Source organism: Paenisporosarcina sp. P4_B8 (genome assembly GCF_056402175.1).
The window spans coordinates 115,343-173,013 of sequence record NZ_JBFUHX010000005.1; the positions used below are offsets into that span (position 1 = coordinate 115,343).

The following is a 57,671-nucleotide window of genomic DNA, read 5'->3' on the forward strand; positions in this document are numbered from 1 at the left end:
ACTTTTTTGTCTAAACCTTTATCGTTTATCCACAAAAAGCCATCCTTAATGTAGGCGACTTTAACTGTAGAATCAGTTGGTGCCGCATTCGATATAGTAGGAAATAAAAAATAGAATATCACTAACATATGAATAAGTTTCACCATACAATCACCTCTTTGTTCATATGTTGTGTCTTATTAAAAATCTTACACTTGAGTAAATGGAAAAGTTTTTCACGTGTTCTATACAATCAAGCTGTGACTTAAAGAATATAAAATGATTGAATTTGCCGTTTTGTAAAAAGTGATATAATTGACTGTATGTTTCACAATAATGAATTCGGGAAAAATATAGCATGTGAAAAATATGGCTTTTTTCACATAATAATTTTTAATTACTGTGCAAAATTTGTCTAAAATTTAGTTGAGAAGGGGATTACATAATATGAGTTTAACGCCAAATGAAAGAATTAAATTACATGGTTTTAACAATCTAACCAAAACATTAAGTTTTAACATGTACGATATTTGCTACACAAGAACTAAGGAAGAGCGCGAGGCTTATATCAACTATATTGACGAACAATATAATGCAGAGCGTCTTACGAACATCTTGACCAACGTGTCAGATATGATTGAGGCAACCATTTTAAATATTGCCCAACAAGATTATGAGCCTCAAGGTGCGAGTGTGACGATTCTTGTTTCTGAAGGACCCGTCGATGAATCGCCATTGGAATCATTCAAGCAATCTCCTGGGCCATTTCCTGATACAGTTGTAGGTCATTTGGACAAAAGTCATATAACGGTTCACACATATCCTGAGTACCATCCTGACGAAGGAATCAGTACATTCCGTGCAGATATCGATATTTCAACATGTGGAGAGATTTCTCCATTAAAAGCTCTGAACTATTTGATTCACTCTTTTGAAACAGACGTAATGGTCATGGATTACCGTGTGCGTGGCTTTACGAGAGACGTGAAAGGTCATAAACTCTTCATAGACCATGACATTAATTCCATTCAAAATTTCATTCCTAAAAGCGTTCAGGACGTTTTCCAAATGATCGATGTGAATGTCTATCAGGAAAACATTTTCCATACAAAATGTAAACTGAAGAAATTTGACCTTWACAATTACTTATTCGGGTACAAGGAAGATGAGTTATCTGAAGAAGAAAAGATTGAGATTACAAAGAAACTGAAAAAAGAAATGGATGAAATCTTTTACGCGAAAAATATGTCTTAAATAGACAAAAAAAGGTCCCCCAAAAAGGGTAACGTGTTCTGTATTGATGTACAAAAGAAGAACTAACATATTAAAACGTTAATCAAATAAAAACAATTAGCACTGCAATTCAAATTGCAGTGCTTTTTCATTTTTATGCGACTCGGGTTGGGTGCTTTTTCTTCTGCTCAAGAATATAACAAAATAACAACCTTGCAATCATAAAACATTTTTTTATTTAATAAAAAAAATAGTCATTGACAAAAAGATTACTTCAGGAATAAAGTATGTGTAATAACAATAAACTTTCCTAAGGGAAACTTTTTTGAGGAGGGTCAAACAATGAGCGAAGAAAACAACGTTTCTAGACGCGACATCTTAAAGTTGGGATCTGCCGGGGTCATTGGGGTAGCAGGCAGTTATTTGTTAAGTACAATGACTGGATTAAATCCCGTCATTAAAGCAGCTACACACAGTGGTAATAAGCACGGCAACATGAATCACAGTAATACAATGACGGATGTTTCAAAAAGCGAAGGCTATAAGATGGCTGAAAAAGCACTTACAACGTTTGATTATGGCACAGTGAGTGTGCTACCAAATGGGCAAACGTTACGTGTTTATGAAGTTGAAGCTATTGATAAAGAAATAGAAATTGCAAAAGGGATTAAATTTCCTGGTTGGACATATAACGGAACGATTCCTGGACCGACATTTCGTTGTACAGAGGGTGATCTTTTACGTTTCAACTTTATTAATAAAGGCAGTCATCCTCACTCGATTCATTTTCATGGAATTCACCCACCAGAAATGGATGGATTGGAGTCTATTTATCCCGGAGAGACATTCACGTATGAATTTGAAGCAAAACCATACGGATTACAGATTTACCACTGTCATGTATTACCGTTAGCCAGACATATTCATAAAGGACTGTACGGCAATTTTATTATCGACCCCAAAAAGCCAAGAGAACCGGCTTTAGAATTGAACATGGTCATGAATGGATTTGATTTGGATTTAGACGGTGAAAACGAATTTTATACGGTGAATGGATATGCGAATGCATTTATGAACCATCCGATTAAAATCAAGAAAGATCAACTTGTCCGAATATACTTAAGTAATTTAACTGAATTCGACTTATTAAATTCTTTCCACTTGCATGCTAATTACTTTACGTATTATCCAACAGGTCGAAATGATAACCCATCACAATTTACAGATACAATTATGCAATGTCAGGGTGAGCGAGGGATTCTGGAAGTGCGTTTTCCGTATAAAGGGAAATATATGTTTCATGCTCATGTAAGTGAGTTCGCTGAGTTAGGCTGGATGGGATTTTTCGAAGTAGAGTAAAGGAGGGTTAATAGATGAAAGTTAAATGGATTATATCGGGATTAGTACCCCTATTGTTACTTGTGGCAGTAGTTGCATGGGTGATGATCAATGGTGCTGGTATTGAAAAAGACCCTGCCGCCCCAATCGAAGTACTAAATATTGAACGAATTAACACAACATACAGTGGGTTTGAAATATCAATCAGTAATACTGGGCCAGAGCCCCTGACGATATCTCAAGTAATAGTGAATGATTCGATATGGAATTTTGGTGTCTCTCCATCAGAAACATTAAAACGATTTGAAGAAGGGAAAATTACGATTAATTACCCTTGGGTGCAAGGCGATCCACATGTAATTAAGATAATTACTGAAAATGGAATTATTACAGAAGGTGAAATTGCAGCTGCGACACTCACTCCAGAAAGAAGCTGGAGCAATTTTCTTAATTACGGGTTTATAGGGTTTTATGTTGGTATTGTACCCATTACATTAGGTTTATTGTGGTATCCATTCATGAAACGCTTCTCACGAAAATGGATTAACGCTATTCTTGCTCTTACCGTTGGGTTACTTCTCTTCTTATTTATTGGTACATTGGCTGATGGCATTGAAATTGGTGCTGAAGCGCCTGCAGTCATGCAAGGTACTATGGTGGTAATGCTAGGTGCAGTTCTTACTTTCTTATTATTAATTGGATTTGACCAGTATCAACAGAAAAAACAAGCATTGAAAGCTTCTTCTCCTTTTAATATCTCTTTATTAATGGCTGTCGGAATCGGGCTCCATAACTTTGGAGAAGGGCTGGCTATCGGTACTTCGTTTTCTCTTGGCGAAGCTGCACTAGGCACATTCTTAGTCATTGGCTTTACTCTTCATAACATTACTGAAGGTATAGGAATAGCAGCTCCCTTGTTGAAGATTAAACCTAGGATAAGAGACTTTATATTATTAGGCGTAATAGCAGGTGCTCCAGCAATTATTGGTACCTGGGTTGGTGGATTCATTTTCTCTCCGATTCTCGGCGCATTGTTCTTAGGGATTGGTGCAGGTGCTATCTTACAAGTAATTTATGTCATCACTAAAATGTTAATTAACGATCATAAGAAACATTTGGAACCTACTGTTTCTTGGTTAAACTTCAGTGGTTTTACAATCGGTCTGCTAATCATGTATCTTACAGCCTTCTTAGTTAAATATTAAATTTTTCTGAGGTGAAGACGTTGCAAAAGGACCTTAATAATAACAGGAGTAATTTTGGTACTTGGCTCGATAAACAAGAAGATATAAATATTTATTCGTTAGAAAAAGCATCAAACATCGGTTATGCAACCATTAAAAAATTATGTAACAACCAAAACTATTTACCTAGATTTTCAACCATTGCTAAAATAAATCATGGCTTAAAAATGCTCGGAAAGAATATTGAAGTGAATGATTATCTTTGAGAAACCTTTACCAGGTTTAGACACAGCTATTCAAAACATAACAATTAATAGGAGGATATTATGATGCAAAATATAGGAATTCCAGGATTGATTTTGGTATTGGTTATTGCTCTTATCATTTTCGGACCATCTAAATTGCCTGAAATCGGAAAAGCTTTCGGTTCCACATTAAGAGAGTTCAAGAATTCAACTAAGGATCTTTTATCAGAAGAAAAAAGCGCAACTCCCCAAGATAAAGTAAATAAAGAGTAAATTTTAGATAATGAAGTACGTTTAAGGAGGATTGTAGATGAAAGGTCAAAGCATGAATGTTGTTCAACATTTAGAAGAATTACGCAAGGCAATTATGATTACTCTAGGAATTTTTCTACTGTTTTTTGTGCTGGCCTTCATTTACGTTCAGGATATTTATCACTTGCTGGTCAAAGACTTGCCATTTAAGCTAGCTTTATTGGGTCCAAGCGATATATTGATGGTTTATTTAATGATTTCAAGTGTTGTCGCGTTAGCTGCTACTATGCCTGTTGCTGCACATCAAGTTTGGCGATATATTAGTCCAGGTTTGACAGAGAAGGAGCGTAAAGTGTCGCTTGCGTATGTACCGGCACTATTTATTCTATTTATAATCGGAATCAGTTTTGGGTACTTTATTTTATTTCCTCTAGTGATGAGTTTTTTAATGTCATTGTCCAATGACATGTTTACTACATTTTTCACAACAGAAAAATATTTCCGGTTTTTGTTGAATATGACTTTACCTTTTGGGTTTCTATTTGAACTGCCAGTTGTGATAATGTTTTTAACAAGTTTAGGAATAATTAATCCGTATGTTTTACAAAAAATAAGAAAGTATGCTTATTTCGTGTTGATTGTTACTTCCGTATTGATTACACCACCAGATTTCTTGTCAGATATTCTTGTGATTATTCCTTTACTCCTGTTATATGAAAGCAGTATCACATTGTCTAAATTTGTGATTAAACGACAACAAAAAATGTTAGATAAATTAGTTACGTAAGAACACACTTTTCACTAAAAGTCTAATTACCCTTTCATATTTCACCCAGTAAACAAGAAAAGCCCTCAGAAAGGATTCTGTTGGCTGTGAGTTTATCGCTTTTGGTTAAGTCGATTTTACTTTACATGTAATCTTAATACTTTTCGCCATACTAAATTAAAGAAAAAATTATTTATTGCAGCATAATGTAATAGAGCCATTATCAGTAACCCCTGAGTAAAAGGTATTGGTAATGGCTCTTTTTATCTTCTCAAATATTTTAATATTTTGTTCGGATCAATCTTAATGAATTGAGTACTACAATTAACGTTGCACCCATATCTGCAAAAATTGCCATCCATAACGTTAACCAACCCGGAATAATTAACACGAGGGCCAATACTTTTAACCCAAAGGCAAATGCAACATTTTGGTAGATGATGTTCAACGTTTTTCTGCTTAATGCAATGGTATATGGGAGTTTCTCTAAATCATCGGCCATTAAAGCGATATCAGCTGTTTCAAGCGCCGTATCGGTTCCAGCACCTCCCATTGCAATTCCAACAGTTGCACTTGCTAAAGCAGGCGCGTCATTTACTCCATCTCCAACCATAGCAACTTTACCATGCTCTTCTCTGAGTGATTTAATCACACTTAATTTGTCTTGTGGCATCAATTCAGCTCTGACATCAGTTAATTCCAGTTGCTTACCGATAGCACTGCCTGTTGCCTGATTATCGCCCGTTAACATAATGGTCTTTTGAATACCCAATTTGTGAAGTTTTTTGATGACATTTAGGCTGTTTTCTCTCACTTGATCAGCTACTGCAATGAGTCCTTTGATTTCATATTCAGTGCCCAGTAACATGACCGTCTTCCCGTCCATTTGAAGAGATTTAACTTGGACTTCAATTGTGCTTAATATAGAATGAGTTTCTCTAAATAAATTTGGACTTCCAATATAGATAACCTGATCATCAATCGTCGCTTTGGCACCTTTTCCTGTGATCGATTGGAAATCCACAACCGGTACCAATTCGATTTTTTGTTTTTCAGCTTCTTTCAAGATGGCTGATGCAAGTGGGTGTTGAGAAAACTTTTCGATGGATGCTGAAAGATGCAAAATTTCCGAAATGTTCATTTCTGATAGGGAAACAACGGACGTTACTTCAGGTGTTCCTTTAGTCAGAGTTCCAGTTTTATCGAATGCAACAACCTTCAAGCGACCAGCTTCTTCTAAATGGATACCGCCTTTAATTAATACTCCATTTCTTGCGGCGTTTCCAATGGCAGTTACAATGGCAACTGGAGTTGATACTACTAAAGCACACGGGCATCCAACCACCAAGACTGCCAAACCACGATAAATCCACTCACTCCAATCTCCTCCGAGGAATAGGGGAGGGAACACAGCAACTAATAATGAAATCAACATAATGGCTGGTGTGTAATATTTAGCAAACTTATCAACAAATTGTTGAGAAGGCGCTTTTTCAGCCTGAGCTTCTTCGACCAAATGAATAATCTTGGCAATTGTAGTATCTTCTACACGTTTTGTTACACGAACCTCTAATGAACCTTCTTCATTCAATGTACCTGCAAATACTTCGTCTCCGATCATTTTGTGAACCGGAACAGATTCTCCCGTAATAGATGCTTGATTAATGGATGATTGGCCAAGAATGACCTCTCCATCCATTGCAATTTTTTGACCAGGCTTCAGAATCATGACATCGCCAATTTGAATGTCTTCAACTGCCACGTCGAACTCGTTCTTTCCGCGTTTGATAATCGCAGTATTTGGTGCAATATCCATTAGAGTGCGAATAGATTGTCGTGCTTTATCCATCGAATAACTTTCCAATGCCTCACTTATCGCAAAGAGAAAGACGACGACAGCTGCTTCTCCCCATTCACCGATAATAGCAGCACCAATCACGGCAATGGTCATCAATGTTTTCATATCAAATTGAAGTTTTGTTAAATTGACCAATCCTACTTTAATGAGGTTGTAGCCACCTATTAAGATTGATAATCCGAAAATAAAGATGGTTTGATTACTCTCTTCATCATATATTACTGAAGATATGTATCCCAAAAGAAGGAGTAACGCAGAAATAAACGTCGTTTGATTCTCTCTTTTTTTCCAGAACGACTCTCTTTTCTCTTGTACTTTCTGGTTTGCCGGAACTACTTTAATACCATCAAATGCACCTGCTTTTTCTAATTCTTCTATCGAAGCATTCCCGAGAACAGTCAGTTTTGAGGCACCAAAGTTTAACTGTACATCGTTAACCGTTTCGATATCCCGTATGTTCTTTTCAAACTTGGCAGCACAATTTGTACAAGATAGTCCCTGCAATCTGTATACATTTTTGTCTTCACTCATTTGTTCCAACCTTCTTTCGAATGATCAAGTGCAATACGAACCAACTGTAGGACGTGATTGTCGACAACTGAATAAAAAACGAGTTTTCCTTCTTTTCGATATTTAGCTAACCCCATATCACGTAAATAGCGTAAATGATGAGAGGCAGTAGCTGTCGAAGTTCCAATAATATTTGCCACGTCGCAAACACACAGTTCTTTTTCAATAGTCAATGCATACGTGATTTTTAATCTTGTTGCATCAGAAAGTGCTTTAAATATTAACTCGACATTGTTGATTTCTTCAATTCTAGGTTTAACTCGCTTTATTACATCTGTATCAAAACAAGTCGTTTCACATATATCTTTTGGACTTGTTTTCACTAATTTAGTCATTTTACCCACCTCATTCAAATATCTGTTTGATTGTTACTGCTAGTGTATGCAAGGGACAGTAAATTGTCAATAATGATATTCAAATGTTTGTTTGAATATGAAATTATTCTTGTTACAATCATGGAAAGAGATATTAGGAGGATTTAGAGTTGAAAAAATTAATCATCTTAACATTATTATTTCTTTTTACATTTAGTCCTTCTGCTTTTGGACATTCTGGACTTTCAAGTTCTACCCCTGCAAATGGAGAGGTCGTAAAAGAAGAATTATCAAGCATAACCTTACTGTTCAACACAACAGTTGAGAATACAAGTATTCTTAAAGTAATCAATGAAGATGGGGTAGAGGTACCTATTGAAGAACTCTTAATAAAACAGAATGAAATGATCGGTAGGTTTTCGGAACCTTTAGAAGAAGGAGAGTTCACTGTTAACTGGAAAATAATCGGGGCAGATGGGCACCCAATTGAAAATACCTTCTCATTTAGAGTGGAGCTCCCGAAGGAAACAGATTCTGAAGTTCCCAATCAACAGAGCCCTGAAGAGATTATTTCTCCCCCTAGTGACGTTAATGATCAAAAAGTAGTTAAAGAGGCGAAAGACTCAAATAACATAATGATTAGCGCGGCTTTGTTATTGGTATTGATAGCAATTGTCACAACTTTTTGGTTGTTGAGAAAGGAAGACAGTAAATGATTTTGATTTATTTATCTGAGACGCTATTATATTTATGTTTTTCGCTCATAACGGGTTCACTCATCTTGTCACTTATACCCGGTAGTAGAAAACCGGAAATTGCCATTCGTAAACGATGGATTCAGATTTCTATTTTAGGAATAGTGATCCTATCCCTCTTTCCGGTAATACGACTCGTACTCTTTCTTTACGAGGACATTGGGTTATGGATAACCATACAAAATGTAATTTCCACCTTTGAAGTCGGGCAAGCATGGTCATTTACGCTGTTTGTATCAATTGCATTTTATCTGTATGTCTCCATCTTCTCGATTTTCACTAAAAAAATTCACACGGTCATATCATTGTCCTTCACCTTTGTTCTTCTCTTAGCGTTGGGATGGGCGAGTCATTCAGCCTCTCTAAACGAGTGGAGTGGATTTGTAGCGCATTGCATCCATTTCCTAACGGTAACAATTTGGGTCGGCATATTAATAGTAGTCAGTTGGTTTTCGGTGAATTCTGCAAACTGGTTAACATTTTTAAAATGGTTTACGCCCGTAGCCATAAGCTGCTTATTGGTAGTAGCTGCGTCAGGGTACTTTCTGATGACTTTAGTTATTGATTTGAACAATTATGCAGATACTTGGATTCTCCCATATGGACAATCTTTGCTTATTAAGCACTTAATACTTATTCCCATTATCTTTTTTGCAATTATCAACGGAATTTGGATGAAGCGAAAAATTCAAAAGGACTCAACTATTAATCCACGTAATTGGGTTAAAGCGGAGAGTTTTACTCTACTATTAATTTTCTCGGCGACAGCTGTCCTTGCACAACAAGAAGCACCACATGACATTGACTCAGTAGCTGCCAGTAATGGAATGGCGAGATTATTTAGTACAGTTTACTCCGAATCCATTTCTTTACCCATCGATGCTTCCATGGATTTAAACATGTTAGGCATACTCTTTTTTGGACTATCCATCTGTTTCTTATGCTTTGCTTGGATTGCGACGGTGAAAAAGTTCTCACCTTTTATAGCCTTTAGTATGAGCATTTTATGTATGATTTCCATGTATTTAGGGTTAATGAACAGTGTAGTTTTCTAAATAAGTAACACCAATTAAAGGATTGTATTTCCTGGGGCTTACATGGCAACCCAGAAGAGATTCTTCTCTTATATAGGGTGTTGGAGAAGTCGCGCGATATATAATAGATGTATTACATAAAGGGCATGGATATTTTCATTGAAAATTGTAAATGTTTAAAAGAGAGCAAACCGAGGAAAAACTGCAAAGACAGTATATTCTCGGTTTTTTTATAGACAATGTATATTTCAAACTTAATAGCAATTTCATTCCTAACCTGGATTCAGAAATGAAGCAATTCGCAAAATTAATGGAAGGTAATAAAATAGAAAACTTGAAAAAAGCAGTTCATCAAAAAAGTGTTGTTCGTAATTTTGGAGATATCCCTCAAATACGCATAAGCCCGTTCTTTTATTGAACGGGTTTAATACATGTAAAGGTGTGATTTTAATGAAGAAGGCAATATTTTTGGATCGAGACGGAGTTATTAATGAAGTGCTAACGGATAGAGTTAAATTTGTAAATAAGCCACATGAGCTATACTTCTTACCTGGTGTTCCAGAAGCAATTAAAAAATTGAATCCTTTCTTTGATTTCATATTTGTAGTAACTAATCAAGGCGGTGTTGGATTGGGATTCATGAAGGAAACTGAGCTCAATAAAATACATGACCATATGATTTCTGAATTAAAGAAGGAAGGGGCAGTTATTCATGACGTGGCTTATTGTCCCCATAAACCAAAATCGGGCTGTGCCTGTCGCAAGCCAAATAGCAAATTAATTATAGATCTCAGTAAAAAATATGATATTGATTTATTACAATCCTACATGGTGGGAGACACCGATACAGATATTATTGCAGGGAAAAAGGCAGGGACAAAGGGAGTATTCTTGGGTAAGAGTGATCCGCTTGCAGATGCTGTTTTCCCGGACTTAATAAGTGCTGTGGATTGGATTATAGAAGATGCCACTGCGAAGTAAAGCATGCTTGTTTGACGCTCTAAGAAGATAGTGTCCGCTTTAGGCAACTGTTTGTTCTTCAATTCGGTATCATACATTGTGTAGCAGATTTAGGTGTTTTCGGGATGTTAGGTGAATTTCTTGGGGATATGAAAATTGACACAAAGTCCGATAATTTCTAAAAAAGTTTGATCATTTATTAATAAAGTTTGATTAAAATTATCTCACCTCTATCGTTTCTTAGAATTGAGGTGATTTTTTTGTTGGATATTTATGTTAATTTCACGATAAGGATAAAGATTGTGAAAAAATGTACTTAAACTAACGGGGCAGTTTAGTTGAAGAAGGGGTTTTAGGGAATGGTGTTGAATAAGTTAATATATGTAAATTATTGAACAAAAGGGGTGTTTTACTTCAAGTCGGAGTTGGCACTTTTTTTATTGAACTAACGGGTAGGTTAATTCAATAAGAGGTAAGATTTTTTTGATAAAATTAAGGGGGTGGATTTGTGAATGGATGTAGACAATTATCGGAAATTTAATATTACGTCATTTGTTCTTTATTATATGATTTCGGGAATAGTTTTCTTTGGTTTTATGGGTTTAAAGAATTTTCCGAACGGAACACCAGCGTTAGTCTTAAAAATAGCCATCTTGATTTATTTCATCTACCAGATTAAAAAATATAGAATTAAATTTAATAGTGTTTCTCTTAAAAGTAGTATGTCAGGTATCAAATGGGCAAAATATGTCTCTTTGAGTATCATTTTAAAAATTAATTTTACTTTCATAGCGGCAATTAGTATTACGCTGTTCGTTATTTTATTCCCATCACTGTATAATTATTTGATCAACTTTCTTTCTGAACAAAATATTGAACCTGAATCTAGGAGTGCATTAAGTTTAATAATATCCATAATCTCTACTGCTATATTAACTCCAATATGGAAAGAGCTGTTTTTTAGAGGTATAGTGCTAAGAAAGTTAACAAAAAGATTTAAGCCTATTACTGCAATATTAGTTTCTTCCCTTATTTTCGCCATAGTACATAGTGGTTTCATTGGTATAACTCATGCATTTCTTATGGGATGTATGTTTGCTTATTTTTACCTATTGAAACAAAACATTTGGATACCAATTATTTTACATGCAGTAATAAACCTTGTATCTACACTTTGGAGTACATTCTCAATTTCTACAGATTTGACTGATTTAGCCATGCCCTCTAGAGAACAATTGATAGGGGAATTAGTTTTATACGGACCGATTACATTTGCAATTACATTTTTCCTTCTAATAATATTTATTAAAGGTTGGAAGCAAGTTAAACTTTTGGTTATTGAATAATACGGATATTTTCTTATTCAACTAACGGATGCTTTAGTTAAAGATCATCGGGCTGATTAAGCTGCCCTTTTTCTTATTGAACTAACGAGGCAGTTTAGTTGTTCTACACTTTTGTAACATTATGCGAAGCAAGGATGTGATTGAATGTTTCAAGATGGATTTCCAAATTATTTGAGAGATGATGTGACTACGGCGGTTGGAATGATTCCTCATAAAACTTATAATAATGTCACTATTGGTGTGTCCGAGGATACTATTCAATATTTTCAAGATAATACCGTGATTAGATTTCCTTATCGTACCTACTACATTGATAGTTCAGATGAAGTTATAGACAATTTAAGTCTACGACAAAAAATGATTTTGCATTGTATTTATTCAAGAAGTTGTGACGGGTTTGTTCGCCAAAAGCATATTTATTCGTTGCTTCAGATGGATTATGAAGACTGGGCTATTCCTTATATCGTAAAAATATGTGATGAATATGTCGTAGAAATATTAGAAATGACTTTTGATATTTTAAAAGAGCAGGATACAGAACGGATTAAGAGATTTTGTCTTGAAAATAATGTGCAGTTTTGCAAAAGCTATAATAGAATGATTAGCTATTGGAATGAGTATTACCGATATAGATACAATAATTTTCAAAAATATATTGGCAGGAAGTTATTTAGAGATTGTTTTGGTTACTCTAAATCAATGGAACACAGGGAAAAAGGGGTTTGTGAAAAATTTCACTTAAACTAACGGGTGCTTTAATTAAAGATCGTGGAGTTGCTTTGGCAGCTCTTTTTTCTTATTAAACTAACGGGGCAGTTTAGTTAAACAAGGAATTATTTGAAACCTTGTTAATAAAATTAAAGTCTAAGTGGTTAGGGGGGGAAATATAGATGAAAAAGACATTTGGTCTTATTTTTTTTATTGCGTTCGCTTTAGTGGGATGTGGATTAGAAACAAAAACACTTTCCCAATTCTATGAGAAAGACCTTGATGATGTAACTAAGATCGTGATAGTAGATGGGAGTACGGGATATAAAAAAACAGTCACAGAGAATGAGGTAATAAAGGAATTCTTAGGTGAAATAAAAGATATAAAGTTCATTCCAGATGAGAATCAAGAAAAAAGAGTGGGTTGGCGTTATTCAATTACTCTTTTCCAAGATGACGAACAAACATTCCAGTTCGGATTGACAGAAGTAAATGAAAATTACTATTATACTGAACCAGATATTCATCCAATCGTTAAGGATTTTTATGAAAACACTGATGTACAAGAGAAATAATTTCTTTAGTTCCTTATTCAACTAACGGGTGCTTTACTTCAATAAGGAGTGAAGCCTTTTTTCTTATTGAACTAACGAAGCAGTTTAGTTGAAGAAGGGGTGTGAGCTATACTGTGGAGATTAACTGGAATATTAACGAAGTAATTTTTTATAAATAGGACTCCAGACGTAGTTATAAACAGAACTTCGGACCCGCTATTATAAAACACTTCTCATGTATCATCGAAGCTAAGATAATCAAAGGAGTGGGAATTATTTATAATGGAAACGCATTTAATAGTAAATAGCGTTAATGGAGTAGTGGTAGGAGGAGTAGAAACATATGAGGTCGGAAATAGCTGATAAAACTTATTTCACTAAAGGCTGGGGCTATGTTGCAGCTCTTGCACTGTTACCGTATGCGATTTTAAAATCGCTTTGGGCATGGGGATCAACAATAGGACTTACAACAAAACAAGCTGTACAAAATGTAGCAGGGTTAGGTGATACATTAAAGGAAGGACCTGCTTTTCTGTATACATTATATAACATCGGAATAGACTTCACAGCTATTTTAGCGATACTGGCATCTTTATTTGCTTTAGCTCTAGTGACTTCCTGGGGGGAGAAGCTATCAAAAAGGTTATTAATTATATCTGGATGGTCAGTTGGGATATTGACAGTTCTAATTTGCTTCTTGACTGCTCTTCAATTTTTAGGAGTGCTTCCAAAAGGAGACACCGAAGGGTTAGCCATATGGGTGTATGTGGTGACGTACGGAGGATTGTTCTTGTGGGGAGTAACTGTATTTATAGCGACTCTGTCGTTCCAGCATCGAATTAAAAACAAACAGTCGATACATTAGAAGTTATAGGAATTATACTTGGAGAATAATAGTTCTTTTCTTCAATTAACGGGTGCTTTAGTTAAACAAAACCATCATTTCGATGGTTTATTTTTTTATCCGAAACATCAAGTAGATCTCAGAAATCCATTGTGAAATGTTACACTTAAACTAACGGGGCAGTTTAGTTCAACAAGAGATTTGAAAAATATATACTACTTATGTCGTATTTGACAAAAAATAACCAATTAAATAGCCACCTCATTTCAATTTTAAATGAGGTGGCCATTGGTTATTTTTTGATGTATTTTATAGAATTATAGTGATTGAATAATATGGTCGTTAACAAATGATTTTATGAAAAATAATTCATTATCATTAGGATTCCTTTTATTTTCTGACTTAAAGCTCTCTATAGCATCTTCTAGTGAGGTCGATTTTACAACACGACTTGCACTTATTAACTCTTTCCAATATATATCCATTTCAGTGGAATCGCAGATCGATTCATGACCAAGTAGAAACATTTCAGCATTATATTTTTGTATGTCGTTAATCATTGGCAATAACAATGATTGCTTGTAATGAAATAAAGAATTTGTGGTTGTACCATATGCACAATCACCTAAAAAAACAACTTTTTCATCTGGAATATAAATGATTGTAGAGTCATCTGAATGAGTACTTTTGATTTTTTCAAGTATGCAAATTTTATTACCCAAATCAATAGTTAGTGTTTTTTCAAAGATTACATTTGGAGAGTTTAACTTAAAACTATCCCTGTTTGGCATATCAGTTTGTACAATCTTCATACACATAGCACTCATTTGATTAGTATTCACATACCTCTGGAGTGAACTATCGTCATAGGATAAACTTTGCCATTCTTTTATCATTTCGTTCGTTTGACTATTAACTATAACAGTTGCATCAAATTCATTCATTCCTAGAAAATGATCCCAATGTGCATGGGTAATAACAACATATTTAACTGGTGGTACATTTAGCTTCTCGATTTCTAGTAAAAAGTCCTTAGCATGCTGAGGAGAATTACCAGAATCTATTATTAGACTATATCGGTCACCACATACCAGTCCTAATGTCGGTCGTTCATTATCATCTTGATTAGATAAATAAGAAATAGTATCACTGAATTTATTTAACATGTTATTTCTCCTCTTTTCTAGATATTAATTCTACGAAAGAGAAAACCTACATGTTTATTCTAAAGTAAATAAAATAAATTAAGATTTTCTCATTTTATTTCTTTACCATTGGACTTGTCCCTCCTTTTTTCAATATGGAATTAGTTCTCCTGTTCTCTATTCATATGGTTGCGAATTAGACGGATTTGACCTCGATGATTTAGCTCATCTTCAAATACATGAAACCATCGGAAATAGTTGTTAGCTACATGATCAGGACCAAAGGGTGAAACTTCATCCAACCAGATGTCCTCTATTTGCTTAAATAAATCTAGCGTGCGTTCTCTTACTTTACTTAACTGTTCAAGATAGAATTCAATTTCTTTATCCTTGATTTCTTTATGTGCCTTTTCACCAAGTTTTAATCCTACATTAAGCCTTTGAAGTTCTTCTTTAGTAGGATCACGGTCTTCAAATGTCGAAATTTGATAGACTTCTTCAACACATGCCATATGATACAAAAGACAACCAATTGAATTTCCCTTGCCATTTATACGATAATCCAGTTCTTCTACTGATAAACCATCTACTGCATTTAATGTGGTCGTCCGTGTATAATCCATCATGGATAATAATCTTCCAATCATTGGAGTATAGCCTAATTTATTTTCAACAATAAATCTCCTATTTTCTAATGTCTTCATTTTTATCACCCTTTGTGTCAATTTTATTCAATTAAACTATTATATCTATTAATTCCAATTATTTCAAATTTTTTAATAGCAGAGACCAATGATGAAAATTGAGTGGCGATAATTTCGGATGCGTTACTTAAATGAAATTTACTGATACTGCCTTTTACATGGCAGCTTTTTCTTATTGAGTAATAAAGTCGAAGACTTCCTAATCCGGGTGTTATGTCTACTAGGAGTGCATGCAGCACACTCGTTCAGCGATAGAATAGATATGTTAATGGTCGCATTTCTTCTTCAACTAACGGGTGCTTTAGTTAAAGATCATCGGGCTGTTTAGGCAGCTTTTTTTCTTATTGAACTAACGGGGCAGGATAGTTGAATAAGAAATGCTATAATTTATTGAGCGTCAAGCGTAAAATAGAGGTGTTTATTATGGTTCCAACCATAAAGGAATTGATTATTAGCTGCCACTACTCCCTTTTAGGTGCAATACCCAAAAAATTAAGGGGACTAACGGTAAAATTAGAAAACGAAACGTTGTATTGGAAAGGATATTTTGACGGGGAGCCTACAGAGGAAGAAAAAGAAATATTAAGCGTAGCCTGTACTGAAGTAATTGCTGATTTCCCCATAATTAAGGTTGTAAAAGAAGAATATTTAATTCATATATACCCTTTAGAAATGGAAATGTTGCAATTTTGGGCTTTTTTAAGATGGGAAGAAGAATGACCCTTATTAAGCTAACGGGTGCTTTATTTCAATAACATCGGGCTGGTAAAGTAGCAATTACGGCTTATCCTATTAATAATCAAGGTGTGGAAAAATGGATTTGAATATTTTAATAAGAGATATCTATAAAAAAATACAGAAATTTTCTGGAGAACACGAAAAATATATATTAGAATATTTAGAATATAGAGAATGGGAACTGGCTTTGATAAGTATCTGTAGTGCAATTGAACAAGGTAATATTACCATAGACAAGAAAGATTTTTGTAAAATTGAAGAGGCTGGTCTCTATATGGATATGGATAAACTTTTCTGGGAATCAATACAAATACAATGAATTGGCATATAGGGCTACATTGGTAGCTTATTGAGTTTTTTTCTACGCGTTGATCCAAGAAGGATTAACGCCTTTTTTGTTGAACTTATTTAACTAACGGGACAGGTTAGATCAATAAGAAACTTCAATGTATTGGAGAAAATTCAAATAAAAAAATGGGGTTTATAGATGGGGTTATTTGAAAAGGTAGAAAATGTTAAGAGTAGAAATGATTTAATAAAATTCATTTTTCATTTAAGAATGGATTTACAAAATAACCATGAAAAGTGGGAGAACATAACTCTTGAAGATTATTTAGAATCTATGGAGGCCTGGCTTAGTGATATGGACGGATCCTACTTAAATAATAATCAACCAATTCCAATTCAACCATCATGGAAGACTATTGCTGACATACTATATTCTTCAAGTATGTATGAGTGATCATCTTCAACTAACGGTGCAGTTTAGTTAATTAAGCATGGCAAAAAATTAAATTGGGGATGGAAAATGTTATACATCGTCATCATGTTATCAATTCCGGTATATGTTTATTGCATTTGGAGTCTCTATGAACCGGAAGAAAGTTATTTCTTTTTGGATCGATGGAGATATAAAGAAATTCCTGAGCTATCGGATATGCAGATTAAGTTGATAAAAATTGGCAGTGTAATTGGCATGATTGTGATGACTATGTTAATTATTATTATTGCCATTGATATTTTTACGCCTGATCCCCCGTTGCCAGGTATAGATGTATTGAATGTAGAGTAATGACGTTATAAATTACAACTTAGTTTAATAATCAGTGAACATGCAATCCAAACAGGCAAGTAATTCCTTAACTTGTGCTTTAGCTGAAACCACGGGCTGCTTTATGTAGCTATTTTTCTTACTGAACTAACGGGGCAGTTAGTTGAACAAGAGTATTTAGAAAGGGAGTAAAAAATGAGTATTAAATTTAAGTACCGAATTGCGTTAATAATACTTATGATAATTTTCATTTCTTTTCAGGCAATGAGAATTATTGATAGTTACAACAAAGGGTTTCTATCTGGTCTCCCTCTCCCTAGTCTTCAGTTATTAATTGGAATAATTATTTTGATTGTATTATCTTTACCTAATCATCAAAAAGAAGATGAGTAAATTTTTGACAAGATGCTCAAGCAGCCATTTTCCTTATTGAACTAACGGGGCAGGTTAGTTCAATAACAAATGATTTTAAAAAGGGGTGCCAAGTGAATGAAGTTAARATTTTTATACTTAACATTAACAGTATTATCAATTTTACTGATATGTGGTTGTTCGACTAAACAAGATGAAGGGAATTCCAAAGGCACAGAWAACTATGAAATTAGAAAAGTTGCTTGGGATTTCATCGAAGAAAAAGGTTGGGGCGGCAGAGCTATAGAAGACTGGAAAAGTGCTGAAGTGAAAAAAACGATTGCTAGTAATAGCTATGAATTGCTGGATAAAACTTATGAAGGGAAAGAAGTATTRATGGTATCCTTTGAAGAYCAAGAGAACGTTGTAGTTGGTCCACCTTTAATACTTGTTGACCCCGAAACCAATGAAGTAATAGGTTATATGCCGGGTGAATAGAATTGAATGTTYTTCAACTGTGGCTATGAAACAAAGTGAGTTAGAACTTGTAGAGGAGATGAGAAGGTGACTATTAGTGCAGAGAGGCAGGCCTCAAGATTGATGAGGTTGCGTAGAATCTGCGGTTATGRTGCCGCAATAGCAGTAACACCTTACCTGCTGATCAAAATCGTATGGACTTTCGGTCTCTTCCTTCCAACCGAGCAAATGGGTGACGCCAGCTGGCGCATTATAAACGCAGTAACCGCCGTTCTCGCTGCGATTGGTATCCTTCTTGCAATGGCGTTCTGCAGGCCGTGGGGGGAGCGGCTACCTGCGTGGTTGGTTGCTCTACCCATTTGGGTTGGTACCGGTTTGCTCGTTCCCATGCTGTTGATTGCACCGGTTCTGGGCCCTGCAGCTATGATCCGGGATCAAGAGGCAGGTGCCGCTGACTTCTGGGTATACGAGCAGATCTTCGTCATGATCTCACTTTTCGGGATCGGCATCTTCCTGCCGCTTGCATTGGCGGGGTATGCAAAGGCACGTTGGCCAGAGGCGCTGAGTGGCACAACCGACTACAAGGAGTTGCCGGGCAATACTCGACAACTGCAGATTATCTTGGCTAGGATCGTCGCTGCCGGCTGCATTCTGCTCGGTGTCATCAAGGTGTTTTGGGCGGTTGGCGGCTCTTTCGGCATCGACCCGGCAACCATGGGTGAACGCGATGTGTGGTGGCACCTGCTGTCATTGAGTATAGGCGTGTGGTCCTTTGCAGGTGCGTGGGGCATAATGGTGGTAGCATCCCGCCGTGGGTCGAGGTGGTTTCTACCCCCTATGGCAGCGGCATGGATTTCATCGGGAGCGTTGTTCTCCAACAACCTCTATTCCGCCTTATCTTCAGTTCGACGCGACGCGCCACCCTCCCCAGAGTACCCATTGGCATGGTTGTTGACAACACAGGCCGGCATCGTCTTAGGTGTAATAATGGGAATGATTATCCTGCTGGTGCTGCACGAACGCCGTCGAGCCCTTCGAGATGAGTCCAACTGAAGTTGATTACACAGAACCACGGAGAAATTGAATATTTTTCTTGTTGTACTAACGGGTGCTTTAGTTAAAGATCATCGGGCTGTTTAAACAAGCCCTTTTTCTTATTGAACTAACGGGGCAGGTTAGTTGAACAAGAAATTAGATTAGCTATAGGCGCTAGAAGAAAATTACTGGAATATTATGCTGAACTTTATAAAAGGGTATTGAAAGGACTGACTTTACTAATGGATATTAGAAAACCTAACGATTCTGAATTTGAAAAGATTATTTTACTTTCCCCACAAGCTTTATTTGATGGTACATTGGGTGAAGTAAAACCTTCAAATGAAAAAATCAAACGTCTTATTGAACCACTTTTGGAAAAGGGAAGCTATTATTTAATAGCAACCGAGAACGATAAACTAATGGGCTGGATTCTTATAGGGGCCGGTAAAGACCAATTTACTGACAAGATGAATGGATTTATTTATGAACTATTTGTTATAGAAGAATTTAGAGGGAATGGAGTTTCTAAACGGTTAATGAGAACTGCGATTGACCATCTAAGACAAGATGGATACTCTGAAGTTCGTCTTAGTGCATTTGCAGGTAATCAAGCTATTAAACTTTACGAAAAAATGGGCTTTAACATAAGAACAGTTTCTATGAGTTTGCCTTTATAAGCTATTGACTTCTTTCACTAACGGTTGCTTTAGTTTAATAAATTAAGCCAACATTTAGTCGGCTTTTTTGTGGCACATCAGGAAATTAAAGTGCAGCAAATGCTTATACTCGTTTTTTTAACGCCTTCCAACTGTGTAATTTTGGTACAATGGAAATGGATTTTGTAATACAACTTGCAGGTTAGTTGAAAAAGAAAAAATAATTGGATGAGGGGATAAATTGATTAAAATAATTGACATTAGTGTTAGAGATAACGCTAAAGATGTATTAAACATTCAAATACCATCCTATAAAGTAGAGGCAGAAATAATCGGTTCCGATGAAATACCACCATTGAAAGATACAGTCAAAACATTGCAAGAATGCGAAGAAATTTTCTTTGGTTATTATGAAGATGAAGAACTATGTGGTGCAATATCATTGGAAGTAGAAGATAATGTTGTTGATATACACAGACTAATTGTGCATCCAACCCATTTTAGAAAAGGGATTGCTCAGAAACTTTTAGATTATGTAACAAGAAATTTCGAAGCTGAAAAAATAAAAGTAGCGACAGGCTCTAAAAATACTCCAGCAGTAAGTTTTTATAAAAAGAATGATTTCGAAAATATTAAAGAAATCACAGTAAATGAAAATATATCTCTAACCTTTTTCGAAAAGAAATTATAATATTCTTATTGAAGTAACGACTGAATTAATTCAAAAAGAGGTCTTTAAGTTAGCAGAGATTTGCTGACTTTTTATGTCGTAGTGGGAACATACAATGCTTCTTTCTTGTTGAACTAACGGGGGCTTTGGTAAAAAATTGTTGAGCTGTGCATACAGCTCTTTTTTTCTTCTTTAACTAAAGGGGCAGGTTAGTTGAAGAAGGAAAAGGCTCTTAATTTGTCGAAATTAAAGAATATAGGTCTGTACTATTATTGATTATGGTTGATATTAAATGACATATCAATAACCCAAAGTAGAATTAAGAGATCTAAAAATAGTCGGGAGTGAGTACAAAATGAATGAGAATGATTTACTAATATTAAACTTTCAAGAAGTTAGACGTAGAAGCATAAAAGTATGGAAAGCAATACCTAACAATATGTTAAATTGGAAACCTGATAACGAAGCCTTAACTTGTGCAGAAATGATAAGACACTTATTAGAAGCAGAGTTTTTTTATCATCAGATCCTCGTAGGTAGAGGTAGTTCAGCATTATCTAATCTTACTAATCCTTTTGAAAACAAAGAATTTATAACAGTTGAGGACGAACTGAATTTCGCAATGCCATTTCGTGAAGATTTTATAAAATACATTAAAACAATAAACAAAAGTGATTTAGAGAACATCAAAATAGACCGTTCTGACGTCGGCTATGTGAGAACACTTGGAGATATGTTGTTGCGTATTGCTTATCACGAATCTGTTCACACAGGTCAGTTGTTAGATTATTTGAGAACAATGGGAATTGATCGTCCGCAAATATGGGACTGATTGTTTCCCATTTTTTCTTCAACAACTAACGGGTGCTTTAGCTTAAGATCGTAGCTGTCATTAAGGTAGCTTTTTCTTTTATCGAGGCAGGTTTGTAAAAGAATGCAGGTACAAATATTTTTCTGAAACTGAAAAAATTAAAATCTTAAGGGAGAGTAAAATGAAAGATATTCATGATGAAAGCACATTGCCCGTTTGGGCTAATGAGAAAATAGACATTGTCGAATCAAATCCCAAGTGGGTAGAAAAAGGTACTCAGGAAAAAGCACTTCTTCTTAATCTTCTATCAACTTTCGGCATAACGGAAATTCAACATTATGGAAGTACATCTATTCCTAATTTACCAGCTAAACCAATCATTGATTTAATGGCTAAAATTGATTCATTTCAAAAAATTAAAGAAATATCTTCACTGTTAGCTAATCACGACTGGCATTATGTACCACCTAACATAGACAATCGACCTTGGCAAAGATTTTTTGTGAAAGTAATTAACGACAAACGAGTAGTACATTTACATATTTTTCTTGAGGGAGAAGAACGGTGGGATAATCAGCTACTTTTTCGTGATTTATTACGGAACAATCAGCAGTTTATTGATGAATACGCTATTCTTAAAAGAAATTTAGCAAAAAAATATAGCAATGACCGTGAAGCGTACACTAAAGCAAAAACAGAATTTATCAATTTTGTTCTTAAATCTTGGTTGCGAACTAATATAAGTTTGTGAAGAAATGTACTTAAACTAACGGGTGCTTTAGTTGAAGATTCGATTTCCGAAATAATCAATCTTTTTTATAAAAGTGAATAGCAATGAACAGGTAAAACCTCGTATTTTGATCAAACTTTGTTCAAAATACGAGGTTTGTTTTTCACCAAAAAATTGAGGATTCTCGCTAAATTTCTATCAATCTTTATTCAAAGGTTACAGCGGCGGACGCGTTTCGCGGGCACGGCTTCAGTCTCCTCGTCACTAGAAAAACCGGTGCTCCTGTTTCTGTTTCTGCATCGCTACGCTAGCTTCGAAACATGGAGGTGCGTTGCATCGCTCTGCTAGCTTCGAAACATGAAAGTGCGTTGCATCGCTTCGCTAGCTTCGTCGCAAACGAATAGTGCAAACTTACATTTGCACTATCCGTTTCCTGCGGGGACTTTAGCTCGAGCTGTTCCCGCTGAAAAGATTGGGACCAAAGGCAATTTGGTCCTAATCTTTGCGACGAGTAACCGCAGGAGCAGTTGTTTTCCGCCGCATCCACTCCAATCAAAAGAAATTGCTTCTGTAAGCGTGCCTCTGCAAAATATTCAAGTTGGAAGGTGGTTGGCTATTTCTGAAGACTCCTGCGGAAAAACGAAACACTAGACCCTACAGGCTCAGCTGTCATAGACAGCTGAGCCGAGGAGGCTAGCGTTTCGTCCTCGGAAAGCGAAAGAAATAGCTGACCACAATCTTTTTCGATAGAGTGCAAAAAATAAGAACTCAATTTTTATACTTTTATATTAATTATTATTCTTTTGTCAACAAGCTGAAATGACTGCCTTTAATCGGCAGTCATTTTTTTGTTTGAGGGATTTTTACAGTTAATAGAATCCCCTTGCACGTCTTCAATAATATATTGATAAGATCCTATAGGCTTACTAATTAAGTATACAATCTTCTTTTGCCATGGAATTAAAAGGATTCCTTTAATGATTGGAGTAGGGATTATTGGAGGGATTATATTCTTGCGTTGGAAATACACGACTATCGTATTGATTAATGTTACATGAATAAAGCGCATTGCTTTCTTCAGTCTTTATGCAGCTCGTAGGTGGTCCGATATAAGTAGGGGGATCAAGCGGGGCGATGGCTTTTTTCCATTCCTTTTTATCCAAGCAATAGGTATGCGCCATAATACTTGCAGGTGTCAGCTTCAAAATATCGGAACCAAGAATTACTTCAGGCGTTGGGGCATCAAAGATTGCAAGTAGATGTGTGGAATCCTCTGTGGCAAATTCATAATGCCACCAGCCTTGGGGGATGTTGACAACTTCCCCTGGAGTAATTGAATAATTTTGAAATTGCCTAGTAAATGGATTTAATAATGCAACAGCCGCTGCTCCAGAAATGCAATAAACAAGCTCTTCAGCATTAGGGTGATAATGTGGCTCGACGACATTGGTGGCACTAAGATAGATATCAAGTAAAGATAAATTCTTCAAAGTATTTAATTGCTGTTTTCCTAAAATATTTATTAAGTTTTGGTTATCTTTTTTAAAGAAAGGACTTTTATTAACATCAAAAGCAAACTGCGTATTTATTGAAGTGTAATCAATTGGTGAACTCATAAGTCGACCTACCTTTAAACAATTGTAATATGCTTATTAAGCACATTCTTCGCATGATATGTTTTAAATTGAATTGTTGTGTAGTACGAACGAAAATTTCACAAAAAAGAAGAGAGTGTTATTAACAATGAAACTAAGGCTGGGAAGCGTATCAATTCTTTTTGATTTACCTTTTGGTTGTCAAGAGATGAGAATTTTACAGAATAAACGTAAAAATAATAAAATAAGGGTTATCAATTCATATACGAATTGATAACCCTTTTGCATTGCTTCTTATTTAAATTTTGTATTTCGAAACAGGACCTGTTAGCAAAAGGGTCCTTTTTTATATTCCATAATCTTATAGCCAGCCACGTTCGTATTGGACCGGTGATTTGATTTCCGTGCGCAGTTCTTTTGCTGCACGATATGGCCAGTATGGATCGCGTAATAATTCACGTGCCAAAAAGATTAAATCAGCACGATTATTCTTCAGGATTTCCTCAGCTTGAAGTGGAGAAGTAATCATCCCGACTGCACCTGTAGCAATCGGAGTCCCATGTTTAATCGTTTCAGCAAACGTAACTTGGTAGCCAGGGAATGAATCGATGGTTGCAGGAACGTTTGCTCCCGAACTTACGTCAACCAAATCAACATCTTGTTCTTTCATCCACTTGGTCATCGTTACATACGCTTCTGGTGTCATGCCGCCTTCCGTGTAATCATGTGCGGAAATGCGGACAAACAATGGACCTTCCCAAATGCTACGAACTGCGTCAATCACTTCGCGAAGCAAGCGGTAGCGGTTTTCCTCACTGCCCCCATATTCATCCGAACGTTTATTTGTTAATGGAGATAAAAATTCATTGATTAAGTACCCATGTGCACCGTGCAGTTCAATGACATCGAATCCAGCTTCTTTGGCACGAATTGCCCCAGCCTTAAAAGCATTGACTGTATTAGCAATATCATCTTTTGACATCTCAACTGGTGTTTTATATTGGTCATTAAATGCAAGAGGGGAAGGGGCGAAAATGTCACCATCCACCGTTGATTTACGACCGGCATGTGCGAGCTGGATGCCCGTTTTCGCGCCATGTAATTTCATGGATTGAACAAGTTCAGTCAAACCTGCTGTGTGTTCATCACTCCATATGCCTAAATCCTTTACAGAAATTCGACCTTCGGGTAAGACTGCCGTTGCTTCTAGAATAATCAATCCTACTTGGCCAACTGCACGTGTTGGGTAATGGACGTGATGCCAATCTTCAACATGCCCATTTTGATTATGACTTGAATACTGGCACATCGGTGCCATCACGATTCTATTTTTGAATGTGACGTTTTTGATTGAATATTCTTCGAATAATTTAGCTTTTGCCATAAAATGCTATTCCTCCTTTTATGTATATGAGGTAGTATAGCAAATTTGTCCTAAATATAGCGCTTTCCAAGCTCACGGGAACGAGTTTCGGCTTCGTTCAAACAACTTCCAAGCATGTCGATAAATCCTTTTTCCTGCAAAGCTTGGATTCCGGCTTCTGTTGTCCCGCCTGGACTTGTCACATGTTCTCTAAGTGTAGCTGGTGAATCGGTTGACTGTTTTAACATTTCTGCTGAACCAGCCAAAGTTTGGACAAGTAAGTTACGTGCAACATGTGGGGCAAGCCCACTTGCAACCGCCGCTTTTTCAAAGGCTTCCACAAAATAATAGACATAAGCAGGACCGCTGCCTGATAAAGCCGTAATGACATGCAGCTGATCTTCTTCCACTTCAATGACGGAGCCAATAGTACTCAGCAGTTGCATAATTTCCTCTTTATCAGTTTGATTCATTTGTTCATTCCAGGCCACCGCACTTGCAGACATCCCGATGGTAGCGGAGGTGTTCGGCATACAACGGGCAATTGGACGTTCGCCCAGACCTTGCTCGATTGTCGACATTGGAACTCCTGCTAGAATCGATAACACAACAGCAGTCTTCGATAGGTAAGGAGCAACTGCCTGCATGCCCGCCTGGACGTCTTTCGGTTTCATTGCCAAGATAATCAAATCGGCCGTTTTCAAAATTTCCTTGTCATCACAAACTAGTTGTACTCCGTATGTTTCATGAAGGAAAGTCAACTTCTTGCGATCGGAGTTGTTCATAACAAATACGTTCTGCGGGGCAACAGTTGCCTCTTTCATCCAGCCATGAATCATCGCTTGCGCCATCGAACCTGCTCCAACAAATACAATCGTTTTCATTGTTACTCCTCCTTTTTTGTATAAAAAAATGCGCTCCCGTCCTAATGAAAGGACGAAAACGCATGTTTCCGCGGTACCACCTTGTTTTGCCCCACATGGAGCACAACTTGTTCCTTCTTATCGCGAAGGCACGGCCATGTTTCCATGGCGGCTCCAAAGTAGGTTCATCCTGTGAGCGGGAAGTGTGTCTTTCAGCAGGTGAACACACTCTCTATATTCCTTCAACACGATTACTGTTCTTTATCAAAGCCTGAACGTTCTAAATTATTGAAATTATAGGCTTGTTTACGAAGAGTTGTCAACTGGTGAATAAAAATTCGAAAGATAATTATTTCATTGTATGCAGGGTTGGGTGCAACTTTTCCATTTTTGTTCAACTTTCGTGATTTCGTTGTTACTCCTCATTTTTCTCACTAATCTTAAAAGTGACGCGAACTTGTAAAAATTGTACAATAGAGTGAATAGTGATTCATTTTAAGGAGAATGCCATATGATCCACAAACTTATATTGCCTACACCTTTTGCTGTAGGGGACGTTAATGCTTATCTTTTAAAAGGAGATACACTTTCATTAATTGATGCAGGTCCAAAAACACCCGAAGCTTATGTCGCACTTGAACGAGGGATAAAAGAAGCGGGCTATTCGTTCAATGACGTCGAACAAGTTTTCTTGACGCACCATCACCCTGACCATGCAGGCTGGATTGACGCTTTTCCAAATGCAAAAGTATATGGGCATGTCTATAATGACCTTTGGTTGACTCGTGATCCAGCTTTTTTTGCCTATCATGATGAGTTTTATTTGGAACGTTTAATTGAAGAAGGTGTTCCAGAGAAATATCATACGTGGGTCGAGAAAATGAAACGTCCAGTTGCTTTCATGGGAAATCGTCCACTTGATGTGACAGTGGAGGAAGGCGATGCACTTCCTGGACATCCAGGTTGGACGGTCATTGAAACGCTTGGTCATGCACAGAGTCATGTTTCTTTTTGGCATGCTGAGAGCAAAGAGATGATTGGCGGGGACCATATATTAGAAAAAATCTCATCAAATCCTTTAATTGAGCCTCCACTTGATCCAAGTGCTAGACGTCCACAAGCCATGATTCAATACAACGAATCATTGAGAAAAGTCCTGACCATGCCAGTAGAGAAAATTTACAGTGGTCATGGGAATGAAGTATTCAATGTTCATGCATTGATTGCACATCGCTTAGAAAAACAACATGACCGTGCGATGAAAGTCCATGCGATGCTTGCTGAAGAACAACTGACCATTTTCGAAATCACACAAAAATTATTTCCATTTGTCTATGAGAAAGAACTGGGTCTGACACTTTCTGAAACCATCGGACAAGTCGACTATTTGCTTGCTGAAGGACTTGCCATCGAGTCACGCGACCAAAATGGGGTATTCACTTATGGGCAAGTCTAAAAAGGTTTTGATTACAGGAGCGACAAGTGGCGTTGGGCTACATGTTGCAAAAGATTTATGCCAACAAGGATACACTGTATATGCAACTGGTCGTTCTAAATCTGCTCTCGAAGATCTTAGATCTCACGGAATTCATGCAATTGAAGCTGACTTGCTGACAGATCAAGGTCTAGAAACTGTATTGAGTCAATGTCCGGCTCCTGAGATTGTCGTCTTTTCCGCAGGTGTGGGAACGTTTGCTTTGGCACATGATACTTCTGATCAACAGATTGATGACATGATGCGTATTAATGTAACAGCTCCCATGAAATTGACAAGCAGGATTTTACCTTTAATGATAGCAAGGAAATCAGGACATCTTATTTATGTTGCGTCACAGGCTGGGAAAATCGCCACACCGAAAGCGTCTGTGTATGCAGCAACGAAGCACGCGCTTCTCGGTTACGCTAACGCTACACGAATGGAAGTCCAGCCACACGGTATTTACGTGACGACCATCAATCCGGGACCTATCGATACACCATTTTTGGATTTAGCGGATTCAACGGGTACATATAAAAGTTCACTTGAAAAGTTCTTGTTATCAGTCGGGGAAGTTTCAAGTGCGATTGTCAGAGTAATTGAACGTCCTGTACGTGAAGTGGATTTACCTTGGTATATGGGCATATCGAGTAAAGCATACAATATGGCTCCCGGGCTAATTGAACGCTTAGGACGAAATTTTTTCATGAAGAAATAAGAATGTAATCAAGAGCAACCAATGCGGTTGTTCTTTTTTTGAATAGTTAAACTTTATAAAATGTATGAGTATTCACTTGTATACATTTTTATAACATGTTATTATCTGTGTATATTAATTCATTAAATATGAATAAACATACATTCAGGAGGAATGACAAATGAACAAAAAAGTAGTTCTCGCATACTCAGGTGGTCTAGATACATCCGTCGCAATTCCGTGGTTAAAAGAACAAGGTTACGATGTAATCGCTGTTTGTCTAGATGTAGGTGAAGGAAAAGATTTAGAGTTCATTAAAAAGAAAGCACTGCAAGTCGGTGCTGTTGAAAGTTACATGATTGATGCAAAAGAAGAATTTGCGAACGAATATGCATTACTTTCACTTCAAGCACACACATGGTATGAAGGGAAATATCCATTGGTTTCGGCTTTATCCCGTCCGTTGATTTCAAAAAAATTGGTTGAAATCGCACACCAAACCGGAGCGGATGCCGTAGCTCATGGCTGTACAGGAAAAGGCAATGATCAGGTACGTTTCGAAGTATCAATCAAAGCATTGGATCCTTCCTTGGAAGTAATCGCACCTGTTCGTGCGTGGGGCTGGTCTCGAGAAGAAGAGATAGACTATGCGAAGAAAAATAACATTCCAATTCCAATAAACTTAGATAGTCCATTTTCAATAGATCAAAACTTATGGGGTCGTGCAAACGAATGCGGTATTTTAGAAGATCCTTGGGCTAAACCACCAGAAGCTGCATATGATTTAACCGTTGCACTAGAAGATACGCCAGATACAGCCGATTTGATTGAGATTACGTTTGAACAAGGTGTACCTGTTGCGTTGGACGGAGTTTCCTATCCATTGGCTGAGCTCATTTCCGAGCTGAATGTAATCGCTGGGAAACATGGAATCGGACGTATTGACCATGTCGAAAACCGTTTAGTCGGTATCAAGTCACGTGAAGTATATGAAGTGCCTGGTGCTCACACACTATTATTAGCGCATAAAGAACTTGAAGACATTACTCTTGTTAAAGAGCTGGCTCATTTCAAACCTGTTATTGAGAAAAAATTAACTGAACTGATTTATGAAGGATTGTGGTTCTCTCCATTAAAAGTGGCACTAGAATCTTTCCTTAAAGAAACGCAAGTGTATGTCAACGGTGTGGTACGTGTGAAACTATTTAAAGGTCATGCAATTGTTGAAGGACGTAAATCGCCAAATTCACTGTATGACGAAAAACTAGCTACTTATACTACGGATGACGAATTCAACCATGAATCTGCTGTGGGCTTCATCGAGCTATGGGGACTTCCGACAAAGGTTCATGCCATGGTTAACAAAGGAAAAGAGAAGGTGTCAGAATGACCAAACTATGGGGCGGCCGTTTTCAAAAGTCTGCTGAACAATGGGTTGATGAATTTGGCGCATCCATCGGCTTTGATCAACAACTCGTCATGGAAGATTTGACGGGCAGCATGGCACATGTAAAAATGCTTGGCGACTGCGGAATTTTACCTGCTGAAGACGTTAGCAAGATTGTCGACGGTCTGGAGCAATTGAAAGTAAAAGCAACGAATGATGAGCTGGTATTTGAAGTTGCAAACGAAGACATTCATTTAAATCTTGAAAAAATGTTGATTGATTTGATTGGGCCAGTTGGTGGCAAAATGCATACTGGACGTAGTCGAAATGACCAGGTCGCAACAGATATGCATCTCTTTTTAAAAATTCGTGTACAAGAAATTATTGAGAGCATCAAAGCGTTTCAACAAGCCATACTAATGCAAGCAGAGCAACATGTTGAAACCATTGCACCTGGCTATACGCATTTGCAACGTGCGCAACCCATTTCGTTTGCTCATCATTTGATGGCATACTTCTGGATGCTTGAGCGTGATCAGGAGCGTTTGTCTGAATCACTTAAACGTATTGATATTTCACCATTAGGTGCCGGTGCACTTGCAGGTACGACTTTCCCGATTGACCGTGAAAAAGCAGCCAATACCCTTGGATTTGAGCAAGTGTACCAAAATAGCATGGATGCCGTGAGTGACCGTGATTTCATCGTGGAATTTTTAAGTAATGCCTCACTTGTGATGATGCACTTATCGCGTTTCGCTGAAGAAATCATCCTTTGGTCGAGCCAGGAATTTCAATTTATTGAACTCGACGATGCGTTCGCCACAGGCTCCAGCATCATGCCACAAAAGAAAAATCCAGATATGGCCGAGTTAATCCGCGGGAAGACGGGTCGTGTGTACGGGAACTTGTTTAGCCTGTTGACTACGCTTAAAGGATTGCCACTCACGTATAACAAAGATATGCAAGAAGACAAAGAGGGCATGTTCGATACGGTTCAGACTTTGAATGGATCTCTTCAAATTTTTGAAGGCATGGTAAGAACCATGACTGTCCACACAAAGCGATTAAATGAAGCGGTGCATCAAGACTTTTCAAATGCTACGGAACTTGCCGATTACTTGGCGACAAAAGGTATGCCGTTCCGAGAAGCACATGAAGTCACTGGGAAGCTCGTTTTCCTATGTATCCAACGCGGCATTTACTTGTTGGACCTTACGATAGAAGACTTGCAGGAAGCCAGTAGTTTAATTCAACCCGATATCTACGATGTACTGTCACCCGAAGCGGCAGTTAAGCGAAGAAATTCGCTTGGGGGAACTGGTTTTGAACAAGTCCGTATGCAAATTGAAAAAGCAAAATCATTAGTATGAAAACATCCCGCTTGTTAAGCAGTAGCTGACAGGTGGGATGTTTTTTTAGTTTTGTATTGTTCGTAGTTTTGAAAAAGGGGGAAAGAAGGACATAAGTGGATGATTATAGAAATTAATCCTTAACAATTTTATTTTGAATAATCATTCAAGAAAGGAGAGAAGTAATGACGAAAAATAATAGTAGTTTAATAAGTGACATCCCAACTTCAATTGGCGCACCAGCACGACGTGCACTGGTTGGAGCTGGATATCTCCAGCTTGAGCAATTAACCAAAGTTAGTGAGGCTGAGGTTTTGAAATTACATGGAATGGGTCCGAAAGCGCTTGATATTATCCGACGCGCATTAATTGAAAAAGGATTAACTTTCGCAAATGGTTCTGAGATTAAATGACTCAATATTGATTTGAAACCTTTACTTTTTACTTTTCGTCTTCGTAGTAGGTGAAATAAAAAAATCCTGTAATGGAATAGAAACGAACAATTATTGTTTTAGATGCCAGGAGGCCAAAGGATGGAACAAGTTAAAAAAGAAAAAAATGAGGTCTGGGAGTGGGCAAAAGCATTGCTCATTGCCTTTATTACGGCTTGGCTAATTCGTTATTTCTTATTCACCCCGATTGTTGTCGACGGGGAATCAATGATGCCGACTCTTGAAAATGGAGAGCGGATGATTGTTAATAAAATCGGCTATGAAGTTGAAGGTCCAAATCGGTATGATATCGTAGTTTTCCACGCAACTGAAAAACAAGATTATATTAAAAGAGTGATTGGATTGCCAGGAGATCATGTCGCTTATAAAAATGATCAATTATTTATCAATGGTGAACCTCAAGAAGAACCCTATTTGGAATCAAATAAAAACGAAGTGAGCAGCGGTACTTTAACAGGGGATTTCACCCTTGAAGAACTGACAGGAGAGAAAGTGATTCCAGATGGTTACTTGTTTGTGATGGGAGACAATCGGAGTAACAGTACAGACAGCCGAATAATTGGTTTAGTCCCGATGGAGGAAGTCATAGGCAGCACAAGCGTTGCTTTTTGGCCACTAAATGAAATCGGTCGGGTTCAATAACTAAATATAATAGGGAGAAATTTATATTGAAAAGATGGCTAATGAATCAATGGTTTTTCCTGATTCTGTCGATATTTTTGGTGGGGTGTGCTCCAGACGCTCCCGAGATCAAGGATGGAGATTCACATGTGACAAAAGAAATGGATAAAGTTATTTCGGATTATATCGTAGAAAAATACAAAGGCATTTACCATCCATCATCAGAGAAACAATTTGAAGTCCACAGAATCTATGGGACCAGTGAAGAAAATGGAGTAATAAACGTATACATGTGGTCATATTTCAGTGGATTCAATAAGGCAAATGGAGTCGAAAGTCAATCGGGGCACTCGTTACCTGCGTTGATACAATTGAAGAAAGCTGATTCTGGTTATGAAGTTCTCAAATACATTGAACCAAAGAACGGTAATCAGTACGCTTCTTCCATAAAGAAAATGTTTCCTGAAAAATACGCAAAAATAGCAGTGCAGGATGCCGAAACTATCAAGAGTTTAGAAAAAGAGATGAGTGAAAAAGTGGAAGACTGGTTAAATGAAAAATAAAATAACTTGGTCTTTAAAAATGTAAGGCTTCTTGTTAGATGCTAGTAAACTTTTTATCGCTTAATCGAAAGGATTGAGTTCCAATGAGAAAAACTAACATACAAACCTGGACTGAAGGTTGGCAAGAAGCATACAACCGAGAAGAGGAAATCCTCTTAAAAATATTTAAAGATGAATGGGTCGATGTTTTCCACATTGGAAGTACGTCTATTCCTTCGATCGGATATGCAAAACCGATTATAGACATTTTGCTCGTAGTGAAAAACATCGAAAAAGTGGAAGACTTCAATGACAATATGGTGCTGATGGGTTATATGCCGAGAGGTGAGAATGGCATCATGTACAGATTACATATTTATCAGTTTGGACATGAAAATATCAAAAGACATCTGGATTTTAAAGCATACTTGACTGCGCACCCATTGGATGCCCAGAAATATGGAGAGCTTAAAGTGCAATTAGCAGCACAGTTTCCTGATAACACATATGAGTACCAGGAGGGAAAAGAAACATTCATAAAACAATTGATAAAAAAAGTTGAAAAGTGGACTTCGCAACAATCCTGATCTGATTCTTGGGCTACATACGTAGCTCTTTTTCTTTTGTTCAAAACTCTTGTTGTTGAATAATAAATAATCAGAAAAGACAATTAATGTCTATTGCAATTAATGACAGTATGGTAATGTTAACTTTAAGTGTAATTTTTTGGATTATTAACTTAAGGTGGAGAATTGATATGATTTCAAGTTTAGGAGTCTTAACACGTTTTCTTTATGTTGTACTCGGTATCGTTTTGTTGAGTGCTTTTGTAGGGTTATTTACAAATGGTATCCAACTTGATTTCACTTTGTTTCTGGACAATGTGTGGCATATCGTCACGTCTCTTATTGCTCCTCAAAAATTAATCATTTTAGGACCGACCAACCATGAGTATTCGATTTTCTTGAATTTTTGGGATTACTACTTTTACTCATTAACCATTTTTATTTCGGCATTATGTATAGCTATTATCTTCGGTTTATTAATTACGTACTTCACAGTCCTGCTTCCCAAAAAAATAAACGATATGGTATCTAGAACCGTATCGTTGTTGGAATCCTTACCCGACTTATTCATCATAATGCTCATTCAATTTTCCGTTATTTTATATTTCAAGCAAAGCGGTCATTTGTTATTTCCTGTAGCTGGCTCATCCCAGAACCAAACTTATTTCTTACCGATTGTTACGTTGGCCTTGATTCCTTCGTTCATGATTTTCAGAATCAACCTTCATTTAGTAAGCGAAGAATGGAATAAATCATACGTAGAATTGGCAAGAAGTAAAGGTTTTAATAAAACGGAAATATTCTTTTTTCATGTGCTGAGAAATATCACACCAAGCATTTTTAGTCATAGTAAAACGATTGTTCTATATTTATTGTCCTCAATGGTAATTTTCGAGAAACTATTCAACATCTATGGAATCTTCACTTTTATAATGAGCTATCCAAATCCGAATGTGATCGCATTCACATTGATCATGTTTTTTGTTCCGATTTTCCTTATCTATGCAGTCATTACTAGCCTTATAGAAAAATATACTGGCCAAAGATTGGAATGGTGATTACGTGTTTATAATAAAAAGAATTCTTTTAAACAAGTTGTTTCTTTCTGGCTTCCTCATCATCAGTGGCCTGTTAGTAGTCAGCACGCTATATTTTTTCTTCTTTAATGATCGAATTCCTACAGCTTCATTACTTTATGATAGCCAGGGGAAACCATTACCTGCACCTTACAGTTATAAAAACTTTCCACCCTTAGGAACTGACAATTTTGGACGTGATTTATGTATCGTCATGCTTGTAGGCGCAAAATATACAATTGCAGCGGCATTGATTATTACATTTCTCCGCGTTTTCCCATCCATTTGGATTGGGCTTATTATTCATTTCTTCCTGCAGAAAATTGAAAAACCACTTAAATCAATAGCGGATGCATTTAATTACTTCCCAATGACTTTATTGGCCTTTCTACTATTGAACGGAATCTTAATTTCAGAAGTGCAGACGTTTCTTGTAGATGGTGCCTTAATCAAAGGGCCGGAGCCATTGCCCTATTGGAGCAGGATACTATTCTATTTCGTTATTTTTGCCCTTCTATTTATTCCAACAAATTCGATCTTGATTGCAAATGAAGTAAAGTCCATTTATAAGAAGGAATTCATCGAAAGTTCAAGGACGCTTGGTGCCAGTAATTGGCGAATTGTAACCAAACATATCAAACCTTTTTTAGTTCCTCAACTGGCGATTATTTTCTTAAGGGATTTCATTCACACGCTGATTTTGATGTCCCATTTAGCCGTTCTTGGGCTATTCATAGGAGGATATATGAGACGTGGAGATTTATTTGGCTTTACAAAACAAATCTCCAATTCAAACGAATGGGCTGGTTTACTTGGAATGTGGTGGGAATTTTTATGGACATCCTATCCGTGGATTGCTTTCATTCCAATTCTGTTTATTTCGCTTCTAATCCTTTCTGCTAAAGGGATGATGGAAGGCTTGACGAGAGTATTAGCAGCTGTCGATAGCATGAGGGAGCCTGTTCAAAAACGAATTGAAATTGAAACCATTAAAGGTGATCGTCCATTTGAGAGGATTCATTTATCCAACGTTAAATTAATCAAATGAAGTGGTGTGAATATGTATTTATTCATAGTATCAAGGGGGACTTAGAATTTCTTTTTGAGGAGGAGAACAGTAAATGTCTATTTCCTATAAATCGATTTATTCCATTTTGTTCTCATTGTCTCTTCTGATTTTCACGGGTTGTGGAGTTGCTGATGGTGGGAAGGTTACAGCCAAAGAAGTGATTAACTGAAATTCCGAAGCTGATATTGTGATGGGTATCCAGAGGATGTATTGAAATTGTTGAAGCTGGCAGATTATATTCATAGCATTCTTATTAACAAAGAAGAATACAAAGAGTTACCAGAATCTAACGGCTACTATGGATAAAGGATCCATCTATGAGTAGTTGAATATGAAGAAAGCTGGGGAGGGTGTCACATTGATCATAGTCCGCCACAAAATATTTTGGTGAACGGGGCATTGGCGTCTGTAAAATACAGAAAAGGCAAGGGTCGATCACTACGAAAAATATTTAATAACAATGATACATACTCTTATTAACTAATAGAACTTTATTTCAAAAGAGTAAATTCAAATCGCAATGAATTATTAGGATTATACAAAAGGAGTGAGAGAATGTTTCCTATATTAGAAACTGAACGGTTAGTTTTGAGAGAACTCATTGAATCTGATGCATTAGATATATTAAATTGTTTCTCTAATTCAGATGTATTGCGTTATTACGGACAAAATCCATTAACAAGTGTAGATCAGGTAAAACAAATTGTCAGGAATTTTTCGAAGAATTACGATGAAAAAAGTGGTGTTAAATGGGGAATTGAAATGAAAGGTACGGATGGCATTATCGGAACAATTGGGTTTCAAGATTGGTCAAAAGGACATAAGCGAGCAGATATAAGCTATGCACTTTTCCCTGAACATTGGGGCAAAGGATATGCGATTGAAGCTGTTAGTAAAGTGATTTCCTATGGTTTTAAAGAACTTGGTTTAATGCGGATTGGAGCAGTTGTTTTCGTTGAAAATAAAGCATCTAATGAGCTATTAACAAAATTAGGCTTTGTAAAAGAAGGAACTTTGAGAAATTACATGTATCAAAATGATGTTCCGTTTGATACTGATATTTATTCTTTGTTAAAGTGAAAACCATTGGGAATAACAAATTGTTATAGAACAAACGATTGCTTATGAGATTAAGAGCTATAATACAAATTCACATTCACAAATTTTTTGTTTAAAAAAATGAAATGGATTAATTCTTTTAAGCAGGTGGACCAGAATGAACACGTTATTAGAACTGCTACGTATCGTTATTATCTTTATATTTTTTGGTGCTTTGGGGACGGTCGTAACAGTGAACATATATACAAGATTTGAAGTAAATGAAACATATTCTTGGCTTGGTGCAGTAGCTATTTTATTAATTCTTTTTGTTTTGTATCGAAATAAGTGGCAATTCTCTGGCTGGAATAAAGTAATTGGCAGAGAAAAGCTTCCAAAAACTGTTTCATTGACACTGATTTTAGTTTCATTTGTACTAATTATCTCACCTTTAATCTTGAGTTTCGTACAAAATACTAAATAATTCTATGGGGTGTCTAGATGGAAAAAGCGAAAGTGCTTATATTAGGAATGTTTCATCTGAATGCAATAAATAACGGTGATGCTGCACAGTTGAGTGATGATAAGAGGTTATTTAAAGACAAAGATTTTCAAGATCTTATCCTTATTCTCAAACAATATTCTCCGACAAAAATTGTTGTTGAAATGGATAAAAATCAACAAGAGCGATTACATAATACATATCAGACTTACTTAAACGGAAAGTATAAATTACAACAACACGAAATGGATCAAATTGCTTTTCGTATTGCTAAAGCATGTAATCATAAAACCATTTTTGCTGTCGACTGGAATGGGGCTTCCGACACCGTGCCTAACCTAGATGAACTCCAAACAACCAAAGCAAGACAAGAACTTGAAATGGTAGTACAATCAGCAACAAAACAAATGCAAGATCTTCAGGAATATATGTGGAAGCACTCGATAGTCGATACACTTAAATTCATTAATGAGCCTGCTCGTTTAAAAGACAATCACTCAATTTACATGGACATGGCAATGATTGATGAAGGTGATGCAGAAGGGTTAACCTGGCTATCACATTACTGGTTATACCGAAACTTAATGATTACTAAAAATCTCCTTGAACTTATTGAACACGAAGCTGAACGTATATTTGTGTTATTTGGATCAGGGCATGCCTATTTGTTGAAACAATATTTAATTGAATCTCAGAAAGTTGAATGTGTTGAGCTCTCTTTTTTGTAGATTGTGACTAATTATAAGAGGGGTAATGAATAATGAAACTTCTACTATCAATAGTGTTATTTGCACTTTTAGGTTATTTTCTATTTATTATGGGTCCGATCATTGGTGGTTGCATTGCTTTTGGAATTGTCGTTGGTTCCTTGGTTAAAGGGGTCTCCTTACTTAACGAAATTCACAAAAGACTTGGTATCATTGCACCCACTCCTGATACAGACTCTAAAAATGTTATAGGAGATGATGGCTCATCAAATCATCTCAAAGATAAAGATGCTTATTTAAAATATCTAAAAGAAAAAAACAACCTTTCTTAAAGTAAAGAATAGACAAATTAGTTGAATAACAAATAAAGGAAAAATTGAGAAGGTGGGCATCATTCAACTAAAGTGCAGATCTTCTTATTAAAAACTATGGATTACAAAATAGTACAGTTCCGGATGCACCTAAAGCGAAAACTTCGTATAAAGGTTCTACATTAGATACTGTGTTAAAGCAGTTAGGATTAAAATAATCCTAAGCTAGTTTCTATAATCAAACGAAGAACCATTTTATGGCTTACTACAGTAAATAGACAGTAATTAAATAGGATTTTAAGAAGCCTTAGCCCTTTATTTTATTGGGTTAAGGTTTTTTAATTACTTTGAAATCAATCTCTCTGCGTTCAAATAGCATCAGTGTCATAAGGGTACATCCTGTCCCTTATTATGTCACTCTTGGTATAGTACTTTTGTTTTAAGCAGGTATAGTACCAAGAACAGCACAAGATACATCCTATGTTTAATTTTCAGAAAAGTGGAAATGTGGGATGATGAGGGTTAATTGGGTAATATTTCTGAATATTGAATGAATAAATGTTGAATAAACCCCCAGTTGATACTAGATTAGTTGAAAATTTTAATAACCTGATGTTGAAAAACAGATCAGTGTATTAAATGTGAAGTTAAGTCATCAGCACGAAACCTTTACATTTTTACAAATATATTAATCTACTATTAAGTTAGACAGGGGAGAGGATTAATGAGGAAAAGGAGAAACAAAAAAATTATTATTAGAATCATTGTTTCGTATTTCATTGCACTACATATGTAATAAAGTGACTGGGAGGAAAGAAAATGGGAAAAAAAGCAAACAACAAAAGTAAGGTCTTAAAAAGCTTAGCTGTATTTGCTCTATCATCTAGTTTTATTTTAGGTTCTATTGTACAAGTACCTACTACTGCGAAAGCGGTTAGTTATTCGAATACTGAAAATATACTTGCTAATTTAACACCAGAACAAAGAGTAGCACTTAACCAGTTGACCACAAATGAATCAACAGGTCTTCAAATTTCTTCAGATACAGATTTAAATTCAAAGAAACAGACTTCTGTCATTATTGAGTTTGTAAATAAGCCTGCCAAAGTCGCACAAATTGAAGCAAGTGTAGAGGGAAAACAATTATCTGCGGAAGATGCATCAAATTTAGTTGATAAAGATCATGCTACTTTCAAAATAGATGTCCAACAATTATTATCAGAGGATAATAATAAAAAGGTAGAATTTAAAATTAATCGTTCCTTTAAAAATGCATTTAATGGTGTTTCAATGAGTCTCCCAGCAAATCAAATTCAAAACCTATTAAAATCAAAAGTAGTAAAATCAGTTTGGAGCAACGAAACATTTACAATAGACCCACCTGCCGCTGATAGCGAACAATTAAAAGCGGATGAAGCAAATGTGGCGAATTATTCGCCTTATGATGGACTAGATCGTCTACATGCAGAAGGCTTTACTGGTAAAGGAATTAAAGTCGGGATACTTGATACAGGAATGGATTACAACCATCCTGACTTAAAGGATGCCTATAAAGGTGGATTTGATTTTGTCGATGATGATAATGATCCAATGGAAACAACTTATGCCGATTGGAAAAAATCAGGTAAACCAGAAATAGGTAGTGGTCGTGTCTACTATACTGAACATGGTACACATGTTGCGGGTATTATTGGCGGCCGAGGTTTAGCTGATAGTGAATATAAAACATTAGGTGCAGCACCAGAAGCTGATCTTTATGCTTATCGTGTTCTTGGTGCATATGGGTCAGGTACAAGTGATGACATTTTGGCCGGAATCGATCGTGCTGTGAAAGACGGTATGGATGTTATTAATATGTCATTAGGCAATTCTTTAAATGATCCCCTTTACGCGACTTCCATTGCTGTAAATAATGCCGTTTTAAGTGGGGTAACGACCGTTGTGGCAGCAGGGAATAGTGGAGATAAAATGTATACATTAGGTTCACCTGGAGCTGCGGCATTGGCCCTAACGGTTGGTGCATCTACTGTTGCACTTGATGTCTATCAATTTGAAGGTGTACAGAATGGGGTCAATTATTCATTAAGACAGCTAGCAAGAAACTATAAAGATGACTTAACGCAATTAAAAGGAAAAACCTATCAACTTGTTGATGTTGGACTAGGTAGACCTGCTGAATTTAATGGAAAGATTTTAGATGGTAATATCGCGCTCATTAAGCGGGGCTCGATTGCCTTAATAGATAAAATCAAAAATGCAAAAGCAAAAGGTGCCATTGGGGTACTTATGTATAATGATGAAATAAATAGTGCAGAAGGTTCCATCCAGACATTTTTAGGTGAATCAGTAGATGCGGTTCCTACATTCTCTGTCACAAACACGGAAGGACTAGCTATCTTAGCAGCCGTTAAAGCGGGTAAAACAGATATTTCTTTCGGCGATTATTCGAAAGTAAAAACGTCTGGCAATGAATTAGCAGCTTTCAGTTCAAGAGGTCCATCACGTGTAAATTATGATATTAAACCAGAGGTAGTAGCACCTGGTGCCGCCATTCTTTCAACTGTTCCATTTTATATAAATGATAAAACAGTCGATGGGTCTAAACCAGAGGACTATAAATATAGCTACTCCCGTTTATCCGGTACGTCGATGGCAACACCTTATGTGGCAGGTGTATCCGCGTTACTATTACAAGCGAACGACAATCTTGAACCAGCAGACATTAAATCTATTTTAATGAATACAGCTGATCCGTTATCAAAAGATTATAGTGTATTTGAAGTCGGTAGTGGTCAAGTGGATGCCTATGAAGCCGTTCACTCAAATGTTGAGATTCAAGTAGATGATCGAACAGCTACTCTTAATCATAAAAATGAGAAAACAATAAGAGAATTAACTGGTGGATTTAGCTTTGGATCGATTGGGTTTGATGACCAGGATATTTCAGAAGTTAGAAATTTTATGTTAAATAATCGAAGTGAAAAAGCTAAAACATTTAATGTAAATGTGAAATTCCAAACTGGAATAAGAGACTCAAAGGATGCTGCTTTAAATAATGTCACATTAGATGGGCCAACTTCAGTCAAAATAGAAGGAAATAGCCAGAGAGTCATCAAATTTAATCTGTCTATTCCAAAAACAGCTGAAAAAGGAACATATGAGGGATATATCGTATTGACAAATAATGAAGATCCAACAGAAAACTACCAAATTCCATTTGGTGGACGAGTAGTAAACGAAGGAATTGATACATTTTCGATTATTAATCCTATGTACTCGGGTGATACAGCTTGGCCAGAAAATGCTATTCCTTACCTTGGATTTAGGTTCCAATTAAAGTCACATTTGAGGACTTTAGATGTAGTAATACAAGATGCCAAAACGGGTGAAGATCTTGGATTAGTTGGATCTTACAATGCTCTATTATTGAATGAAAACCAACTATTGACTAATTCTAATGGATTCGCTGGGGCATACTATCCGTATACAGGTGATAAGAAAAATCCGATTAGCGATCAATTTGTCATTGCCAAAACAGGTTCATACAAATTAAAAATGATTGGTACAAATAATCAAGGGAAAACATTCACTAAAGAAGCCGCTTTCATCTTTGAGGTTGGAGCGCCAACGATGACCTCCACCTTTGATTCGTTAGATCAAAAAGTGATTGAATATAATTTAAGTCAGCTTGATTCAAAAGGACAATTTTTATATGACTTTAATATCAATGTAAATGATCCTGAAGTGGAAGAGGCAAAGCGCTTAGGTATTCCTGTTGATCAATCAAACAATTCAGTTGTTTCCTTTTACAATGGACCATGGCCATATGATCCAATCTACACTGATAAAAATGGAAATTACAAGGATCAAATCCTTGTCAAACAGCAAGCCGCACCTTTAAAAGTTCAGTTCTATGGAATGGATGCTGCGAGAAACTTTACTGCAGATGCTACGGCAATGCTACGGGTAGCATTTGTTACTGATACTAGACCCTATTATTATTTAAAAGCAAATAAACAATCGGTTTCGACTGGAGATACGGTCAATTATTCGATACGTTCGAATAATATTAAAAACTTAAAAACTGCAAAGATGACGATTCCAGTCATGAAAGACCATGGAGACCTAGGCACCATTAAAAATATCGTTGTAAATGATGCAGTGAAGCAATTTGGTAATTCAGAAGTAACTGTAACAACCACATCAGATACGTTAAATACGTACTATACGATTACATTTAACTACTTAGGAACTAAGGCTTTACCAGAAGATATGCAGTTGGTAAATTTCGACTTACAAACATCTAACATTTATTCGAAAGGTTCGCCTATCAACTGGTTTGAAAATGAGATGAAAGGAACGACCATAGATCAATCCAATGTACAAACTAATAATGTTTATACTTATATTGAGACTTTTAAACTGAAACCAACCTACTCAAGGTTATGGGGTTCATTACAATTTGAGGGCATGCTTGATCCTTTAACAGGCGGGCGGAACAACGCATTAGACCACAGAACCATTGGCGCAAAAGTTACAGTTACGTCTTATGATGGAAACACAGTTGTTGAAGCTCCTCTTACAAACAAATCTGGCAGTTACGTTGCTGGTGGTATGAAAGCTGATAAAAATCCTTATACAGTGACTCTTGATGTACCAGGTCATTTTACGATTTCTAAGTCTCTAGTGTTATCGTATGAAGTTCGAGGTGAAATAATTGGAAGGGACATGAGTTATTTATTATCTCCAGCTAAAGCAGGAGATGTCAATAAAGATAATGTCATTGATGTAATAGATGCAATCGAGCTTCAAAAAAATTGGGGTAAAAATACATCAGGGTCCGACTTGAACTTCGACGGCACAGTTGATAAAAAGGATATCGACTATGTAATTAAAAATTATGGATCACAAAATGACTCTGTTCCAAATGCACCTAAGGCGAAAGATACGTATAAGGGTGTTACGTTGGATTTGGTGTTAAATCAGTTAGGATTAAAATAATCCTAAGCTAGTTTCTATAATCAAACGAAGAACCATTTTATGACTTACTACAGTAAATAGACTGTAATTAAATAGGAGTTTAAGTAGCCTTAGCCCTGTATTTTATTGGGTTAAGGTTTTTTTAATTACCTTTGAAATCAATCTCTCTGCGTTCAAAAAGCATGCCTCTTATGATAAGTGACATGCCTTTTTTTAGGATTGATTAGTAATTCCGCCATTATTAAAGCTTTATTTGTTTGCTTTATTTTAATGTAATAGTTAAACAATTCTTTTATCAACAATGCAGCATTAAAAGGAGGCATACCAGTTATTGCCGGAGGAAATGCATGGAAACAACAAAACTTTTAAATGCCTCTTTCCTCCATCTGATCCAACACTGACTTAATTGTTCATTCAATAGGTAACATGAGACGAAATATAGTTTCATGCGGTGAGGTTGATACTAAGAACAATTTACAATTATTAGCTTCAGCAAGTAATCGACTTAATGGTAACCCAAGTCCTAATCCCTGCTTCTTCTTTCTTTTACTGTCACCTCGATAATATCGTTCAAAAATATAAGGAATTTCTGGTTCTGCAATCCCTTTACCATTATCTAATATATCAAGGTACAGCTTTTTGTCTTCAATAGTCATGCTTAAGGTGATTTTAGTAGATTCTGCTCCTGCACTATTCATTAAGAGGTTAAGTAGAATTTGCTTAATTTGGCCTCTATCTGCTACTATTTTCAGTGGTTTGATTAAAGGAGAGGCATCAAAATCTATATCTTTAAAACCTTCTATAGAATGAACCTGTTGCATTACCTCTTCTATTACCTCCCAGAGAGGGAATAATACAAACTCTCCATGAACAGTGCTGGATTCTAATGACGCAAAATCTAATAAATCTTCTACCATTTTTTGCATTCTCTTAGCTTCTTCTAACGTTGTCACTAAAAATTGATCTGCTGTTTCCCCTGTGACAATGCCTCCTTGGACGGCTTGAATCATCCCACGAATCGAAGTAACAGGGGTTCTTAATTCATGAGAAACGCCTGCAAGTAAATCAGTTCTCATTTGTTCAAGTTGTTGCAAACGCTTTGTCATTATCTTAAAAGAAGAAAATAGTTGTTGTAATTCAGTCTCTTTTACTTTCGTTGCTGAAGGAAGATTCGGTGAGTAATCTCCTTCTGAAACTTTTCTCGCAGCTTCAGTTAATTGATGTAAGGGAAGTGTTAATTTTCTAGAAAGATGGTATATTACAAGCCAACCTCCAAATGCGATACCTAAAATAATGAGCACAAGAAGTCCATAGGTTTCTATATTTTCCGAAAACAATTCTGGTGAAGGGGTACTTAAATATAAAGCACCAATAACATTCCCATCTTTACTTAGAGGCATGCCAACACGCAGCCATGTAACATCTTTAAATTCAATTTTTTCTTTAGTTTTTTTACCGCTTAGTACACTATCCAAAGTAGGAGGTGTTTTAGCAAGTGGTTCGGATAATGGTATATCTAGACTAGATAAGTTAACAAGATTATGACCCTCTTCATTAAAAACTTGCATATAATCTTGAGCAACCGGACGCGCTACTTCCGTTGCTATTGCGGGTGTAGAAGGTGCAGCAGGTGTAATAGGTAATTGATCTTGCTGAAAACTGGGTTGTGATTGTATTATATCTATAGCGCGTATATATGAATCACTAAGTTGTTCAGCTCTCGCCTGTAGTATTTGAAAACTTTGTTGATTTTGATTTACTTTTAGCAATACACCAGCGATAATCCCTAAAATGATAAGAATGGCTATTAGTACACCCGCATATCTTCGAGTCCAAAAACGAAGTAAAGGGATACTTTTATCAGACTGCAAGCTAGTTAACACGTATCATATACCCCGTTCCACGTACTGTTTTAATTTCGCCCTCATCTGATGACCAATCACACAAGTGTTGACGAATTCTTTTAATTGAAGCATCTACAGCTCTATCTGCACCGTTATAATTCATACCCCAAACATAATCCAATAGTTGATCACGAGTAAAGCATTGATTGGGGTGTTTTCCTAGGAAAGCAAGCAGTCCCCAATCACGTGGTGACAAAGGAATTAATTCATCATAAAAAGAGGCTGTATGAGTGGTAAGATTTATTACAAGATGGCCTAATCTAATTATTTCATTATCTTCTAAATGTGAGGAACGGCGTAATACAGCTTGAACTCGAGCCACAACTTCCTCAGGATCGAAGGGTTTTGTGATATAATCATCAGCCCCTTGTCCAAGCCCTGCTAGTCTTTCGGGCACACTACCTCTAGCTGTTAGGATAATGACAGGACAACTACCATATTGACGGATTTGTTTTAGAATCTCGAGCCCATCATTTTGAGGCAACATCAAATCCAAAAGTACCAATGAAGGTTTATAATTTAAAAAAAATTGAACTACATTACCTTCGCCTGAATGGGAAGCCACCGAAAAATCCTTTCTTTCCAAATATACTTTTAATATCTGCACAATTGGTAATTCGTCCTCAATAAGTAAGATGCGCTTCACTACAAAACATCCTTTCTACGATTCTTTGAAAAATAAGGGCTAAGTCGTTAGTGTAGAGCTGGAATATGTCGATAAAATGACAACGCGTCATTATTTCCTATCTAAGCAAGTGATTTAACTGTGGGTTACTACCTGTATGTCTGGGTGATACACTACATTTTTTACATCGTCATATTGTTGTCACATTAATTAGATAAATTAGGAGTGTGGGAAACAACATCCCATACTTTATCGCAGAGCGATTAAAAATAAGGAGGAATTTGAAATGAAAAAAATTCTATTAGTAGGCGCAACGACATTAGCGGTTTCACTAATTGCAGGATCAGCTTTAGCTTCTCCACTTTTTGAAGAGGAATCGACACCAACAGTTGAATCCACACCAGCAGTAAAATCGACACCAGCAGTAGAATCGACACCAGCAGTAAAAGTGACACCAAAAGAAGAAAAGACAACAAAAGAGGGATCGACGCCAACAGTTGAATCCACACCAGCAGCAGTAGTGACACCAGCAGTTGAAGCGACAAAAAAAGAAACTGTAACAAAGTAGCTATCCAAATAGAAAAATTTTGTTGATTTGAGCTTTAAAGAGTATCCTTTACCAGGTTGCAAGTACAATTCCACCTCAACCAACAAAAGAAATTCGTTACATCTAGTTAGAAACTAATCTGGATCAGCTCGCTCATTATCTGTTCAACGAAGTAGAACTAACAGATTAGATAGTACTTTATCAACTCTTACATTAGTTGAAGACAATTCCAACTGATTGCCAGGTCCTAAAGAAAACTAATTAAAGTATAGAGCAAAGCGCCCATGTAAAAACTTGGGCGCTATTTGACGTTTACGTAGTAATGATTCACAACGGCTCTTAGTACATATTTTGATCAAGACCCACTATTTAAGATGACATGAAAGCAAGTTCCGTTACTTTCATTGTAAGTAACAGTAATCGTACCGTTATGTTTTTTGATAATGCTGTCATCAGTTGAAAGACCTAAGCCTGCACAACCCAGTTGGTGGGAGCGTGATTTGTCAACTATGTTGATGACTGTATCTATAATTTTTAAAGAAACCTGTTCCTTACTTAATCTGTTTACAATAACTTCAACTGTGCCGCCGTCAATATTGTACTTAATTCCATTTTCCACAAGGTTGTAAAAAGCACGATACAAATACCAAAAACAACGCTATTATCACAATCTAAGGTCATTGTAACATTCTTATCTTTAGTGATATGAGAAAGCTCAGAAATAATATCCTCAAAAAAATCCTTTAAGCAAATGTGCTGCAGCTTTAAGCTGAATAGCTTTTCTTATGCCCACCTGATTGATCGACTTTTACATAATCCAAATATCTTGTCTGTAATTATTTCTTCACTTACTCTCAAAATATCCTCGTTCTTCCAAGTTAGGACGACATGAGTTTGATAATGCCCTGTAGCTTCTAAAACTATTGATGGCTTCTTACCAGTCACACTTAATTAACAATCACTTTTTAAAAAAAGTCCTGACTCTTATTATGTCGCTCTTGGGATAGTGCTTTTGTTTTATGCAGGTATAGTACCAATAGCAACAAAAGTTACTACCAAAGTTTAATTTTCAGAAAAGTAGAAATGTGGGATGATAAGTTAATTGATTGATAGTTCTGAATATTTAATAACTATTGAATAAACTCAGTAGATGCTAGATTAGTTGAAAAAATTTATTAACCTGATGTTGAAAGTCAGATCAGTGTATTAAATGTGATTATTAAGTGATTAGCAAGAAACCATCACATTTTTACAAATATATTAATCTACTATTTAGTAAGGAAAAGGGGGGAATTTAATGAAGAAGAGGAGAAACAAAAAAATTGTTAATGTAATGACCGTAGGATTGGTATCTGCAGTACTTTTGTCAACAAGTACTGTTCATTCATTTGCTTATGATGCCACCACCGCCAAAACGCCGGTGACCCAGGCGTTCAAGCAACTGCAGAACAACAAAGTTGTCGACTCGCACACTGTTACCCTTATCACGGGCGAAGTTGTGATGCTGGAAAAAAACGCCGATGGCTTGCAATCAGCAACGCTTGCTCCAAACCCTGATGGAACCGAAGTGGGTGTAACCACGTTGAGTTTGGGAGACGATTTCTACCTCATCCCGGATAAGGCACAACCGTACCTAGCAGCAGATGAGCTTGACCGCGAGTTGTTTAATATCACCAAGTTGGTCGAGTATGGCTACGACGACGCTCACGTCTCCGATATCCCGTTGATCGCGACTTACTCAGGCACAGAAAGTCATACGGACGAAGCGTTAGAACAGGCTGCTCCGGCAGGTTCAAAAAAGGACAAGGTATTAGATAGCACTAATGGTGTTGCGCTAAAGGCGAGCAAGTCGATGGCGGCGAAGTTCTGGGAAGCGGTAGACGATGACAGCGCCAAAGCTGCGACCGCACCGAAACTTGCCGATGGCATAAACAAGTTGTGGCTTGACAAACCGGTGCAAGTGATGTTGGACAAGAGTGTTCCACAAATTGGAGCACCTACAGCATGGGCAGCAGGGTATGATGGCACAGGCGTGAAAGTGGCTATCTTAGATACTGGGATCGATCCGAATCATGCTGATGTTAAAAATGCTATCGCTGAAGCGAAGAGTTTCGTACCAGGTGAAGATTATGTAGATCACCACGGGCACGGTACGCATGTTGCTTCGACTGTCGCGGGATCAGGCGCAGCTTCTGGAGGTAAATATAAGGGCGTAGCTCCAGGTGCAAAACTTCTAATTGGGAAGGTGCTTAGCAACGCAGGAACAGGTTCTACATCCAGTATCATCGAAGCAATGCAATGGGCAGTTCAGGAAAAGGCCGATGTTGTCAGTATGAGCCTTGGTTCGGAAGAACCAAGCGACGGAACAGATCCACTGAGTCAAGCGGTCAACAATTTGAGTGATACAAGCAACACACTATTTGTTATTGCTGCAGGTAATGTGGGTCCAGATAAGAGAACCATTGCAGCACCAGGGGCAGCCGAAAAAGCATTGACCGTTGGGGCAGTTGACAAAAGCGCAAACGAATTTTTGGCTAATTTCTCAAGTCGCGGTCCTGTTATCAATAATTTCAGAGCTAAACCTGAGATTACGGCACCAGGAGTAGCAATCGTAGCTGCTCGTGCAGCAGGAACCACTATGGGTACGGCCGTTGATAACTACTACACTAGTGCCAATGGTACATCAATGGCTACACCACATGTTTCCGGTGCTGCAGCCATTCTGAAACAAAGACACCCTGATTGGTCAGGAGACCATATTAAGCAGGTATTAACTGGTACTGCAGTAGCAAATACCCGCTACTCAGCTAATCAACAAGGTGGCGGACGTGTAGATATCACGAAAGCCTTAGAGGCTAACGTGTATAGCAGTCCTGCAGTTGTCAGTATGGGAGCCGGGTTTGTTGATACTAAACCAATAGAAAAGACATATAATTATGTCAACCCAACCGACAGTGATATGACATTGAATCTCGTCATGACAGCCAAGAATGAGAATCAAACAGCGGCACCGGCTGGAATGTTCACACTCAGCAAGTCAGTGGTCACTGTCCCAGCACATGGCAACAGTGAGATGAAGGTAACATTTGATACATCGCTTGGCACTATTGCCGATTATCAAGCAGTGGTAAAAGCTACTTCAAGTGACGGTAAAATCATTAACACGACTATTGGTGGAACAAAAACAGAACCATTAGTTGATTTAGTTATTAATGAGATCGATCGCAACGGAAAACCGGCTGGAGGCGATATGGTGTGGTTTAACCATGACACGGGGGTTGGTAAACAGGTATATCCTAATAGCAGCGGGAAGACCACATTATCCTTGCAGCCGGGACGTTACGCGGTAATTAGTACACTAAACACAAATGACAAGGCCGGAATAGCTCAGAACTATACCCTAGCCTCAGTGCCTATGATAGAGCTAAAGAGTAAGGAGAATCAAGAAATCACGTTTGATGCCCGATTAGCCAAGGAGATCAAAGTTACAACGCCTAAGGAGTCCGAAAAGCACGGTTGGAAATTCGGAGTCCGCGAGCGGATGGACATAAACCACTTCGGAGTTGACTACATGAGGAATTTTATTGGCGAAACTCACGCCTACGTGTTGCCAGTCAAGGCGCCAAATAATGTTGGTTTGTTCGAGTTCAACTTCCATTCGCGCAACTACGCCCCTGAAATCAAGGCAACCTATGATGACAATATGAACGAGTCGATTCCGCTTGTGCCAGTGTTCTTTGCGCCTAAGTTGGACGGCGATAAGACACTCCAAGCGGTCAACGTCGGCGTGGCACTGCCAGCGGATCTCAGTGGCATAGACATCCATGGAAAGCTAGCGGTCATCACCCGCGATTCGAAACAGAATCCGAGAGACCAAATAAAAGCAGTGATGGGTGCTGGCGCCGCAGGAGTGATCGTCGTCAATAACAACGGGGAGAGGTTCAATCTAGGTGTATATATAATTGACAACGTCGTCATCCCGGCCTATACTCTTGGCCAAAGCGACGGAGAAGTGCTCTTCAACAGAATCGCCAATGGTCCTACCTGGATCAAACTGCATGGAATCGCCAACAGTCCGTACGTGTACAATTATGCGACGTTGATTAATGGTGAAATTCCGGATAACCCTGTCGACGCGGTGACAGAAGAAAACTCTGCCGTAGTGAAGGCCCACTACCGCAGGCCAAATGGCTGGTTGAAGTCTGGCGACTGGGCCGTGGCATTACGTAAGGACGAAGGTGGCTTCTTTGCATTCCTTGATAAATTCGAGGAAAAAACACCGGACCGGGAAGAGTGGTACTCCACAGGCAACAAGACGGATTCGAATAGTATGAGATGGCTCCATCAGTACTATCCGGACGTTACTGATATTACACGTAACATGAAGGACACACTTCGCATCTACTCGCCGGGCGACAAGAAAGAAGAGACTTGGATGGGCGCGGTGAACGCTCCAACTGGACCGGAGAATACCTTGGCGTATCGCGAGGGAGATATCTTAAACCTTAACATCACTAATGATAACGGTGATAGCGAGCCGGGGCACTGGAGCTGGTTTGCAAATGGGAAAGACTTGTCCACTTGGGGGTTGTATCAAGACGGGAAACTTCTCGCTAAGGGACCGGACACTACTTACCAAAGAAAGTACCCTGTCAGCACTGAACCGGCAACTTATAAGATCACAGCGGACACATCGCACCCAGAATGGTTCGGGTTCTCTCTGTCTACAACGACCAGCACAGCTTGGACATTCAAGTCCCAGCGACCAACAGATGGGCAAGAAAACCTTGCGCTACTGTGGCCGAGATATAACATTGGCCTAGATAATGAGAACCAGGCAAAGGGCGGCATTACCGACCACTTTGACCTGTCATTCGTCACTCAATCAGGTGCTACTCCAGACATTCAAGGGGTAGAGGTCGAAGTATCTACGGACGACGGCAACACATGGAGCAAAACAAAAGTGGATAACCGAAAAGATGGGCACTACAAAGTGTGGGTGAAAAACCCAGCATCAGGTTACGTTTCGCTTCGCATCAAGGCATGGGACGCAAATGGTAGCCAGATCGAACAGACTATAATTAAGACCTACGCTGTGCGTTAACACTCGCGGTAGATACAATAGATTTGCATAAAGTGCAGTGCTAAAAAGCTACCAAGTAAATACCGGTTTCTAAGATTGTGGAGTTGCTTTGGCAACTCCTTTTCTTATTGAACTCCCATGAAAATTAAAACATTACAGCGTCACCCAAAGTGAAAAAGAATTTCCTGAAATAAAATGAAGGCAATTTTAATTTCTTGTTAGGATTTAGTCAACCAATTCAATATTGAGCATTTTTTCAAACAAATGGATTTTTAGGGAAAATTATCATATACAGAAAAGTAGGAATGTGGGATGATGAAGTTAATTGATTGATAATTCCGTATATTTAATAACTATTGAATAAACTCAGTAGACGCTAGATTAGTTGAAAAAATTTAGATGTTGAAAGTCAGATCCATGTATTAAATGTGAAGTTAAGTCATTAGCACGAAACCATCACATTTTTACAAATATATTAATCTTAGTAAGGAAGAGGAGAGATTTAATGGGGAAGAGGAGAAACAAAAAAATTGTTAATGTAATGACCGCAGGATTGGTATCTGCATTACTTTTGGCAACAAGTACTGTTCATTCATTTGCTTATGATGCCACCACCGCCAAAACGCCGGCTAACCAGGCGTCCAAGCAACTGCAGAACAACATGGTTGTCGACTCGCACACTGTTACCCTTATCACGGGCGAAGTTTTGATGATTGACAGTTATGCTGACGGGTTACAGACAGTGACAGTCGAACCGTCACTCGATGGCGAACCAACGGAAATAAATCAGATTCGGATAGGTGACGATCACTATGTCATCCCGGCTAAGGCTCAGCCGTACATCGATGCGGATGAGCTTGACCGCGACCTGTTCAACATTACCAAGTTGATAGAGTACGGATACGACGACGCTAACGGCGAAATACCGGTGATCGCGACTTACGCGGGCACACCGGCCAAAGTGGGCAAAGCGTTAGAAAAGACTGCTCCGGCAGGTTCTAAAAAGGACAAGGTATTAGAGAGTGCCAACGGTATTGCGTTTAAGGTGAACAAATCGGAGGCTGAGACGTTCTGGGAAGCAATCGACGACGACAGCGACAGCGACTTCGAAGCGACCGAGCCGGTACTTGCTGGTGGTATAGAGAAGATATGGCTCGACAAAATGGTACAAGTGACGCTAGAACAGAGTGTTTCGCAGATCGGGGCCCCGATAGCATGGGAGGCTGGATATGATGGCAAAGGCGTGAAAGTGGCTGTCTTAGACACTGGGATTGATTCGAATCATCCTGATGTTAAAGGAACCATCTTAGAAGCGAAGAACTTCACAGACGACCCTGATTCTATCGATCATCACGGTCACGGAACGCATGTTGCTTCGACTATCGTGGGATCTGGCGCAGCTTCCGGCGGTAAATTAAAGGGAGTAGCTCCAGGTGCTGAGCTTCTAATTGGAAAGGTGCTTGACAGTAGTGGTTACGGTTCTGATTCAGGAGTCATCGCTGCAATGGATTGGGCAGTTGAGGAAGGCGCCGATATCGTCAGTATGAGTCTTGGTAATCCTACTCCGAGTGACGGTACTGATCCGGTGAGTCAAGCGCTTAACAATTTGAGTGAAACCTCTGACACATTATTTGTTGTGGCTGCAGGTAATGATGGATCAGATAAGAAAACTGTAGGATCACCCGGTGTAGCCGAAAAAGCATTGACTGTTGGGGCAGTAGACAAAACCGGCGTGTTAGCTCCCTTTTCAAGCCGTGGTCCGGTTATCAACAATTACCGTGTCAAACCAGAAATTATGGCACCAGGAGTAGGAATCGTAGCTGCTCGTGCAACAGGAACCTATATGGGTACTGTCGTTGACGACAATTATACCGCTGCTAATGGTACGTCGATGGCTACACCACATATTGCTGGTGCTGCAGCCATTCTTAAACAAAGGCATCCGGACTGGTCTGCTGACCGAATCAAGCAGGTGTTGGTTGGAACGGCTATGCCAAATGCCAAAAATACGGCCTATCAGCAGGGAGGCGGACTTGTAAGCATTGAGAAAGCTCTGGATGCGAACATCTATAGCAGTCCTGCAGTCGTCAGTCTTGGAAGTGCTGAGGCAACCAGTGAGCCGATCGAGAAGACATTTGATTATGTCAATCCATCCGATGGTGAAATGACATTAACGCTTACTATGGAATCTAAAAATGAAAAAGGAGCCCCGGCTCCGGATGGTATGTTTACACTAAGTCAGTCAGAAGTAACAATTCCTGCCAATAGCAGCAGTACGGTCGAAGTGACGTTTGATCCTTCTCTCGGCACTGTAAGTGATTACAAAGCAGTCGTTACGGCTACTTCAAGTGACGGTAAAACAGTAAACACGACCATTGGCGCTACGAAGAAGGTACCATCAGTGGATTTAACGCTTCAATTGATTGACCGCAATGGAAACACAACGAGTGGAGAATTCTTTGTGGTTAACCTTGATACGGGATCCTACAATAAAGTCAGACCAAATAGAGACACTGGGATTAAGCTCATCGAAGTGCCGCAAGGGCGTTACTCGGTAATGGGTACCGTGGATACCTACGATGAAGCTGGATTCATTGTAGAGAATCATACCCTCGCAGGTGATCCTGAAGTTGAGCTTAGCGAGAACAAGATCCTCACGATAGATGCGCAGTTGGGTAAAGAGGTCAAAATCTCTACTCCTAAGGAGTCCGACGGGACCGGATACCAATTAGGGTACCGCCTGGATCAAGACAAGTTTAGAATGGATGTAATAACTGGTTTTTATAATCCGTACTGGGATCACGCATACGTGGTACCAACTGAGCCTTTGACGACCGGCACGTTCGATTTTAGCTTCAAACAGCGCAGATTCGCTCCTTTGATCCGTGCATCCTATGACGGAACTGGTGATTCGATTCCGCTCGAGCATGTCGAGTTTACGCCTAAGTTGGACGGCGATAAGACAATGGAAGCAGCCGATCTTGGCTTTGCTCGACCTGATGACCTCAGTGGCAAGAATCTAAGTGGCAAACTGGCAGTCATCACTCGTGATACGGAATCGACGGTTACTGACCAGATTAAAGCAGTGACTGCTACCGGTGCTGCGGGTGTATTTATTGTCTACGACGGACCAGGCATTTTCTGGACTAGCGTTTTGAAAACAGACGGCATTACAATTCCGGCCTGGACCCTTCAACAAGACGAAGGTGCGGTGCTATTCGATCGAATTGCCAATGGACCTACTAGTATCAACTTAAAGGGTATTGCCAACAGCCCGTATGTGTATAACATGGCGATGGTTATTCCGGAAGCGATCCCGACTAACCCAGTCGACACGGTGACTAAAGAAAACTCTGCAGTAGTGAATGCACACTATCGCGGTTCAAAAGGCAGGGTTCTCGTTGATTCGCTGGCGTCGATCCGCCCGCGTGAGTTTGTGACCTTGCAAGTCTTGGATTATTATTTCGACGCACCGCTAGACCGGGAAGAGTGGTATTCAACCGGCAGCAAGTGGCCGATGCTGAAAGATATTAAATGGAACCACACTGTCCATGACGAAAATCGCATGAAACGTAGTATGAATGACATACACCGTATCTATCTTCCGGGTGAACAGCGCGAAGAGACATGGCTTGGTGCAGCCAATGGTCTGGCTGACAGGGAGATAACCATGGCATATCGTGAAGGAGACAAATTCACGCTCAACATATTTGAACAGGGCGACAGCCAACCGGGGCACTGGGGCAATTTTGCTTTTGATTACCCTGAAGACACTTCGGTGGCTCGGTTGTACAAGGACGGAAAGCTCCTTACAACGAGTAATTATTTCTCATTCTTTTACCCGCTGTCAGTTAGCCCTGACCCAGCGACTTACCGAATCACCATGGATACGGCGCACCCGACAGGATTCAGAATGTCTACACAGACCAACACAGCATGGACGTTCAAGTCTGAGCGACCGGCAAGTGGACGGGAAAACCTTGGCTTACTGTGGCCAACGTATGACCTTGAACTGGATGGGGAAAACAAGACAAAGGGTGGAAACACTTACCACTTTGACCTTTCATTCTCCCTTCAATCAGGTGATACCCCAGACATAAAAGGGGTTGAAGTCGAAGTGTCCACTGACGACGGCGTCACCTGGAACACCGCGAAAGTGTCAACCAAGAAAGATGGCCACTACAAGGTGTCCGTGAAAAACCCAAAATCTGGTTACGTGTCGCTCCGTGTCAAGGCATGGGACGTAAACGGCAGCCAGATCGAGCAGACAATCATTAAGACCTACGCTGTGCGCTAACACTCACGGTAGATACAATAGATTTGCATAAAGTGCAGTGGCTTTATATAAAAATCTACCAAGTAAATACCGGTTGCTTTAGTTAAAGATCGTGGAGTTGCTTTGGCAACTCCTTTTCTTATTGAACTATCATGAAAAGTAAAATCAAAAATGAGCAAATTTTAAACAGACCCAGTAAAAAAGCTGAGTCTTGGAAGATATATTATTAAGCTGTTTGCTTATCTGAACAAAAATCCTATCTGCCTTCATCACCTAGCCGTAATATTTATTAACTATTGAATAACTCAGTAGATGCTAGATTAGTTGAAAAAAATTAATAACCTGATGTTGAAAGTCAGATCAGTGTATTAAATGTGTGGTTAAGTCATTAGCACGAAACCATCACATTTACACTTACGATACAATTAAGCTCATCGTATAACATTTATGAACTGGGCAAACTACCTTAAGTTAATAAATAAGGTGGTAATTAGAATTATGAGAACCAAAAAAAAATTATTATGTTGGTTTTATTCGTTTTAGTATTAATATCTTCAATTGGATGGATGGCAAGCAAAGCTACAGAAGAATCTGAGAAAGTCATTGCGGAAGAAAAACGCGAACGAATAGTGTTAAAAAGTGTTCCTTCAGAAATATGGTATCAAAATATTTACTTAATGGCAGATAAAATTACTTGGATGGACTATGAGAACTTTGTTATTCAAGTGAGCGATAGTACACAAGAAACATTGTATCGCTTCCCTAAATGGTATCACGGAAAGTATCCGCCTGATTTATTTTACCAGGATATGAATGGTGACTCCTTTGGTGACATAATCATTGTTCTTAATAATGATAAGGCTGGCAGAGGGCATCCATGGAAGGACATCCATGTATTGAATTTTATCAAAGAGCGAGGAGCCTACGAAGAAGCCCTTATCGAGTCCATTGAAAAGACAAAAACAACCATTAACTCGATCGTGACACTAGAGAAACAGGGCAATATCGTGACGATTCATGTAGACGGTGAGAAGTACGTAAGTGACATCTCCACATACAATTTCAGGAATCCACGCGAACCATTTCACATCAGCTTTCAGCAGATAACCTACTCGGTTGAAAATGGACAACTGTTTGGAAGAGTACCTGTTTATATTGATCAAGATAGTTTCTCCGGAGGATTAATTGGATTGCTTAAACTTGAGTACGATTGGGATGGCAAAGATTATGTGGTCAAGCAGATAAAGTTTATGCCCTATAAATCTGATGATGAACAATTTTTCTTCCCATTCAATTAATTTAGCGGAAATTATTTTAAGTTATTATACTAATGGGTGCTTTAGTAAAAAACATCGGGCTGCTTAGGCAACCCTTTTTCTTCTTCAACTAACGGGGCAGTTTAGTTTAACAAGACTGGAAGCCGTCGTGATGAATATTCATATGAATTTGGGTATTACTATAATGAGGTGAATTTCATGAAGTTTAATCAAATGACAGAAGAAGAAAAACGTAAATTGATTATTTCAATGTACTTTCTACGAAAAGGTTCATTTCAGTTAAACCGTTTACATGAAGAATTTAACCATAGAGATAATGATGATGAAATAAAGGAAGCAATGAATAAGGAAAGCAACCTTTTTCAAGCAATAGCACGATTTGATGATATGTACCTTTATTCAGAAAATGAAAACGAAAATGAAGAGATACAAAAATTAGAGGATGAAATATATGAATGGATTGAGGATTACGGATTTACCGAGGACATTAAGAAGTATTTTGATAAGAATAGTATCATGTTCAGCTAATTGAGTGTGATGCTTAAATAAGGCATCGGTTTTTCCTTCTTCAACTAACGGGTGCTTTAGTTGAAGAACAGGAAATCGTCAGAGACGGTCTTTAAATGCACAGGAACAAGGAATGTAAGGACCATTCGGCCATTAATATTATATTTTCTACATAATGAATACATGAACCAAATACCATAAACGTTTCTAGTTCTTTATACATATTTTAATGTTTTTTATTTTCATAAAATTCTATCTATTATGTTTGTTTCCCCCAATTTAAGAGAAAATACTCTCACTAATATTTTTGATTTCGACAAAATCAGAAATAATTTTCCTGATAATAACTTAAAATTCTATTTTAAATAACAATCTTTTTTATGGATTTTTTTACATATAAGTCTATCGAACTATGCTATATTCCCCCAATTTACTGTTTTTTTTGTTGTATGTACAATTTGTATTGTAATTATTCACTCAGTAGGGTAAGCATTATGCGTAAAGTTATTATTCCATAATTTTATTAAATTCCTTAACTCATAATTG

At 37.8% G+C, this 57,671-nt stretch carries 54 protein-coding genes, 2 pseudogenes and 1 other annotated feature (1 of these 57 cut by a window edge); of the genes and pseudogenes, 45 read left to right on the forward strand and 11 right to left on the reverse strand.

Annotated features, from left to right (window positions below; genetic code table 11):
• A protein-coding gene (locus tag AC1DSK_RS06920; protein WP_477547279.1) for a TolB family protein crosses the window boundary here: on the reverse strand, window positions 1–146 show its beginning. It extends 1,111 nt beyond the left edge of the window; 146 of the gene's 1,257 nt are visible here — the first part of the coding sequence; the start codon lies at window positions 144–146; its stop codon lies beyond the left edge, outside the window.
• A 280-nt stretch (window positions 147–426) separates the two neighbouring features.
• Between AC1DSK_RS06920 and speD the strand changes: the two genes are divergently transcribed.
• The 6 genes from speD to tatC all read left to right on the forward strand — a co-directional run bounded on the left by speD (window position 427) and on the right by tatC (window position 5,018).
• Window positions 427–1,233 carry an adenosylmethionine decarboxylase gene (gene speD, locus AC1DSK_RS06925; RefSeq protein WP_477598128.1) on the forward strand — a complete coding sequence of 269 codons (807 nt, stop codon included), beginning with the start codon at window positions 427–429 and terminating at the stop codon, window positions 1,231–1,233.
• Between the two features lie 321 nt (window positions 1,234–1,554).
• Window positions 1,555–2,571, forward strand: a complete 1,017-nt coding sequence (locus AC1DSK_RS06930; RefSeq protein WP_477547280.1) for a multicopper oxidase domain-containing protein — start codon at window positions 1,555–1,557, stop codon at window positions 2,569–2,571.
• A 14-nt stretch (window positions 2,572–2,585) separates the two neighbouring features.
• The gene (locus AC1DSK_RS06935) at window positions 2,586–3,755 is read left to right on the forward strand and encodes a ZIP family metal transporter (protein WP_477547281.1); all 1,170 of its coding nucleotides are present in this window, start codon (window positions 2,586–2,588) and stop codon (window positions 3,753–3,755) included.
• A gap of 11 nt (window positions 3,756–3,766) precedes the next feature.
• Window positions 3,767–4,000 (forward strand): helix-turn-helix domain-containing protein, encoded by a 234-nt coding sequence (locus tag AC1DSK_RS06940; RefSeq protein WP_477547282.1) that lies wholly within the window; start codon window positions 3,767–3,769, stop codon window positions 3,998–4,000.
• A gap of 60 nt (window positions 4,001–4,060) precedes the next feature.
• A complete protein-coding gene (locus tag AC1DSK_RS06945; protein WP_477547283.1) occupies window positions 4,061–4,252 on the forward strand; it encodes a twin-arginine translocase TatA/TatE family subunit in 192 nt (63 codons plus the stop codon).
• Between the two features lie 37 nt (window positions 4,253–4,289).
• Entirely contained in the window at window positions 4,290–5,018 is a 729-nt protein-coding gene (tatC, locus tag AC1DSK_RS06950; RefSeq protein ID WP_477533224.1) for a twin-arginine translocase subunit TatC, read from the forward strand.
• 259 nt (window positions 5,019–5,277) lie between these two features.
• Here tatC and AC1DSK_RS06955 read toward each other — a convergent pair whose 3' ends face one another.
• Entirely contained in the window at window positions 5,278–7,386 is a 2,109-nt protein-coding gene (locus AC1DSK_RS06955; RefSeq protein WP_477547284.1) for a heavy metal translocating P-type ATPase, read from the reverse strand.
• Entirely contained in the window at window positions 7,383–7,760 is a 378-nt protein-coding gene (locus AC1DSK_RS06960; RefSeq protein ID WP_016427019.1) for an ArsR/SmtB family transcription factor, read from the reverse strand. Before AC1DSK_RS06960 ends, AC1DSK_RS06955 begins: the two co-directional genes overlap by 4 nt.
• 149 nt (window positions 7,761–7,909) lie before the next feature.
• Between AC1DSK_RS06960 and AC1DSK_RS06965 the strand changes: the two genes are divergently transcribed.
• The 9 genes and pseudogenes from AC1DSK_RS06965 to AC1DSK_RS07005 all read left to right on the forward strand — a co-directional run bounded on the left by AC1DSK_RS06965 (window position 7,910) and on the right by AC1DSK_RS07005 (window position 13,961).
• On the forward strand, window positions 7,910–8,455 hold the full coding sequence (locus AC1DSK_RS06965; protein ID WP_477547285.1) for a copper resistance CopC family protein: 546 nt from the start codon (window positions 7,910–7,912) through the stop codon (window positions 8,453–8,455).
• On the forward strand, window positions 8,452–9,549 hold the full coding sequence (locus tag AC1DSK_RS06970) for a copper resistance D family protein (protein WP_477547286.1): 1,098 nt from the start codon (window positions 8,452–8,454) through the stop codon (window positions 9,547–9,549). The genes AC1DSK_RS06965 and AC1DSK_RS06970 overlap by 4 nt, the downstream gene beginning before the upstream one ends.
• Window positions 9,550–9,553: 4 nt before the next feature.
• Window positions 9,554–9,625, forward strand: a pseudogene (locus tag AC1DSK_RS06975) (oxidoreductase); the annotation flags it as partial.
• Window positions 9,626–9,978: 353 nt separating this feature from the next.
• Window positions 9,979–10,509 (forward strand): D-glycero-alpha-D-manno-heptose-1,7-bisphosphate 7-phosphatase, encoded by a 531-nt coding sequence (locus AC1DSK_RS06980; protein ID WP_477533160.1) that lies wholly within the window; start codon window positions 9,979–9,981, stop codon window positions 10,507–10,509.
• A 41-nt stretch (window positions 10,510–10,550) separates the two neighbouring features.
• Window positions 10,551–10,667: pseudogene (locus AC1DSK_RS06985) on the forward strand (TIGR03943 family putative permease subunit); the annotation flags it as partial.
• A 333-nt stretch (window positions 10,668–11,000) separates the two neighbouring features.
• Window positions 11,001–11,834, forward strand: a complete 834-nt coding sequence (locus AC1DSK_RS06990) for a lysostaphin resistance A-like protein (protein ID WP_477547289.1) — start codon at window positions 11,001–11,003, stop codon at window positions 11,832–11,834.
• Window positions 11,835–11,978: 144 nt separating this feature from the next.
• Window positions 11,979–12,581 carry a hypothetical protein gene (locus tag AC1DSK_RS06995; protein WP_477547290.1) on the forward strand — a complete coding sequence of 201 codons (603 nt, stop codon included), beginning with the start codon at window positions 11,979–11,981 and terminating at the stop codon, window positions 12,579–12,581.
• 143 nt (window positions 12,582–12,724) lie between these two features.
• Window positions 12,725–13,117 (forward strand): hypothetical protein, encoded by a 393-nt coding sequence (locus AC1DSK_RS07000; protein WP_477547291.1) that lies wholly within the window; start codon window positions 12,725–12,727, stop codon window positions 13,115–13,117.
• A 322-nt stretch (window positions 13,118–13,439) separates the two neighbouring features.
• Window positions 13,440–13,961, forward strand: coding sequence for a hypothetical protein (locus AC1DSK_RS07005; protein WP_477547292.1), 522 nt, complete (start codon window positions 13,440–13,442; stop codon window positions 13,959–13,961).
• 296 nt (window positions 13,962–14,257) lie between these two features.
• Here the strand turns inward: AC1DSK_RS07005 and AC1DSK_RS07010 are convergent, their stop codons facing one another.
• Entirely contained in the window at window positions 14,258–15,106 is an 849-nt protein-coding gene (locus AC1DSK_RS07010; protein ID WP_477547293.1) for an MBL fold metallo-hydrolase, read from the reverse strand.
• A gap of 140 nt (window positions 15,107–15,246) precedes the next feature.
• A complete protein-coding gene (locus AC1DSK_RS07015; protein WP_477547294.1) occupies window positions 15,247–15,789 on the reverse strand; it encodes a DinB family protein in 543 nt (180 codons plus the stop codon).
• A 423-nt stretch (window positions 15,790–16,212) separates the two neighbouring features.
• Between AC1DSK_RS07015 and AC1DSK_RS07020 the strand changes: the two genes are divergently transcribed.
• The 10 genes from AC1DSK_RS07020 to AC1DSK_RS07065 all read left to right on the forward strand — a co-directional run bounded on the left by AC1DSK_RS07020 (window position 16,213) and on the right by AC1DSK_RS07065 (window position 22,332).
• Window positions 16,213–16,509, forward strand: coding sequence for a MafI2 family immunity protein (locus AC1DSK_RS07020; RefSeq protein WP_477547295.1), 297 nt, complete (start codon window positions 16,213–16,215; stop codon window positions 16,507–16,509).
• Between the two features lie 94 nt (window positions 16,510–16,603).
• Complete coding sequence (locus AC1DSK_RS07025; protein WP_477547296.1) at window positions 16,604–16,846, forward strand: MafI family immunity protein; 243 nt, start codon at window positions 16,604–16,606, stop codon at window positions 16,844–16,846.
• A 168-nt stretch (window positions 16,847–17,014) separates the two neighbouring features.
• Entirely contained in the window at window positions 17,015–17,269 is a 255-nt protein-coding gene (locus AC1DSK_RS07030; RefSeq protein ID WP_477547297.1) for a DUF7660 family protein, read from the forward strand.
• Window positions 17,270–17,335: 66 nt separating this feature from the next.
• Window positions 17,336–17,599 carry a DUF6199 family natural product biosynthesis protein gene (locus AC1DSK_RS07035; protein ID WP_477547298.1) on the forward strand — a complete coding sequence of 88 codons (264 nt, stop codon included), beginning with the start codon at window positions 17,336–17,338 and terminating at the stop codon, window positions 17,597–17,599.
• 468 nt (window positions 17,600–18,067) lie between these two features.
• Window positions 18,068–18,427: a hypothetical protein gene (locus AC1DSK_RS07040; protein ID WP_477598131.1), complete on the forward strand. Its 360-nt coding sequence runs from the start codon at window positions 18,068–18,070 to the stop codon at window positions 18,425–18,427.
• Between the two features lie 66 nt (window positions 18,428–18,493).
• Window positions 18,494–19,459 carry a hypothetical protein gene (locus AC1DSK_RS07045; RefSeq protein ID WP_477548721.1) on the forward strand — a complete coding sequence of 322 codons (966 nt, stop codon included), beginning with the start codon at window positions 18,494–18,496 and terminating at the stop codon, window positions 19,457–19,459.
• Window positions 19,460–19,683: 224 nt separating this feature from the next.
• Window positions 19,684–20,121 carry an N-acetyltransferase family protein gene (locus AC1DSK_RS07050; RefSeq protein ID WP_477532858.1) on the forward strand — a complete coding sequence of 146 codons (438 nt, stop codon included), beginning with the start codon at window positions 19,684–19,686 and terminating at the stop codon, window positions 20,119–20,121.
• Between the two features lie 220 nt (window positions 20,122–20,341).
• Window positions 20,342–20,791, forward strand: a complete 450-nt coding sequence (locus tag AC1DSK_RS07055) for a GNAT family N-acetyltransferase (RefSeq protein ID WP_477548538.1) — start codon at window positions 20,342–20,344, stop codon at window positions 20,789–20,791.
• A 334-nt stretch (window positions 20,792–21,125) separates the two neighbouring features.
• A complete protein-coding gene (locus tag AC1DSK_RS07060; protein WP_477548539.1) occupies window positions 21,126–21,602 on the forward strand; it encodes a DinB family protein in 477 nt (158 codons plus the stop codon).
• A gap of 160 nt (window positions 21,603–21,762) precedes the next feature.
• On the forward strand, window positions 21,763–22,332 hold the full coding sequence (locus AC1DSK_RS07065) for a GrpB family protein (protein WP_477548540.1): 570 nt from the start codon (window positions 21,763–21,765) through the stop codon (window positions 22,330–22,332).
• Window positions 22,333–23,285: 953 nt separating this feature from the next.
• On the opposite strand, the gene AC1DSK_RS07070 is transcribed toward AC1DSK_RS07065, so the two are convergent.
• From AC1DSK_RS07070 to proC, 3 genes are all read right to left on the reverse strand, one after another.
• Window positions 23,286–23,927 carry a cupin domain-containing protein gene (locus AC1DSK_RS07070; protein ID WP_477548541.1) on the reverse strand — a complete coding sequence of 214 codons (642 nt, stop codon included), beginning with the start codon at window positions 23,925–23,927 and terminating at the stop codon, window positions 23,286–23,288.
• A 340-nt stretch (window positions 23,928–24,267) separates the two neighbouring features.
• Window positions 24,268–25,290: an NADPH dehydrogenase NamA gene (gene namA, locus AC1DSK_RS07075; RefSeq protein ID WP_477548542.1), complete on the reverse strand. Its 1,023-nt coding sequence runs from the start codon at window positions 25,288–25,290 to the stop codon at window positions 24,268–24,270.
• 50 nt (window positions 25,291–25,340) lie between these two features.
• Window positions 25,341–26,153, reverse strand: coding sequence for a pyrroline-5-carboxylate reductase (gene proC, locus AC1DSK_RS07080; RefSeq protein ID WP_477548543.1), 813 nt, complete (start codon window positions 26,151–26,153; stop codon window positions 25,341–25,343).
• A gap of 45 nt (window positions 26,154–26,198) precedes the next feature.
• Window positions 26,199–26,409 (reverse strand) — a binding site (T-box leader).
• Window positions 26,410–26,643: 234 nt separating this feature from the next.
• Here proC and AC1DSK_RS07085 point away from each other — a divergent pair.
• The 15 genes from AC1DSK_RS07085 to AC1DSK_RS07155 all read left to right on the forward strand — a co-directional run bounded on the left by AC1DSK_RS07085 (window position 26,644) and on the right by AC1DSK_RS07155 (window position 42,927).
• Complete coding sequence (locus AC1DSK_RS07085) at window positions 26,644–27,588, forward strand: MBL fold metallo-hydrolase (RefSeq protein ID WP_477548544.1); 945 nt, start codon at window positions 26,644–26,646, stop codon at window positions 27,586–27,588.
• Window positions 27,575–28,327 carry an SDR family NAD(P)-dependent oxidoreductase gene (locus AC1DSK_RS07090; RefSeq protein WP_477548545.1) on the forward strand — a complete coding sequence of 251 codons (753 nt, stop codon included), beginning with the start codon at window positions 27,575–27,577 and terminating at the stop codon, window positions 28,325–28,327. The genes AC1DSK_RS07085 and AC1DSK_RS07090 overlap by 14 nt, the downstream gene beginning before the upstream one ends.
• Window positions 28,328–28,487: 160 nt before the next feature.
• Window positions 28,488–29,696: an argininosuccinate synthase gene (locus AC1DSK_RS07095; protein WP_016427040.1), complete on the forward strand. Its 1,209-nt coding sequence runs from the start codon at window positions 28,488–28,490 to the stop codon at window positions 29,694–29,696.
• On the forward strand, window positions 29,693–31,063 hold the full coding sequence (gene argH / locus AC1DSK_RS07100; RefSeq protein WP_477548546.1) for an argininosuccinate lyase: 1,371 nt from the start codon (window positions 29,693–29,695) through the stop codon (window positions 31,061–31,063). Before AC1DSK_RS07095 ends, argH begins: the two co-directional genes overlap by 4 nt.
• A 164-nt stretch (window positions 31,064–31,227) precedes the next feature.
• Window positions 31,228–31,455 (forward strand): helix-hairpin-helix domain-containing protein, encoded by a 228-nt coding sequence (locus tag AC1DSK_RS07105; RefSeq protein ID WP_477532427.1) that lies wholly within the window; start codon window positions 31,228–31,230, stop codon window positions 31,453–31,455.
• 120 nt (window positions 31,456–31,575) lie between these two features.
• Window positions 31,576–32,136: a signal peptidase I gene (gene lepB / locus AC1DSK_RS07110; RefSeq protein WP_477548547.1), complete on the forward strand. Its 561-nt coding sequence runs from the start codon at window positions 31,576–31,578 to the stop codon at window positions 32,134–32,136.
• Window positions 32,137–32,162: 26 nt separating this feature from the next.
• A complete protein-coding gene (locus tag AC1DSK_RS07115; RefSeq protein WP_477548548.1) occupies window positions 32,163–32,678 on the forward strand; it encodes a hypothetical protein in 516 nt (171 codons plus the stop codon).
• 83 nt (window positions 32,679–32,761) lie between these two features.
• Complete coding sequence (locus tag AC1DSK_RS07120) at window positions 32,762–33,244, forward strand: GrpB family protein (RefSeq protein ID WP_477548549.1); 483 nt, start codon at window positions 32,762–32,764, stop codon at window positions 33,242–33,244.
• Between the two features lie 170 nt (window positions 33,245–33,414).
• Complete coding sequence (locus AC1DSK_RS07125; protein WP_477548550.1) at window positions 33,415–34,281, forward strand: ABC transporter permease subunit; 867 nt, start codon at window positions 33,415–33,417, stop codon at window positions 34,279–34,281.
• Window positions 34,282–34,285: 4 nt separating this feature from the next.
• Window positions 34,286–35,347 (forward strand): ABC transporter permease, encoded by a 1,062-nt coding sequence (locus AC1DSK_RS07130; protein WP_477548551.1) that lies wholly within the window; start codon window positions 34,286–34,288, stop codon window positions 35,345–35,347.
• Window positions 35,348–35,923: 576 nt separating this feature from the next.
• Complete coding sequence (locus AC1DSK_RS07135; protein WP_477548552.1) at window positions 35,924–36,448, forward strand: GNAT family N-acetyltransferase; 525 nt, start codon at window positions 35,924–35,926, stop codon at window positions 36,446–36,448.
• A 136-nt stretch (window positions 36,449–36,584) separates the two neighbouring features.
• Window positions 36,585–36,890 (forward strand): hypothetical protein, encoded by a 306-nt coding sequence (locus tag AC1DSK_RS07140; protein ID WP_477548553.1) that lies wholly within the window; start codon window positions 36,585–36,587, stop codon window positions 36,888–36,890.
• Between the two features lie 17 nt (window positions 36,891–36,907).
• Entirely contained in the window at window positions 36,908–37,636 is a 729-nt protein-coding gene (locus AC1DSK_RS07145; RefSeq protein ID WP_477548554.1) for a DUF5694 domain-containing protein, read from the forward strand.
• Window positions 37,637–37,668: 32 nt separating this feature from the next.
• Window positions 37,669–37,947, forward strand: coding sequence for a hypothetical protein (locus AC1DSK_RS07150; protein WP_477548555.1), 279 nt, complete (start codon window positions 37,669–37,671; stop codon window positions 37,945–37,947).
• Between the two features lie 798 nt (window positions 37,948–38,745).
• Window positions 38,746–42,927, forward strand: a complete 4,182-nt coding sequence (locus AC1DSK_RS07155; RefSeq protein ID WP_477548556.1) for a S8 family serine peptidase — start codon at window positions 38,746–38,748, stop codon at window positions 42,925–42,927.
• Between the two features lie 389 nt (window positions 42,928–43,316).
• Here AC1DSK_RS07155 and AC1DSK_RS07160 read toward each other — a convergent pair whose 3' ends face one another.
• Complete coding sequence (locus tag AC1DSK_RS07160; RefSeq protein WP_477548557.1) at window positions 43,317–44,789, reverse strand: sensor histidine kinase; 1,473 nt, start codon at window positions 44,787–44,789, stop codon at window positions 43,317–43,319.
• Window positions 44,779–45,456, reverse strand: a complete 678-nt coding sequence (locus AC1DSK_RS07165; protein WP_477548558.1) for a response regulator transcription factor — start codon at window positions 45,454–45,456, stop codon at window positions 44,779–44,781. Before AC1DSK_RS07165 ends, AC1DSK_RS07160 begins: the two co-directional genes overlap by 11 nt.
• 265 nt (window positions 45,457–45,721) lie before the next feature.
• Between AC1DSK_RS07165 and AC1DSK_RS07170 the strand changes: the two genes are divergently transcribed.
• Entirely contained in the window at window positions 45,722–46,003 is a 282-nt protein-coding gene (locus AC1DSK_RS07170; protein WP_477548559.1) for a hypothetical protein, read from the forward strand.
• 334 nt (window positions 46,004–46,337) lie between these two features.
• On the opposite strand, the gene AC1DSK_RS07175 is transcribed toward AC1DSK_RS07170, so the two are convergent.
• Window positions 46,338–46,601 carry an ATP-binding protein gene (locus AC1DSK_RS07175; RefSeq protein ID WP_477598140.1) on the reverse strand — a complete coding sequence of 88 codons (264 nt, stop codon included), beginning with the start codon at window positions 46,599–46,601 and terminating at the stop codon, window positions 46,338–46,340.
• Between the two features lie 678 nt (window positions 46,602–47,279).
• On the opposite strand from AC1DSK_RS07175, the gene AC1DSK_RS07180 reads away from it, so the two are divergent.
• The 4 genes from AC1DSK_RS07180 to AC1DSK_RS07195 all read left to right on the forward strand — a co-directional run bounded on the left by AC1DSK_RS07180 (window position 47,280) and on the right by AC1DSK_RS07195 (window position 57,146).
• On the forward strand, window positions 47,280–51,086 hold the full coding sequence (locus AC1DSK_RS07180) for a S8 family serine peptidase (protein ID WP_477548561.1): 3,807 nt from the start codon (window positions 47,280–47,282) through the stop codon (window positions 51,084–51,086).
• Between the two features lie 484 nt (window positions 51,087–51,570).
• Window positions 51,571–55,362 (forward strand): S8 family serine peptidase, encoded by a 3,792-nt coding sequence (locus AC1DSK_RS07185; protein WP_477548562.1) that lies wholly within the window; start codon window positions 51,571–51,573, stop codon window positions 55,360–55,362.
• Window positions 55,363–55,907: 545 nt separating this feature from the next.
• The gene (locus tag AC1DSK_RS07190; RefSeq protein ID WP_477598133.1) at window positions 55,908–56,639 is read left to right on the forward strand and encodes a hypothetical protein; all 732 of its coding nucleotides are present in this window, start codon (window positions 55,908–55,910) and stop codon (window positions 56,637–56,639) included.
• Between the two features lie 177 nt (window positions 56,640–56,816).
• Window positions 56,817–57,146 carry a hypothetical protein gene (locus tag AC1DSK_RS07195; RefSeq protein WP_477548564.1) on the forward strand — a complete coding sequence of 110 codons (330 nt, stop codon included), beginning with the start codon at window positions 56,817–56,819 and terminating at the stop codon, window positions 57,144–57,146.
• Window positions 57,147–57,671: the final 525 nt, after the last annotated feature.

Coding starts and splice junctions, on each gene's coding strand:
- AC1DSK_RS06930 (WP_477547280.1), top strand. CDS start 1,555: ATGAGCGAAGAAAACAACGTTTCTAGACGCGACATCTTAAAGTTGGGA.
- AC1DSK_RS06935 (WP_477547281.1), top strand. CDS start 2,586: ATGAAAGTTAAATGGATTATATCGGGATTAGTACCCCTATTGTTACTT.
- AC1DSK_RS06945 (WP_477547283.1), top strand. CDS start 4,061: ATGATGCAAAATATAGGAATTCCAGGATTGATTTTGGTATTGGTTATT.
- tatC (WP_477533224.1), top strand. CDS start 4,290: ATGAAAGGTCAAAGCATGAATGTTGTTCAACATTTAGAAGAATTACGC.
- AC1DSK_RS06955 (WP_477547284.1), bottom strand. CDS start 7,386: ATGAGTGAAGACAAAAATGTATACAGATTGCAGGGACTATCTTGTACA.
- AC1DSK_RS06960 (WP_016427019.1), bottom strand. CDS start 7,760: ATGACTAAATTAGTGAAAACAAGTCCAAAAGATATATGTGAAACGACT.
- AC1DSK_RS06970 (WP_477547286.1), top strand. CDS start 8,452: ATGATTTTGATTTATTTATCTGAGACGCTATTATATTTATGTTTTTCG.
- AC1DSK_RS06980 (WP_477533160.1), top strand. CDS start 9,979: ATGAAGAAGGCAATATTTTTGGATCGAGACGGAGTTATTAATGAAGTG.
- AC1DSK_RS06990 (WP_477547289.1), top strand. CDS start 11,001: ATGGATGTAGACAATTATCGGAAATTTAATATTACGTCATTTGTTCTT.
- AC1DSK_RS06995 (WP_477547290.1), top strand. CDS start 11,979: ATGTTTCAAGATGGATTTCCAAATTATTTGAGAGATGATGTGACTACG.
- AC1DSK_RS07000 (WP_477547291.1), top strand. CDS start 12,725: ATGAAAAAGACATTTGGTCTTATTTTTTTTATTGCGTTCGCTTTAGTG.
- AC1DSK_RS07005 (WP_477547292.1), top strand. CDS start 13,440: ATGAGGTCGGAAATAGCTGATAAAACTTATTTCACTAAAGGCTGGGGC.
- AC1DSK_RS07010 (WP_477547293.1), bottom strand. CDS start 15,106: ATGTTAAATAAATTCAGTGATACTATTTCTTATTTATCTAATCAAGAT.
- AC1DSK_RS07015 (WP_477547294.1), bottom strand. CDS start 15,789: ATGAAGACATTAGAAAATAGGAGATTTATTGTTGAAAATAAATTAGGC.
- AC1DSK_RS07020 (WP_477547295.1), top strand. CDS start 16,213: ATGGTTCCAACCATAAAGGAATTGATTATTAGCTGCCACTACTCCCTT.
- AC1DSK_RS07025 (WP_477547296.1), top strand. CDS start 16,604: ATGGATTTGAATATTTTAATAAGAGATATCTATAAAAAAATACAGAAA.
- AC1DSK_RS07030 (WP_477547297.1), top strand. CDS start 17,015: ATGGGGTTATTTGAAAAGGTAGAAAATGTTAAGAGTAGAAATGATTTA.
- AC1DSK_RS07035 (WP_477547298.1), top strand. CDS start 17,336: ATGTTATACATCGTCATCATGTTATCAATTCCGGTATATGTTTATTGC.
- AC1DSK_RS07050 (WP_477532858.1), top strand. CDS start 19,684: ATGGATATTAGAAAACCTAACGATTCTGAATTTGAAAAGATTATTTTA.
- AC1DSK_RS07060 (WP_477548539.1), top strand. CDS start 21,126: ATGAATGAGAATGATTTACTAATATTAAACTTTCAAGAAGTTAGACGT.
- AC1DSK_RS07065 (WP_477548540.1), top strand. CDS start 21,763: ATGAAAGATATTCATGATGAAAGCACATTGCCCGTTTGGGCTAATGAG.
- AC1DSK_RS07070 (WP_477548541.1), bottom strand. CDS start 23,927: ATGAGTTCACCAATTGATTACACTTCAATAAATACGCAGTTTGCTTTT.
- namA (WP_477548542.1), bottom strand. CDS start 25,290: ATGGCAAAAGCTAAATTATTCGAAGAATATTCAATCAAAAACGTCACA.
- proC (WP_477548543.1), bottom strand. CDS start 26,153: ATGAAAACGATTGTATTTGTTGGAGCAGGTTCGATGGCGCAAGCGATG.
- AC1DSK_RS07085 (WP_477548544.1), top strand. CDS start 26,644: ATGATCCACAAACTTATATTGCCTACACCTTTTGCTGTAGGGGACGTT.
- AC1DSK_RS07090 (WP_477548545.1), top strand. CDS start 27,575: ATGGGCAAGTCTAAAAAGGTTTTGATTACAGGAGCGACAAGTGGCGTT.
- AC1DSK_RS07095 (WP_016427040.1), top strand. CDS start 28,488: ATGAACAAAAAAGTAGTTCTCGCATACTCAGGTGGTCTAGATACATCC.
- argH (WP_477548546.1), top strand. CDS start 29,693: ATGACCAAACTATGGGGCGGCCGTTTTCAAAAGTCTGCTGAACAATGG.
- AC1DSK_RS07105 (WP_477532427.1), top strand. CDS start 31,228: ATGACGAAAAATAATAGTAGTTTAATAAGTGACATCCCAACTTCAATT.
- lepB (WP_477548547.1), top strand. CDS start 31,576: ATGGAACAAGTTAAAAAAGAAAAAAATGAGGTCTGGGAGTGGGCAAAA.
- AC1DSK_RS07120 (WP_477548549.1), top strand. CDS start 32,762: ATGAGAAAAACTAACATACAAACCTGGACTGAAGGTTGGCAAGAAGCA.
- AC1DSK_RS07125 (WP_477548550.1), top strand. CDS start 33,415: ATGATTTCAAGTTTAGGAGTCTTAACACGTTTTCTTTATGTTGTACTC.
- AC1DSK_RS07135 (WP_477548552.1), top strand. CDS start 35,924: ATGTTTCCTATATTAGAAACTGAACGGTTAGTTTTGAGAGAACTCATT.
- AC1DSK_RS07140 (WP_477548553.1), top strand. CDS start 36,585: ATGAACACGTTATTAGAACTGCTACGTATCGTTATTATCTTTATATTT.
- AC1DSK_RS07145 (WP_477548554.1), top strand. CDS start 36,908: ATGGAAAAAGCGAAAGTGCTTATATTAGGAATGTTTCATCTGAATGCA.
- AC1DSK_RS07150 (WP_477548555.1), top strand. CDS start 37,669: ATGAAACTTCTACTATCAATAGTGTTATTTGCACTTTTAGGTTATTTT.
- AC1DSK_RS07155 (WP_477548556.1), top strand. CDS start 38,746: ATGGGAAAAAAAGCAAACAACAAAAGTAAGGTCTTAAAAAGCTTAGCT.
- AC1DSK_RS07170 (WP_477548559.1), top strand. CDS start 45,722: ATGAAAAAAATTCTATTAGTAGGCGCAACGACATTAGCGGTTTCACTA.
- AC1DSK_RS07180 (WP_477548561.1), top strand. CDS start 47,280: ATGAAGAAGAGGAGAAACAAAAAAATTGTTAATGTAATGACCGTAGGA.
- AC1DSK_RS07185 (WP_477548562.1), top strand. CDS start 51,571: ATGGGGAAGAGGAGAAACAAAAAAATTGTTAATGTAATGACCGCAGGA.
- AC1DSK_RS07190 (WP_477598133.1), top strand. CDS start 55,908: ATGGCAAGCAAAGCTACAGAAGAATCTGAGAAAGTCATTGCGGAAGAA.
- AC1DSK_RS07195 (WP_477548564.1), top strand. CDS start 56,817: ATGAAGTTTAATCAAATGACAGAAGAAGAAAAACGTAAATTGATTATT.